General features: G+C 59.2%; 52 protein-coding genes, 5 tRNA genes and 1 pseudogene (1 of these 58 cut by a window edge). 23 read left to right on the plus strand and 35 right to left on the minus strand.

The window, feature by feature from the left end:
* Nucleotides 1-2: 2 nt before the first annotated feature.
* The 18 genes from AB5Y90_RS16935 to ruvA form a co-directional block, all read right to left on the minus strand.
* A tRNA-Lys gene (locus AB5Y90_RS16935) sits at nt 3-78 on the minus strand.
* Nucleotides 79-113: 35 nt separating this feature from the next.
* Nucleotides 114-189, minus strand: a tRNA-Val gene (locus AB5Y90_RS16940).
* 17 nt (nt 190-206) lie between these two features.
* Nucleotides 207-282, minus strand: a tRNA-Lys gene (locus AB5Y90_RS16945).
* Nucleotides 283-304: 22 nt separating this feature from the next.
* Nucleotides 305-380, minus strand: a tRNA-Val gene (locus AB5Y90_RS16950).
* Between the two features lie 31 nt (nt 381-411).
* Nucleotides 412-487, minus strand: a tRNA-Lys gene (locus AB5Y90_RS16955).
* Between the two features lie 174 nt (nt 488-661).
* Nucleotides 662-1,462 carry a tol-pal system protein YbgF gene (gene ybgF / locus AB5Y90_RS16960; protein WP_162515189.1) on the minus strand — a complete coding sequence of 267 codons (801 nt, stop codon included), beginning with the start codon at nt 1,460-1,462 and terminating at the stop codon, nt 662-664.
* Nucleotides 1,463-1,620: 158 nt separating this feature from the next.
* The gene (pal, locus tag AB5Y90_RS16965) at nt 1,621-2,145 is read right to left on the minus strand and encodes a peptidoglycan-associated lipoprotein Pal (RefSeq protein WP_005304908.1); all 525 of its coding nucleotides are present in this window, start codon (nt 2,143-2,145) and stop codon (nt 1,621-1,623) included.
* Between the two features lie 49 nt (nt 2,146-2,194).
* Nucleotides 2,195-3,520, minus strand: a complete 1,326-nt coding sequence (gene tolB / locus AB5Y90_RS16970; RefSeq protein WP_158112736.1) for a Tol-Pal system beta propeller repeat protein TolB — start codon at nt 3,518-3,520, stop codon at nt 2,195-2,197.
* A 95-nt stretch (nt 3,521-3,615) separates the two neighbouring features.
* Nucleotides 3,616-4,749 (minus strand): cell envelope integrity protein TolA, encoded by a 1,134-nt coding sequence (gene tolA, locus AB5Y90_RS16975; RefSeq protein ID WP_307896238.1) that lies wholly within the window; start codon nt 4,747-4,749, stop codon nt 3,616-3,618.
* Between the two features lie 5 nt (nt 4,750-4,754).
* Entirely contained in the window at nt 4,755-5,201 is a 447-nt protein-coding gene (gene tolR, locus AB5Y90_RS16980; protein ID WP_005354757.1) for a protein TolR, read from the minus strand.
* Nucleotides 5,201-5,890 carry a protein TolQ gene (gene tolQ / locus AB5Y90_RS16985; RefSeq protein WP_005335735.1) on the minus strand — a complete coding sequence of 230 codons (690 nt, stop codon included), beginning with the start codon at nt 5,888-5,890 and terminating at the stop codon, nt 5,201-5,203. The genes tolR and tolQ overlap by 1 nt, the downstream gene beginning before the upstream one ends.
* A complete protein-coding gene (ybgC, locus tag AB5Y90_RS16990; protein WP_005335737.1) occupies nt 5,880-6,287 on the minus strand; it encodes a tol-pal system-associated acyl-CoA thioesterase in 408 nt (135 codons plus the stop codon). Before ybgC ends, tolQ begins: the two co-directional genes overlap by 11 nt.
* Before the next feature lie 105 nt (nt 6,288-6,392).
* Nucleotides 6,393-6,704 carry a cyd operon YbgE family protein gene (locus AB5Y90_RS16995; RefSeq protein WP_041202810.1) on the minus strand — a complete coding sequence of 104 codons (312 nt, stop codon included), beginning with the start codon at nt 6,702-6,704 and terminating at the stop codon, nt 6,393-6,395.
* The gene (gene cydX, locus AB5Y90_RS17000; RefSeq protein ID WP_005304933.1) at nt 6,691-6,807 is read right to left on the minus strand and encodes a cytochrome bd-I oxidase subunit CydX; all 117 of its coding nucleotides are present in this window, start codon (nt 6,805-6,807) and stop codon (nt 6,691-6,693) included. Before cydX ends, AB5Y90_RS16995 begins: the two co-directional genes overlap by 14 nt.
* A gap of 14 nt (nt 6,808-6,821) precedes the next feature.
* On the minus strand, nt 6,822-7,958 hold the full coding sequence (cydB, locus tag AB5Y90_RS17005) for a cytochrome d ubiquinol oxidase subunit II (protein WP_307896237.1): 1,137 nt from the start codon (nt 7,956-7,958) through the stop codon (nt 6,822-6,824).
* Nucleotides 7,959-7,969: 11 nt separating this feature from the next.
* Entirely contained in the window at nt 7,970-9,526 is a 1,557-nt protein-coding gene (locus tag AB5Y90_RS17010) for a cytochrome ubiquinol oxidase subunit I (RefSeq protein WP_005335743.1), read from the minus strand.
* 934 nt (nt 9,527-10,460) lie between these two features.
* Entirely contained in the window at nt 10,461-11,471 is a 1,011-nt protein-coding gene (gene ruvB, locus AB5Y90_RS17015) for a Holliday junction branch migration DNA helicase RuvB (RefSeq protein WP_005335744.1), read from the minus strand.
* Between the two features lie 8 nt (nt 11,472-11,479).
* Nucleotides 11,480-12,094 carry a Holliday junction branch migration protein RuvA gene (ruvA, locus tag AB5Y90_RS17020; RefSeq protein WP_005335746.1) on the minus strand — a complete coding sequence of 205 codons (615 nt, stop codon included), beginning with the start codon at nt 12,092-12,094 and terminating at the stop codon, nt 11,480-11,482.
* A gap of 260 nt (nt 12,095-12,354) precedes the next feature.
* On the opposite strand from ruvA, the pseudogene AB5Y90_RS17025 reads away from it, so the two are divergent.
* Nucleotides 12,355-14,364 (plus strand): annotated as a pseudogene (locus tag AB5Y90_RS17025) (methyl-accepting chemotaxis protein).
* Between the two features lie 81 nt (nt 14,365-14,445).
* Here AB5Y90_RS17025 and lysE read toward each other — a convergent pair.
* Together lysE and AB5Y90_RS17035 are read right to left on the minus strand one after the other, a co-directional pair.
* Nucleotides 14,446-15,054 carry an L-lysine exporter gene (gene lysE, locus AB5Y90_RS17030; RefSeq protein WP_307896810.1) on the minus strand — a complete coding sequence of 203 codons (609 nt, stop codon included), beginning with the start codon at nt 15,052-15,054 and terminating at the stop codon, nt 14,446-14,448.
* A 207-nt stretch (nt 15,055-15,261) separates the two neighbouring features.
* Nucleotides 15,262-16,044, minus strand: coding sequence for a LuxR family transcriptional regulator (locus AB5Y90_RS17035; RefSeq protein WP_307896236.1), 783 nt, complete (start codon nt 16,042-16,044; stop codon nt 15,262-15,264).
* Between the two features lie 62 nt (nt 16,045-16,106).
* Here AB5Y90_RS17035 and AB5Y90_RS17040 point away from each other — a divergent pair, with 62 nt between their 5' ends.
* From AB5Y90_RS17040 to AB5Y90_RS17065, 6 genes are all read left to right on the plus strand, one after another.
* The gene (locus AB5Y90_RS17040) at nt 16,107-16,757 is read left to right on the plus strand and encodes an acyl-homoserine-lactone synthase (RefSeq protein WP_042081537.1); all 651 of its coding nucleotides are present in this window, start codon (nt 16,107-16,109) and stop codon (nt 16,755-16,757) included.
* A 201-nt stretch (nt 16,758-16,958) separates the two neighbouring features.
* Nucleotides 16,959-17,858, plus strand: coding sequence for a LysR family transcriptional regulator ArgP (locus AB5Y90_RS17045; protein ID WP_307896235.1), 900 nt, complete (start codon nt 16,959-16,961; stop codon nt 17,856-17,858).
* Nucleotides 17,859-17,957: 99 nt separating this feature from the next.
* Nucleotides 17,958-19,994 carry an exoribonuclease II gene (locus AB5Y90_RS17050; RefSeq protein ID WP_307896234.1) on the plus strand — a complete coding sequence of 679 codons (2,037 nt, stop codon included), beginning with the start codon at nt 17,958-17,960 and terminating at the stop codon, nt 19,992-19,994.
* A gap of 255 nt (nt 19,995-20,249) precedes the next feature.
* Nucleotides 20,250-21,890 carry a sensor domain-containing diguanylate cyclase gene (locus AB5Y90_RS17055; protein ID WP_307896233.1) on the plus strand — a complete coding sequence of 547 codons (1,641 nt, stop codon included), beginning with the start codon at nt 20,250-20,252 and terminating at the stop codon, nt 21,888-21,890.
* Nucleotides 21,891-21,894: 4 nt separating this feature from the next.
* Nucleotides 21,895-22,998, plus strand: coding sequence for an EAL and HDOD domain-containing protein (locus AB5Y90_RS17060; protein ID WP_064335439.1), 1,104 nt, complete (start codon nt 21,895-21,897; stop codon nt 22,996-22,998).
* Nucleotides 22,999-23,063: 65 nt separating this feature from the next.
* A complete protein-coding gene (locus AB5Y90_RS17065) occupies nt 23,064-23,654 on the plus strand; it encodes an HAD family phosphatase (RefSeq protein ID WP_040066974.1) in 591 nt (196 codons plus the stop codon).
* 133 nt (nt 23,655-23,787) lie between these two features.
* Here AB5Y90_RS17065 and hfq read toward each other — a convergent pair whose 3' ends face one another.
* Nucleotides 23,788-24,147 carry an RNA chaperone Hfq gene (gene hfq / locus AB5Y90_RS17070; protein ID WP_005335772.1) on the minus strand — a complete coding sequence of 120 codons (360 nt, stop codon included), beginning with the start codon at nt 24,145-24,147 and terminating at the stop codon, nt 23,788-23,790.
* Nucleotides 24,148-24,323: 176 nt separating this feature from the next.
* Here hfq and AB5Y90_RS17075 point away from each other — a divergent pair, with 176 nt between their 5' ends.
* The 3 genes from AB5Y90_RS17075 to AB5Y90_RS17085 are packed head-to-tail and all read left to right on the plus strand — an operon-like array spanning nt 24,324 to nt 27,803.
* Nucleotides 24,324-25,595 (plus strand): paraquat-inducible protein A, encoded by a 1,272-nt coding sequence (locus tag AB5Y90_RS17075; protein ID WP_307896232.1) that lies wholly within the window; start codon nt 24,324-24,326, stop codon nt 25,593-25,595.
* The gene (gene pqiB, locus AB5Y90_RS17080) at nt 25,588-27,237 is read left to right on the plus strand and encodes an intermembrane transport protein PqiB (RefSeq protein ID WP_005335774.1); all 1,650 of its coding nucleotides are present in this window, start codon (nt 25,588-25,590) and stop codon (nt 27,235-27,237) included. Before AB5Y90_RS17075 ends, pqiB begins: the two co-directional genes overlap by 8 nt.
* Nucleotides 27,234-27,803: a membrane integrity-associated transporter subunit PqiC gene (locus AB5Y90_RS17085; RefSeq protein WP_139707456.1), complete on the plus strand. Its 570-nt coding sequence runs from the start codon at nt 27,234-27,236 to the stop codon at nt 27,801-27,803. The genes pqiB and AB5Y90_RS17085 overlap by 4 nt, the downstream gene beginning before the upstream one ends.
* 128 nt (nt 27,804-27,931) lie before the next feature.
* Here the strand turns inward: AB5Y90_RS17085 and araC are convergent, their stop codons facing one another.
* The 4 genes from araC to AB5Y90_RS17105 all read right to left on the minus strand — a co-directional run bounded on the left by araC (nt 27,932) and on the right by AB5Y90_RS17105 (nt 32,593).
* Nucleotides 27,932-28,843, minus strand: coding sequence for an arabinose operon transcriptional regulator AraC (araC, locus tag AB5Y90_RS17090; RefSeq protein WP_042081551.1), 912 nt, complete (start codon nt 28,841-28,843; stop codon nt 27,932-27,934).
* Nucleotides 28,844-28,987: 144 nt separating this feature from the next.
* A complete protein-coding gene (gene araH / locus AB5Y90_RS17095) occupies nt 28,988-29,989 on the minus strand; it encodes an L-arabinose ABC transporter permease AraH (RefSeq protein WP_107682774.1) in 1,002 nt (333 codons plus the stop codon).
* 48 nt (nt 29,990-30,037) lie between these two features.
* Nucleotides 30,038-31,537 carry an L-arabinose ABC transporter ATP-binding protein AraG gene (gene araG, locus AB5Y90_RS17100; protein WP_307896231.1) on the minus strand — a complete coding sequence of 500 codons (1,500 nt, stop codon included), beginning with the start codon at nt 31,535-31,537 and terminating at the stop codon, nt 30,038-30,040.
* 72 nt (nt 31,538-31,609) lie between these two features.
* The gene (locus AB5Y90_RS17105; protein ID WP_107682776.1) at nt 31,610-32,593 is read right to left on the minus strand and encodes an arabinose ABC transporter substrate-binding protein; all 984 of its coding nucleotides are present in this window, start codon (nt 32,591-32,593) and stop codon (nt 31,610-31,612) included.
* A 361-nt stretch (nt 32,594-32,954) separates the two neighbouring features.
* On the opposite strand from AB5Y90_RS17105, the gene AB5Y90_RS17110 reads away from it, so the two are divergent.
* From AB5Y90_RS17110 to araA, 3 genes are read left to right on the plus strand one after another with little or no spacing between them, the layout of a single operon-like run.
* A complete protein-coding gene (locus AB5Y90_RS17110; protein ID WP_307896230.1) occupies nt 32,955-34,646 on the plus strand; it encodes a ribulokinase in 1,692 nt (563 codons plus the stop codon).
* Entirely contained in the window at nt 34,643-35,341 is a 699-nt protein-coding gene (locus AB5Y90_RS17115; RefSeq protein WP_107682778.1) for an L-ribulose-5-phosphate 4-epimerase, read from the plus strand. Before AB5Y90_RS17110 ends, AB5Y90_RS17115 begins: the two co-directional genes overlap by 4 nt.
* A gap of 15 nt (nt 35,342-35,356) precedes the next feature.
* Complete coding sequence (gene araA, locus AB5Y90_RS17120) at nt 35,357-36,856, plus strand: L-arabinose isomerase (RefSeq protein ID WP_107682779.1); 1,500 nt, start codon at nt 35,357-35,359, stop codon at nt 36,854-36,856.
* Nucleotides 36,857-37,051: 195 nt separating this feature from the next.
* On the opposite strand, the gene rlmD is transcribed toward araA, so the two are convergent.
* Nucleotides 37,052-38,404: a 23S rRNA (uracil(1939)-C(5))-methyltransferase RlmD gene (gene rlmD, locus AB5Y90_RS17125; RefSeq protein WP_368167359.1), complete on the minus strand. Its 1,353-nt coding sequence runs from the start codon at nt 38,402-38,404 to the stop codon at nt 37,052-37,054.
* A 273-nt stretch (nt 38,405-38,677) separates the two neighbouring features.
* Between rlmD and AB5Y90_RS17130 the strand changes: the two genes are divergently transcribed.
* Nucleotides 38,678-40,402, plus strand: coding sequence for a proline--tRNA ligase (locus tag AB5Y90_RS17130; protein WP_368167360.1), 1,725 nt, complete (start codon nt 38,678-38,680; stop codon nt 40,400-40,402).
* 92 nt (nt 40,403-40,494) lie between these two features.
* On the opposite strand, the gene AB5Y90_RS17135 is transcribed toward AB5Y90_RS17130, so the two are convergent.
* From AB5Y90_RS17135 to AB5Y90_RS17145, 3 genes are all read right to left on the minus strand, one after another.
* Nucleotides 40,495-41,175, minus strand: coding sequence for an SDR family oxidoreductase (locus AB5Y90_RS17135; RefSeq protein WP_279490220.1), 681 nt, complete (start codon nt 41,173-41,175; stop codon nt 40,495-40,497).
* Between the two features lie 31 nt (nt 41,176-41,206).
* Nucleotides 41,207-41,839, minus strand: coding sequence for a TIGR04219 family outer membrane beta-barrel protein (locus AB5Y90_RS17140; RefSeq protein WP_279490219.1), 633 nt, complete (start codon nt 41,837-41,839; stop codon nt 41,207-41,209).
* Between the two features lie 95 nt (nt 41,840-41,934).
* Nucleotides 41,935-42,384, minus strand: coding sequence for a copper chaperone PCu(A)C (locus AB5Y90_RS17145; RefSeq protein ID WP_279490218.1), 450 nt, complete (start codon nt 42,382-42,384; stop codon nt 41,935-41,937).
* 90 nt (nt 42,385-42,474) lie between these two features.
* On the opposite strand from AB5Y90_RS17145, the gene AB5Y90_RS17150 reads away from it, so the two are divergent.
* On the plus strand, nt 42,475-43,224 hold the full coding sequence (locus AB5Y90_RS17150; RefSeq protein ID WP_279500915.1) for an enoyl-CoA hydratase-related protein: 750 nt from the start codon (nt 42,475-42,477) through the stop codon (nt 43,222-43,224).
* Between the two features lie 18 nt (nt 43,225-43,242).
* Here AB5Y90_RS17150 and AB5Y90_RS17155 read toward each other — a convergent pair whose 3' ends face one another.
* A complete protein-coding gene (locus AB5Y90_RS17155) occupies nt 43,243-43,671 on the minus strand; it encodes a DUF2753 family protein (RefSeq protein ID WP_005335785.1) in 429 nt (142 codons plus the stop codon).
* Between the two features lie 285 nt (nt 43,672-43,956).
* Here AB5Y90_RS17155 and AB5Y90_RS17160 point away from each other — a divergent pair, with 285 nt between their 5' ends.
* Entirely contained in the window at nt 43,957-44,616 is a 660-nt protein-coding gene (locus tag AB5Y90_RS17160) for a CatB-related O-acetyltransferase (RefSeq protein ID WP_279500914.1), read from the plus strand.
* 94 nt (nt 44,617-44,710) lie between these two features.
* Here AB5Y90_RS17160 and AB5Y90_RS17165 read toward each other — a convergent pair whose 3' ends face one another.
* Nucleotides 44,711-45,418, minus strand: a complete 708-nt coding sequence (locus AB5Y90_RS17165) for a ParB-like protein (RefSeq protein WP_021231739.1) — start codon at nt 45,416-45,418, stop codon at nt 44,711-44,713.
* Nucleotides 45,419-45,602: 184 nt separating this feature from the next.
* Here AB5Y90_RS17165 and AB5Y90_RS17170 point away from each other — a divergent pair, with 184 nt between their 5' ends.
* The 3 genes from AB5Y90_RS17170 to AB5Y90_RS17180 all read left to right on the plus strand — a co-directional run bounded on the left by AB5Y90_RS17170 (nt 45,603) and on the right by AB5Y90_RS17180 (nt 49,322).
* Entirely contained in the window at nt 45,603-47,207 is a 1,605-nt protein-coding gene (locus AB5Y90_RS17170; RefSeq protein ID WP_307896227.1) for an ABC transporter substrate-binding protein, read from the plus strand.
* Nucleotides 47,208-47,325: 118 nt separating this feature from the next.
* Nucleotides 47,326-47,625, plus strand: a complete 300-nt coding sequence (locus tag AB5Y90_RS17175) for a hypothetical protein (RefSeq protein WP_005335795.1) — start codon at nt 47,326-47,328, stop codon at nt 47,623-47,625.
* A gap of 137 nt (nt 47,626-47,762) precedes the next feature.
* On the plus strand, nt 47,763-49,322 hold the full coding sequence (locus tag AB5Y90_RS17180; protein WP_368167363.1) for a methyl-accepting chemotaxis protein: 1,560 nt from the start codon (nt 47,763-47,765) through the stop codon (nt 49,320-49,322).
* Nucleotides 49,323-49,390: 68 nt separating this feature from the next.
* Here the strand turns inward: AB5Y90_RS17180 and dusA are convergent, their stop codons facing one another.
* The gene (gene dusA, locus AB5Y90_RS17185) at nt 49,391-50,377 is read right to left on the minus strand and encodes a tRNA dihydrouridine(20/20a) synthase DusA (protein WP_013723460.1); all 987 of its coding nucleotides are present in this window, start codon (nt 50,375-50,377) and stop codon (nt 49,391-49,393) included.
* Nucleotides 50,378-50,514: 137 nt separating this feature from the next.
* Here dusA and zur point away from each other — a divergent pair, with 137 nt between their 5' ends.
* Genes zur through AB5Y90_RS17200 form a run of 3 tightly spaced genes read left to right on the plus strand, consistent with a single transcriptional unit; the run spans nt 50,515 to nt 51,659 of the window.
* Nucleotides 50,515-50,973 carry a zinc uptake transcriptional repressor Zur gene (zur, locus tag AB5Y90_RS17190; RefSeq protein ID WP_005335805.1) on the plus strand — a complete coding sequence of 153 codons (459 nt, stop codon included), beginning with the start codon at nt 50,515-50,517 and terminating at the stop codon, nt 50,971-50,973.
* The gene (locus AB5Y90_RS17195) at nt 50,963-51,424 is read left to right on the plus strand and encodes a chemotaxis protein CheX (protein ID WP_005335807.1); all 462 of its coding nucleotides are present in this window, start codon (nt 50,963-50,965) and stop codon (nt 51,422-51,424) included. Before zur ends, AB5Y90_RS17195 begins: the two co-directional genes overlap by 11 nt.
* A gap of 4 nt (nt 51,425-51,428) precedes the next feature.
* Nucleotides 51,429-51,659 carry a hypothetical protein gene (locus tag AB5Y90_RS17200; protein WP_236302236.1) on the plus strand — a complete coding sequence of 77 codons (231 nt, stop codon included), beginning with the start codon at nt 51,429-51,431 and terminating at the stop codon, nt 51,657-51,659.
* Between the two features lie 73 nt (nt 51,660-51,732).
* Here AB5Y90_RS17200 and brnQ (AB5Y90_RS17205) read toward each other — a convergent pair whose 3' ends face one another.
* The 3 genes from brnQ (AB5Y90_RS17205) to AB5Y90_RS17215 all read right to left on the minus strand — a co-directional run bounded on the left by brnQ (AB5Y90_RS17205) (nt 51,733) and on the right by AB5Y90_RS17215 (nt 55,665).
* The gene (gene brnQ / locus AB5Y90_RS17205; RefSeq protein ID WP_236302290.1) at nt 51,733-53,010 is read right to left on the minus strand and encodes a branched-chain amino acid transport system II carrier protein; all 1,278 of its coding nucleotides are present in this window, start codon (nt 53,008-53,010) and stop codon (nt 51,733-51,735) included.
* A 449-nt stretch (nt 53,011-53,459) separates the two neighbouring features.
* Nucleotides 53,460-54,764 carry a branched-chain amino acid transport system II carrier protein gene (gene brnQ / locus AB5Y90_RS17210; RefSeq protein WP_265345155.1) on the minus strand — a complete coding sequence of 435 codons (1,305 nt, stop codon included), beginning with the start codon at nt 54,762-54,764 and terminating at the stop codon, nt 53,460-53,462.
* Nucleotides 54,765-54,954: 190 nt separating this feature from the next.
* Nucleotides 54,955-55,665: a tRNA1(Val) (adenine(37)-N6)-methyltransferase gene (locus tag AB5Y90_RS17215; protein WP_236302238.1), complete on the minus strand. Its 711-nt coding sequence runs from the start codon at nt 55,663-55,665 to the stop codon at nt 54,955-54,957.
* Nucleotides 55,666-55,784: 119 nt separating this feature from the next.
* Here AB5Y90_RS17215 and srmB point away from each other — a divergent pair, with 119 nt between their 5' ends.
* A protein-coding gene (gene srmB / locus AB5Y90_RS17220; RefSeq protein ID WP_005335816.1) for an ATP-dependent RNA helicase SrmB crosses the window boundary here: on the plus strand, nt 55,785-56,059 show its beginning. Its footprint extends 949 nt past the window's final position; 275 of the gene's 1,224 nt are visible here — the first part of the coding sequence; it begins with the start codon at nt 55,785-55,787; the stop codon falls past the right edge of the window.

Below are 56,059 nucleotides of genomic sequence, written 5' to 3' on the forward strand. Positions count from 1 at the left end.
GATGGTGGGTCGTGCTGGATTCGAACCAGCGACCAATTGATTAAAAGTCAACTGCTCTACCGACTGAGCTAACGACCCATCTAAATCATTTTTTAAACTTTTTACTACAAATATGGTGGTCGTTACTGGGATCGAACCAGTGACCCCCTCCTTGTAAGGGAGGTGCTCTCCCAGCTGAGCTAAACGACCTGGGATTCTTGAAATGATGGTGGGTCGTGCTGGATTCGAACCAGCGACCAATTGATTAAAAGTCAACTGCTCTACCGACTGAGCTAACGACCCATCTAAATCATTTTTTACAAACTGGTGGTCGTTACTGGGATCGAACCAGTGACCCCCTCCTTGTAAGGGAGGTGCTCTCCCAGCTGAGCTAAACGACCTGGGAATTCTGTCTCCACTTAGTGGAGAAAATGGTGGGTCGTGCTGGATTCGAACCAGCGACCAATTGATTAAAAGTCAACTGCTCTACCGACTGAGCTAACGACCCTCACCACGACCAGTTCCGACTGCATTACTGCTTCGGCTCTGACGGCGGCCTATATTACGGATTTAAATTTCCGGTGCAACAGAAAATTCGTAATTTAAATCCGTTTGCTCACTGTGCGTACAAATGCAGGCTGTTTTTACAGTAGCGTTACGAAAACAGTGACATACAGCAATGTTACAGCTTGGCCAGACTCTGTTTGGCCAACTGGGCCGGCGAGGTGTTGGGATAGCCCTTGATCACCTGCTCATAGAAGGATTTGGCTTCCGCCTTCTTGCCATCCAGTTGCGCCAGCATACCCAGCTTCAGCAGCGCATCGGCTCGCTTGGGGGATTTGCTGTATTTGTTGGCCACGGTCGAAAACTGGGCCGAGGCTCCGGCTCTGTCACCCTTGTTGAACAGCAACTGGCCGAGCCAGTAGTGTGCATTGGGAACATAGCCCGAATTGGGGTACTGCTTGATGAAGCCCTGGAAAGCCGGAATGGCTTTGTCGTAGTTCTTCTCTTTGAGCACCATGTTGACCGCTGCGTCGTAGGCCTGATTCTCATCCTGATTGGTTGAGTAATTGGCGGCTGCAGCCGGTGTGGCAGCAGCAGGGGCCGGGGCAGCTGGAGCAGCTTGCTGGCTGCTGGCAACCTTGTCGAGCTCCTGATAGAGCTGACGCTGGCGCTCTTGCGACTGTTCCATCTGGTAGGTCTGCTGCTCCAGCTGACCACGCAGCTCGGAAACCTCCCCTTGCAGGGAGTCGACCTGTTGCTGCAATTCAGCTTGCAGTCGCAGACGGGCATTGAGGGTGCGCTCCAGCAGGGCAACCCGATCTTCCAGGCTACCGGTGGGCACGATGGCGCCGTTGTTGCCGCTAAGGACAACCCCACCACTTGAGTCACCGCCCAGATCGCTGACCGGTGCCGCAGCTTGCGCATTCAGAGCAACCATTACGGCCAGCGCAACGACAACTTGCTTGTACACAGATTTCATTCGGATCAAACCTTAGCGTTTAGTACAGATAAAACGGCCAGCGCCATCGTCGCTCGCATATGCAGATTTCATTCGGATCAAACCTTGGCGTTTAGTGCAAATAAAACGGCCATCGAAATGGCCGCTTGCATATAAACGAACTTCGTTCGGTTCAAACCTTAGTAAACCAGAACCGCGCGGCGGTTTTTGGCAAAGGCATCCTCGGTGTGAGACATGTCCAACGGCTTCTCTTCGCCATAGCTGACGATGGAGAGCTGCTCGGCCTGCACACCCAGGGTTTGCAGATACTTGGCAACAGCCTTGGCACGACGCTCGCCCAGGGCGATGTTGTACTCCGGAGTACCGCGCTCATCGGCGTGACCTTCGATCAGGACTTTAACGCTCGGGCGCTCGCGCAGGTAGCTGGCGTGGGCATCCAGCAGATCAGCGTACTGACCCTGGATATCGTAACCGTCGAACGGGAAGTAGATCACGTTGTCACGTTGCAGTGCTTCGAACTTCTGACGCATCTGCTCTTCCGGGGACAACATGCCGTTGGCGCCGCCGGTTTGTACACCGCCCATGCCGTCGGTCATACCTGATTCAGCGCCAGCGGCGTCGGAATCAGAAGAAGAACTACAAGCGGCCAGGGTGAACAGTGGCAGTGCGATGGCCAAACCCTTGAGCAGTTTATTGAGTTGCATGCTATTTCCTTAAACCTTTATAACAAAACAAAAAACAATTGGATTTTTATCAATTCAAGAAGGGCGACCAAGCTGGTGCACGAATTTCACCGCTACTGGTCGGAAGCACAGCCTTGAAGCGACCATCAGTCGACACCAACGCGAGACTCTTACGACCCTGATAGATGGTGGCATAAATGATCATGCTGCCATTGGGAGCCACACTTGGCGACTCATCCAGAGCACTCTGGGTAAGGACCAACAGGGCATTGTTTTCCATGTCCTGACGGGCAATACGATACTGTCCCTGAACACGGGTCACCATCACCATGATTTTGCCATCAGGAGTAATGGATGCACCCTGGTTGGATTCACCTTCCCAAGTCATCCGGCGAGTCATACCAGTCGCCAAATTTACGCTATAAATCTGGGGTTTGCCACCACGTTCAGAGGTGAACAACAAATTTTGCCCATCCGGCATCCAGGAGGGTTCAGTGTCGATCACACGGCTGGTTGTGACGCGGGTCAGCTGCTTGCTAGCGACATCAACCACATAGAGGTTCGGTGAACCATCTTTGGAGAGAACGATAGCCAGACGACGACCATCCGGAGACCACTCCGGCGCCCCGTTGATACCACGGAAACTGGTGATCAGGCTGCGCTGCTGAGTGTAAATATCCTGCACATAGATTTCGGACTTCTGGTTCTCGAAGCTCACGTAAGCCAGCTTGCTGCCATCCGGTGACCAGGCCGGAGACATCAAGGGCTCGCGGGAGCGCAGCAGGGTTTTCTCGTTGTAACCGTCGTAGTCAGAAATACGCAGCTGGTACGGGAACTGGGTACCCTGCTGTACGGAGACGTAAGCCAAACGGGTCAGGAAGGCACCGCGCTCGCCAGTCAGACGCTCATAGACGATGTCGGAGATACGGTGGGCAAACTGGCGCATCTGGGCACCCGGGATGGTCGCCATGCGGCTATCCAGGATGTAACCGTTGCTCTCGCCGCCTTGCGCCTTGGCCAGCTGGCCTTTCAGCACATCAACCAGCTCGAAGTTGACCTTGTAGGTGCCGTCACCCACCGCCGAGATGGAACCGACGACTACGGCCTCAACCCCTTGAGCGGCCCAGGGAGCGAAGTTGATCTCGCTGCTGCTGCTCGGGGTCTGCGGCATCTGGCCACGGGCCAGCGGCTTGAACTTGCCGCTGCGCATCAGGTCGTTGGAGACCACTTCCGCGATGTCCTGCGGCAACTGCCCGTTGCCTTCCCACTTGAAGGGGGCGACGGCGATGGGGCGTGCGCTATCAATACCGCCGGTGATGACGATGTCCAGGGCCGCCTGGGCACTCTGGCCCAGCAACAAACAGCCAACCAAAGCAAAAAATACTTTTCTGATCATGGCTTAAATACTCGGTTCCAATATAGATGAGAGGTTAAATTCCTTTCTCGGCGAGAGGTTGCCAACCGGAGGCAAGCAACCTCGTTTTATCACGCTTAGATACTCGGTTCTAACTTCAGGTTAAATTCCTTCAACATCTCGAATGCCGCAGGATCCTTGGGCACAGGCAGTTGATTGGCTTTCAGAACAGCCGCCTTACCGGAACGACAGACCGCCGGGTCACCCTGGCCGTTATCTACCGATATGACAAAGCCACTGCTCGCAAGACGTACGCCGATAGTACATGTTTTGCCCCGCATGGTGGGATCCAAAATCATATACCGCTCAACAGTGGCCTTGATGAGCGCCGCATATTTGTCGACTTCGCCCTGGGCTGCTGCCGATGCGGCCTGACTGCGGGCATTGGCCTCAGCCGACAGCTGCTGCTGCATCATCTCTTCCATCTCTTTTTGCAGCTTGGCCTGCTCGGCTGCTTTACGCTTGCGCTCAGCCGCGATCTTGGCCTGCTTTTCGGCCTCTGCCTTGGCTTTCTTCTCTGCGTCAGCTTTTGCCTTTTTCTCAGCCTCTTCCTTGGCCTTCTTCTCGGCCTCGGCTTTGGCTTTTTTTTCTGCTTCTGCCTTGGCTTTCTTCTCGGCTTCGGCTTTGGCCTTCTTGTCAGCTTCCGCTTTCTTGGCCTTGGCTTCTGCCGCCTTGGCCTTCTCTTCAGCCTCTTTCTTCTCTTGTTCCTTTTTCTTCTTCAGTGCCAACGCCTTGCTCTCGGCTTCCGCCGCTTTACGCTCGGCTTCGGCCTTCTTGGCCTTCTGCTCTTCCAGCTTGCGGGCTTCCTGGGCTTTTTGGGCCTTCTCTTCCGCCTGCTTCTGCTCGGCAACCTTCTTCTGCTTCTCGGCCTCGGCCTTGCGAGTCGCCTCTTCGGCCTGCTTGCGCTTGGTCTCGGCGATGCGAAGCTGCTCCTGTTTCTGAGCCAGCTCGCGCTTGGCGAGATCCGTGTCTTCCTTATCCTTCTCTTTCTCTACCTTTTGAGGCTTGGGCTGAGATTTCTGCTGCTGGATCTGCTTGGCCTGTTCGTTGAGGAAGTTCTCATCAAGCATGACGGCATTGACGATCTGCCCCTTCGATTCGGGTCGTTTCGGTTTGCTGAAATCGAGCCCGACAAACAGGATGATGCCGATGATCAGGTGCAGCAGAAACGACGCGATGAGATAACCGGAAATACCACGCTTCACATCCATCTCCGTTAGTTCACCGGATCTGTCATCAGGCCAACCTGAGGCACACCCGCTTTCTTGAGGGCCACCATCAACAGGATCACCTCTTCGTAGCGCACGGCCTTGTCACCCGCGACCACCACGGGGGCATTCTGGTTGATCGCCAGATAGCCCATGGCTTTTTCGGTGATGTATTGCTGCATCGCCTCTGGCGTGCCGCTTGGCACCGGCTCGTCATCGGCTTCGCCAGCCTTGATGACATACTCGCCTTCGGTATTGACGCTGACGATGAAGGGCGGCTTGGCATCTTCCGGCAACTGCTCGGACTCAGCCTGTGGCAGATCCACCTTGACCCCTTGCGTGATCACCGGCGTGACCGCCATAAAGATGATAAGCAGCACCAGCATGACGTCGATATAGGGAACCACGTTGATCTCGGCCACCTTCTTGCGCCGGATCCGCTGATAGGTTTGCATTACTGATCACCCTGCTGCTGTGCAATTTGACGGTTCAGAATGGTGGTGAACTCGTCCATGAAGTTGGCGTAGGCGTTCTCCAGCCGCTCGACCTTGTTGGAGAAGCGGTTGTAGAAGATAACCGCCGGGATAGCGGCAAACAGACCCATGGCAGTGGCGATCAGCGCTTCCGCGATACCCGGTGCCACCATTTGCAGGGTGGCCTGCTGCACCTGACCCAGGGCGATAAAGGCGTTCATGATCCCCCATACGGTACCAAACAGACCGATATAGGGGCTGATGGAGCCGATGGTCGCCAGCACCGGCAAGTTGGATTCCAGATCATCCACCGCGCGGGAGAGGGAGACACGCATGGCGCGGTAGGTACCATCCATCACCGCATCCTGACCACGGGCACCGGCCTTGAGCAAGCGGGCATACTCCTTGAAGCCGGAGTAGAAGATATCTTCCATGCCTTCGATATCATCGCGGCGGGAAGAGGACTCCTGATAGAGCCGATTGAGATCGACCCCTGACCAGAAGCGATCTTCAAACTGTTCCGATGCGAGATTGGCCGCCTTGATCGCCTTTGAACGCTGGATAATCAGCGCCCACGAGACAATAGACATGCTCATCAGGGTCATCATGACCAGTTTTACCAACAGGCTGGCTTGCCAAAACAGGCCAATAAACGAAATTTCAGCGTGCACTTAACAGCACTCCCTTGATTTTTTCAGGTATAGCTACAGGTTTCATTTGCGGATGACTGACACAGGCTATCTGTACCATGGCCTGGGTGATCAGTCGTCCATCAGCCGCCAGGATCTGCTGCGAAAAGCGCAGGGATGCGCGTTTCACTTCAATCACTTGCGTTAATACATTCAATAGTTCATTAAAACGGGCCGCCGAGCGGAAATCGATCTCAGTTCGGCTCACCACGAAGGCATATCCCTCCTGCAGCCAGACGTCCTGTTCGACCCCTTTGGCACGAAGAAACTCGGTGCGAGCACGTTCCATAAACTTGAGATAATTGGCGTTGTAGACGATGCCCCCGGCGTCGGTATCTTCGTAGTAGACACGCACCGGAAACTCAAAGACTTCCCCCATAACAATCTGTGATCCATTCGACAGTCAGATGGGGGGCTATCATAGCGCAGGGCTGAATAGGAAAGAAGCAGGGGGAGACAGGGAAATCCTGCCTCCCCCCGTTTTTTATGAAAGGAAATATGAATGTGTCAGCCAGAGGCCATACAACAAACTGGGCCAGGCGAGCCAGGGGTTGAACAGCACACGTCCGGGCAGGCTTTTCAGATGAAAGCCAAGCCCGTTAAGTACGCCACAACAGACGGCCCACATCAGCCAGGGAGCAAGCCAGAGACCATGCTCGCTGGTGTTGGCCGCGATCAGATTGGGGGCCTGTAAAATAGCGACGGCCAACAAGGCCGCCGCGAGTAACATCAACCCCTGCCACGGCTGCCGCTCCAGTGGAGCGGCCAGCCTGGCGAGTCGATCACTTGTTTTCATCGATCTGACGATCCATGTTCTCGGTGTGTTCCAGCCACAGCGCATTGATGATGCCAAATGCACAGGCCAGCAACAGTCCCAGGATCCAGGTGAAATACCACATTGTCAGCGCACCTCTTAATAGAGAGATTGTTGGTTATCTTCGATGTGCTTGTTGGTTACCCGGCCAAACATCTTGATGTAAGTCCAGATGGTGTAACCCAGCACAATCGGTACGAAGATCGCTGCGGCCACAGTCATCACCTGCAAGGTGTTGAAAGAGGCAGTAGCATCCCACATGGTCAGGCTCAGTGACGGCTCAAGGCTTGAGGGCATCACGAACGGGAACATGGAGAAACCGGCAGTGAGGATGACCCCGGCAATCGCCAGCGAGGAGCAGGTAAACGCCAGCCAGCCGATGTTCATGCGGGCAAACAGCGCAGTCAGCAGGCTCATGGCCAGGCCCAGTACAGGGGCAGCCACCATCCACGGATAGAGGGTGTAGTTGTTCATCCAGGCACCAGCCTGCAGGACAACTTCCTTGTTCATCGGGTTGGATACCGCGTCAGTCGCGGCAGCCTTGACGATGACATACCCTTCCATACCGCTTACCCACCAACCCGCGGCAGCAAACAGCACCAGGGTCAGCAGTGAGCAGATCATGGCGGCAGTGCGGGAACGTGCCAGCACTTCACCGTCGGTCTTCATCATCAACCAGGTTGCGCCCTGGGTGAGCAGCATGAACAGGCTCACCAGACCAGCCAGAATGCCGAACGGGTTAAGCAGGCCGAAGAAGTTGCCGTGATAGGTCAACATCATGAACTGGTTAAACTCGAACGGAACGCCTTGCAGCAGGTTGCCAAAGGCTACGCCAAAGACGATGGGCGGTACGGCGCTGCCGGCGAACAAGGCCCAATCCCAGTTGCTGCGCCATTTGGCATCAGCACGCAGGGAGCGGTACTTGAAACCGACCGGACGCAGGAACAGCGCCATCAAGGTCAGGATCATGGCGATGTAGAAGCCGGAGAAGGTCGCGGCATACACCATCGGCCAGGCGGCGAACAAGGCACCACCGGCAGTGACCAGCCAAACCTGGTTACCTTCCCAGTGCGGTCCCATGGTGTTGAGCATCACGCGGCGCTCGACATCTTTCTTGCCGACGAACGGGAGCAGTGCGCCTACCCCCATGTCGAAGCCGTCAGTGATGGCAAAACCGATCAGCAGCACGCCGACCAGAGCCCACCAGATGACACGCAGAGTTTCGTAATCAAACATGGTCGCTCTCCTTATGCCTTGATCTGTTCAAAGTGATACTTGCCAGTCTTCAGGCTGCTGGGGCCAAGACGGGCATACTTGAACATCAGGTACATCTCGATAACCAGAAGTACGGTATAGAACAGGCAGATACCGATCAGAGAGAACCAGATCTCGGCTGCAGGCAAATTGGATGCAGAGAGGGAAGTCGGCAACACCTCTGCAATGGTCCACGGTTGGCGACCATATTCAGCAACAAACCAGCCAGCTTCGATAGCGATCCACGGCAGCGGGATACCCCACAGCAGACCCTTGAGCAGCCACTTGCGCTTGCCGATCTGGTGACGGGCACTGTCATAGAAGGCCATACCAATCAACACCAGCATCAGCATGCCGACGGCAACCATGATGCGGAAGGCGAAGAACAGCGGCAGTACCTGCGGGATGGAGTCATCCACGGCGGCCTTAATCTGCTCGTCGGTAGCATCGGTCACGTTGCTGGTGTAGCGCTTGAGCAGCAGACCGTAGCCCAGATCCTGCTTCACTTCGTCGAAACGAGCGCGGGTCTCGTCAGACTTGTCACCGGATTGCAGCTTGGTCAGCAGGTCGTAAGCGGTCATACCGTTACGAACGCGCAGTTCGTGCTCGCTCTTCAGATCCTTCAGACCGGTGACCTGACCGTCCAGAGAACGGGTCGCGATAATGCCCAGCGCATAGGGGATCTTGATGGCGTAGTCGGTGCGCATCTCTTCCTGATTCGGAATACCGAACAGGGTAAAGGCAGCCGGAGCAGGTTCAGTCTCCCACTCAGCTTCGATAGCGGCCAGTTTCACCTTCTGCACTTCACCTGTCTCGTAACCGGATTCATCACCGAGGATCAGCACGGACACGATGGAAGCCATACCGAACGCAGCGGCAATGGCGAAGGAGCGACGGGCAAACGCCACATCACGATTCTTCAGCAGGTAGTAGGAGGAGATACCCAGCACAAACATGGCGCCACAGGTATAACCTGCCGCCACAGTGTGGACGAACTTGACCTGAGCAACCGGGTTGAGCACCACGTCAGCGAAGCTCATCATCTCCATCCGCATGGATTCGAAGTTGAACTCGGCACCGACCGGGTTCTGCATCCAGCCGTTGGCGACCAGGATCCAGAGGGCGGAGAGGTTGGTACCCAGCGCCATCAACCAGGTGGCAGCCAGATGCTGATGCTTGCTCAGACGATCCCAACCAAAGAAGAACATACCGACGAAGGTGGACTCCAAGAAGAAGGCCATCAGCCCTTCGATAGCCAGCGGGGCCCCGAAGATATCGCCGACATAATGGGAGTAGTAAGCCCAGTTCGTCCCGAACTGGAACTCCATGGCCAGACCTGTGGTGACCCCCAAGGCAAAGTTGATACCAAACAACTTACCCCAGAATTTGGTCATGTCCCGGTAGATGGTGTTGTTGGTCATCACATAGACGGATTCCATGATCGCCAGGAGAAAGGCCATTCCCAGCGTCAGGGGTACAAACAAAAAGTGATAAAGGGCCGTCGCAGCGAACTGGAACCGCGATAGGTCTACCACATGCTCAGCAATCATGATGTTTCCTCACCGATTATTGGCACGGCTATTTTAAGTTTTAAGCACAAAGCTTCCGTTGGAGGTTATCGAATGAGCCTTATTGGGACGTGTCACAACAAAACGCGTTCAGTAACCACTGGCATTAACAACAAGGCAATACGAGAACACAAATAAAGCTAATGTTTAACAATTCCAAAACAATCAGCCTAAATTTATTCTCGCCCATGATGACCGGGTTTTTATATCACCTTTATTTGATTGAAATCAATGTAAAAGGACCCGCCATACATGGCTTTGAAAGGCATTTTTAATCTATTTCACGATTATTGACGCGAGCCAGATCACAAAACACGATAAAGCGTAAAGCATTGATTTAAATCAATTTAAGAATTTAACATCCCGCCGCTCGGTTTAATTTGAAAAGCGTGAATGACGCGCCTTTTTCCATGTTATCCGAGTCAGGCAATCTGATTCGAAAACTCAATTTAAAATTGCAAAGAATGCATACTCATGCGAACCAATTTCATCAATAAAGACATTAGATAAACTAATTTGAAGAGTGCAATTTTTCTTGTTTGCCGGGGTCGATTCGAACTCCTACAATGCGCCTCGCAGTGAGGGCATACCCTTGGATACAGGCCGGTTAATCCGGGTTCACGGTACGTATTCGACGATCAATTTGAACCTGTCTATTGGAATCGAAGATGAAAAAGTTTGTTGCTAAAACCATCCGTTACTACAAGCTTTCCTTTGTTCAGCTCTATCAACTGAACCGACTCTGAGAGCTCGCGACGGCTCACCTGTTTATTTTCCGGTCTGTGTCCAGACGCACTCACTGTCTGTGAACATCCATCCTGAATTGTCTTTGCCCACCGCATCCGCCGTGGGCTTTTTTTTGCCCGGATAACAAAAAACCGCCTTTGACGGCGGTTTCATGTTCAAACGACTGTTTTTACTTCTCATCTGGTCGCTGAAGACCGAAATGAGCGTAGGCTCGTGTGGTCGCAATCCGTCCTCTGGGTGTACGTTGCAGATACCCTTGCTGGATCAGATAAGGCTCCAGCACATCTTCGATAGTATCTTTCTCTTCCCCGATCGCGGCGGCCAGATTATCGAGACCCACCGGGCCCCCCATAAACTTGTCTATCACAGCCAACAATAACTTGCGGTCCATGAAGTCAAAACCTTCATTATCGACATCCAGCATGTCCATGGCGCGAGCAGCAATGGGGCCGTCGATCCGGCCATCGGATTTCACCTGGGCAAAGTCGCGCACCCGCCTTAACAAACGGTTAGCAATCCGCGGCGTGCCGCGAGAGCGACGGGCGACCTCAATGGCACCATCTTCCGTCATGTCTAGCCCCAGACAACGGGCACTGCGGGAGACGATATCGGTCAGGTCCTTGACGTTGTAGAACTCCAGCCGCTGGACGATGCCGAAGCGATCCCGCAGCGGGCTGGTCAGTGAACCTGCCCGGGTGGTGGCGCCAATCAGGGTGAAGGGAGGCAGATCCAGCTTGATGGAGCGAGCCGCTGGACCCTCCCCGATCATGATGTCGAGCTGGTAATCCTCCATCGCCGGATAGAGCACCTCCTCCACCACCGGGCTGAGGCGATGGATTTCATCGATGAACAGCACATCGTTCGGTTCGAGGTTGGTGAGCAGCGCCGCCAGATCCCCTGCTTTCTCCAGTACCGGGCCGGAGGTGGTCTTGATATTGACCCCCATCTCGTTGGCGACGATGTTGGCGAGGGTAGTCTTGCCCAGACCCGGCGGGCCGAAGATCAACAGGTGATCGAGCGCTTCACCCCGCTGACGGGCCGCTTCGATAAAGATCTCCATCTGCTCGCAGACGGTATCCTGACCGGTGTAATCAGCCAGCTTCTTGGGGCGGATAGCCCGGTCAATAATGTCATCCTCACGGGCGGCACTGGCCGAAATGAGGCGGTCTGCTTCAATCATCAACTACCTCATACCAGGCTACGCAGAGATTCACGGATGATATCTTCCACCGACATCCCCTCTTTGGCGATCTTGCTGACAATCTGACTCGCCTGCTGCGGCTTGTAACCTAGGGCCACCAGCGCACTGGCCGCCTCTTCGGTCACATCAGGTGCCCGCAATTCGGGCTCACTGGCTGGCAGGGTGACCATGGCCGGGGAGAAGAGGTCGTGACTGACCCAGCCCTTGAGGCGATCCTTCATCTCCACCACCAGCCGCTCGGCGGTCTTCTTGCCGACTCCCGGCAGTTTGACCAAAGAGCTTATCTCTTCACGTTCGACACTCAGCACGAATTGGGTAGCTGTCATGCCGGAAAGAATAGCCAGCGCCAGCTTGGGGCCGACTCCGTTGGTTTTGATCAGCTCGCGGAACAGTGCCCGCTCCTGTTTGTGGTTGAAACCATAGAGCAACTGGGCATCTTCCCGCACCACGAAGTGAGTATGGATGGTCGCTTCCTTGCCGATCTCCGGCAAATCATAGAAGCAGCTCATCGGCATCTGTACCTCATAGCCAACCCCGCCCACTTCCAGCAGGACCTCGGGGGGCTGCTTTTCAATGACAATGCCTCTCAAGCGACCAATCACGGCTCTCTCCTCACCAATACAACTATTCGTAAATTGGCTCATAGCATAAAGAATAACTGGATAAGTATCCAGCATAGGGCAGCAACACCCTTGTGGTAAGAGAGGCTTTTTATCCCATTTTCCACCATGCTTGATCGGGTGCAACCAGTGCACGGGATGTTTCAGCGCCGCACCGGCCCCCGATCGGGGGATAAACCACTACACTAAACCCGTTCGGAACCGAAACTGGTGCCAATGTCGATACCAAGGAAGGCCATTACATGAAAATTGTTACCACCTCCAATCTGGGTCTTGCCATATTGCTCGGCTGTACGCTGGGCATGGGGGTCGTTGGCTGGTATGGCAGCCAGCGGCTAGCCAATCTGCTCTCCTATGTCCTGGGCGCCGCCTGGCAGACCGCCGACGGTGCCATGGAGGGCTCCATAGAGCTGGGCAACCAACAGCTACAGATTCAGAAGATGCAAAACGGAACCCCGCTCAACCGCGCCGAACTCGATGCTGCCAAGGCGGCGACCGATGACGCGCTGGCCCGGGTCAGCCAGGGGCAGCTCATTGATGGTGCGGCCCTTGCCACCATGGAACAGCACAAGCAGGACTATCAACAGCAACAAGAGAAGCTGCTGGCGCTCTATCACGCCTATACCGAGGTGGATCAGGCACTGCATCACAATGCCGATCTGATGGCCCGCCTCTCGACCCAGCTGGAGGTGATCGGCGACGGCGCGGTCGAGGTGCTGACCCAATCCCCCGACCAGACCATCAGCTGGAACAGCGGCCTCTCCACTCGCTGGGAAGCGGCCGACGGGGGGATGGAATCCAACATAGGCTTTTTGCGCCAGCTCTATGCGCTGGAAAAGATGCGCAGACAAGGAGTCACAGAGGCGATCAAGGCCGAGCTGAAAGAGGCGACCGATTTCTACCACGAAGCGGTCGACAGCATGCTCGGCACCGGGCTGTTCGATATCGAGGGAACCGGGGAATTTGCCGGCAAGACACTGTCGGCAGAGTATCGCGCCCTGTTGGCCCGGCATCAGCAACTGATGGGACAGTGGGTCGATGCGCTCGGCAGCTATCAGGCCCAGCAGTCCGCCTATGAGGTCAGTGCCGATGAGCTGCGACAACAGCTGGTTGCCATCGAGGAGAGCGGCGATGCCACCGTCGAGGATCAGGTGGCCCAGCTCAACGGCATCATCAGCCAGACCCGAACCCTGCTGCTGGGTGGCCTGTTGCTGAGCCTGATCATGGTCACCCTCTGCGGCTTCTGGCTGACCCGCAAGCTGGTGACCCCGCTGCTGCAAGTGGACAAACGAATGCAGGATATCGCCGCCGGCGAGGGAGATCTCAACGCCCGCATCAACCTGCAACGGGATGACGAGATAGGCTCGCTGGCCAACAGCGTGGATCGTTTCATCGAGAAATTGCAGAAGATGATCAGCTCCACCATGGACAACAACCAGCACATCAGCGAACACGTTCACACCTCGGTCAACCGGGTGGAGGCAATCAGCCAAAGCAGCCGCCAGACCGCCGAACATGCGCTGGCCCTGCACCATGACAGTGAACAGATGGTGCAAGTCGCCACCGGTATCTCGGACAACTGCAGCATGGCGGCCCACAATGCCAATGAGGTGCGCCAGCTGACCACCGAGAGCAGCCAGTATGTCGCCTCCGCCAGCGCGGGCATGCAGCGGGTGGTACAGGAGGTGAGCGAGTGTGCCATCGCCATCAACTCCCTCAAGGAGCAGGCGGGTCAGATTGGCCAGATCATCTCCACCATCAGCGGTATCTCGGAACAGACCAACCTGCTGGCCCTCAATGCGGCCATCGAAGCGGCCCGCGCGGGGGAGATGGGACGTGGCTTTGCGGTGGTTGCGGACGAGGTGCGCACCCTAGCCAATCGCACGGCGACATCAAGCGCCGAAATTAGCTAGGTGATCAGCAGCATCCAGCAGCAGACCGAGACCGCCTATCTGATGATGCAACGCAACCTCAAGACGGTGGAGTCTGGCATGCAGGACTCCGAGAACACCAAACAAATCCTGTTCAAGGTGGAAGGCGCCATCGACCAACTGGCGGACATGGTACAGCAGGTGGCCGTGGCTACCGGGCAACTGTCACACACCCTGAGCCACTCCTCTGACAAGGTCTCCGGCATCAGTCTGCAAGCCAGAACCGGCGAACAGGAGGCGCAGGAGTGTCTGCAACTCGCCTCCTCGCTCCATCAGGCCAGCCTGCTGCAGCAGCGCCTGCTCTCCCAGTTCAGGGTCTGACCCCTTTCAATAGCAAAGATGCCACTCATGTGAGCGGCATCTTTTTGTTACCGGTCGCTCATTCCTGCCGCCTTAACTTCCTCAACGTCCTATGGCCAGTTGAACAGCCAGGCTCAGCATGATGATGCCAACCAGCAGATCGATCCCCTGCTGCACCCGGCTGCGGGCCAGCCAGGGCGCCAGTGCCGCAGCACCCAGCGCCAGCGAGTAGAACCACACCAACGAGGCCAGCATGGCCCCCGCAGCAAAGGCCGGACGCAGGGACTCGCTCACCTGACTGCCAAGGGAGCCGAGCAGCATCAATGTATCGAGATAGACGTGAGGATTGAGCAGCGTAACTCCCAGCGTCATCGCCAGCACGCTTTTGGCCCCCATCTGCTGAGTAGAATCGGCAACTCCCTCCCCTTTACCGCGCCATGCACTGAGCAGGGAACGGCCACCAAACCAGCCGAGAAACAGCACGCCTCCCCAGATGAGCAGCGCCATGCCGAGGGGGCTGGTGGCCAGCACATTGGCCCCGCCAAATACGCCGATAGCAATCAGGGTGAGATCGCAGAAACTGCAAAGCGTGGCCGTCAGCAGATGGTGATTGCGATGGATGCCCCGGCTCAGCACAAAGGCATTCTGGGCGCCGATGGGGATGATCATGGCCAGACCGATGGTGAAGCCTTGTAGTGTCGTTGCGAGCATCATGGAGAGCACCGTTCGAAATGATGAATGAGCGGCACTATAGCGATGGTGGTTCCTTCTTAGAAATTCATTGATTTACTGATTGATTCATTTTGCTAATAAAAACCGGCATACCCAGCCGCTGTTCCAGCCCTTGTCAATTACCGGATCTGACAATTGTGACCCTCAGAGTGCGGCAGGAGAATCTGTTGCGCCTGTGGGCTCAGCCTACTGCAGCAATCTGGGGAAGTTGGTAACCACAACTTGCTCCAGATTGGGTAGCAACAGCCCCGTACTAACCCCTTTGGCAATGGCCTGATAGCGGTTCATTGAGCCGGTTTTGCGGGTGACCTGATTGAGATGGTAATTGACCGTGCGCTCCGTGATCCCGAGGATGCAGGCGATCTCGCTAGAGGTCTTCCCTTCACTTGCCCAGAACAGGCACTCGGTCTCGCGCTCGGTCAAGGGGTCTTTACCCGCACTGTCCATCATGCTGAAACGCATCACCCGAATGGCCGCCTCGAAGATGTAATTGGACATCCAGGAGAGGATCGGCGAGGACTCCAGCAGCAAGTCGCTCGAGGCCCGCTCGGAGGTGATGAAGGAGAGAATACCGTTCTCCCCGGCAGCACCGTGCAGAGGGAAGGAGATGCCGTTACGCAACCCGAACTCGGCTGCCAACCCCATCACGTCCATGGTTCCCTCCTGCAGAAAACTGGCCCGCTCATCGAGGCGGTTCCAGTAAATGGGCAGCGTCTGCTTGCGTGCCAGCCGGATCACCGGATCGCACGCCAGCATGTTGTTTTCGGTATAGGCCTGCACCCAGGAATCGGGGCACTGGTTGAACAGCACCACCTTGGGCCTTTGCATCGACATCGGCAGGATCAGGGCGAAGCGATAGTAGTCATAGCCCATCCCGAGCGTAAAGCGACCGATCAGTTCGGCCAGACGATTGCCGTCCGTCACCGAAGTGAAATGTTCGAGGTACTCAAGCAGTTGGTCTCTGTTCATATGAAAGCCCCCTTGGCCAGACATGTGATTATAACGGCGAATAGCAAGATAGAGGGTCCATAATGTTGGTTTTTAAAGGAAAATTGAGAGAACATCCACGAAACGAGGTGGAGAATGAACTCTATCGCTTTCGAAATCGCGTCTTTTCCGACCGGCTAGGCTGGGATGTCGAGTCTCATCGGGGCCTGGAGCGTGACAGCTTCGACACGCCAGACACCCATTGGGTTCTGATCGAGGACGAACAAGGGCTGTGTGGCTGTATTCGTCTGCTCAACTGTGCCGATGCCTATATGCTGCCCACCATCTTCCCCACCGCCCTTGCCGGTGAAAGCGCGCCACGCACCCCCGATGTCTGGGAACTCACCCGTCTGGCTATCGATGCCCAGCGCGCACCGCGCATGAGCAATGGCGTCAGCGAACTCACTTGCGTCATCTTCCGCGAGGTATATGCCTTCGCCCATGCCCACGGGATCCGGGAGCTGGTCGCCGTCGTCAGCCTGCCGGTGGAGCGCATCTTCCGCCGACTTGGCCTGCCCATCGAGCGCCTCGGTCATCGTCAGGCGGTCGATCTGGGGGCGGTAAGGGGCGTTGGCATCCGCTTCCATCTGGATGAGCGCTTCGCGCAGGCGGTCTCCCAACCTCTGCTGGGCCATTATCAAACCAGCCATTATCCACTGCAGCAACCGTCACCGGTGCTGGCAGTTCACTCATAAAAAATCCCGGGAAAACAGACCCGGGATAAAGATGTCGCTACGATCTGCGCAGGGCTACCCCATGCGGCACCAGAGAGTATCCTCCGTCAATGGCCTGACCACTACTGTCAAAAATCACAGCGCAACGTCCCTTCCACCGCCCATTGTTGTCCCCTGCCGAGTGACGTAGAGTCAGCCCTTGGGCAACGGAAGGGAGAGAATATGAAAGAGCTGGACTACAAACTGCTGCGGGCACTGGATGCGGTACTGCAGGAACAGAACTTCGATCGGGCGGCCAAGTCGCTCCATATCACCCAGTCGGCCATCTCCCAGCGGATCAAACAGCTGGAGCAACAGTTTGCCGAGCCGCTGCTTATTCGTAGCCAGCCGCTGCAGGCCACCGCGCTCGGCCAGAAGCTGCTGGCCCACTATCGGCAAGTACATCAGCTTGAGCTCGAACTGGCGGGGGAGCTGACCCCCGACCAGCCGCAAGGGCCAATCCGGATCAGCATCGCAGTGAACGCCGACAGCCTGGCCACCTGGTTTTTGCCCGCCATTGCCCCCTTGTTGAAACAGCACCCCATCGAACTCAACCTGCTGGTCGATGACGAGAACCGCACCCTCGACAAGGTCCGCGAGGGTCAGGCCTTTGGTGCGGTCAGCCTGCATCCCCAACCGCTGGCGGGTTGCTGCGTCGACGAGCTCGGTGAGATGAACTATCTGCTTACCGCCAGCCCCGCCTTCGTAGCCTGCCACTTCCCTCATGGCCTGACCCGCGATGCGCTGGCCAAGGCACCTGCGGTAGCGTTCGATCAGCGTGATGACATGCATGTGAGCTTTATGAGAGAACACTTCGGGCTGGAGCCTGGCGGTTATCCCTGCCATACGGTCCACTCGTCAGAGGCCTTCGTCGCCATGGCCGAACAGGGGTTGGCCTACTGCCTGATCCCCGAATTGCAGATAAGAGGCCAGCTCGCAGGCGGGTCACTACTCAACCTCAGTCCCGACCACGTCCTGACGGAATGCCTCTACTGGCACCGCTGGGTACTGGAAAAAGGGGTTCACAAGCAGCTATCCCAACGCCTTATCGACCATGCCAGATCGCAGTTGAAACCACGCTGAGCAGGCCATTCACCTTGGCTTTGCAGGGCTAAAAACGTATAGTGCTGGGCGATCCTTCATCAGGTCTCCACCCAGGTTTTCACTTCAGGTTCCTCACTTATGTTCCAAGACAATCCGCTGCTGGCCCAGCTCAAGCAACAAATCCGCGAAAACATCCCGAAGAAAGAGGGTGTGATCCGCGCCTCGGACCGGGGCTTCGGCTTTCTGGAAGTCGATGAGAAGACCAGCTATTTCGTGCCGCCTCCCTACATGAAGAAGGTGATGCACGGTGACCGGGTGACCGCCCTGATCCGCACCGAAAAAGAGAAGGAAGTGGCCGAGCCGGATACCCTGCTGGAGCAGTCCGTCACCCGCTTCGTGGCCCGGGTCAAGATGTTCCGCGACCGCCTCAACGTGGTGGCCGACCATCCGCTGATCAAGGATGCCATCAAGGCCCGCGTCAAGAAGGGTCTGGATGAGAAAGAGTTCAAGGAAGGTGACTGGGTGGTGGCTACCCTCAAGCGCCATGCGCTGGTCGACGGTAACTTCTCTGCCGAGATCATCCAGAAGATCGCCGCCCAGGAAGATCACAATGTGCCCTGGTGGGTGGTGCTTGCGCGCCACAACCTAGCCCAGGTCGAGCCGGCTGATTTGCCGGAGTGGAAGGTGATCGAAGAGGAAGAGCTGCCCCGTCGTGACCTGACCAAGATGCCCTTCTTCACCATCGACGGTGCCAAGACCAAGGATATGGACGATGCGCTGGCCATCACCAAGCTGGACAACGGCTGGGAGCTGCTGGTCGCCATCGCTGACCCGACCGCCTATGTGGCCGAAGGGAGCGAGCTGGACAAAGAGGCCGCCCAGCGCGCCTTTACCGTCTACATGCCGGGCCGCAACGTGCCGATGATCCCGCGCACCCTCTCCGACGAGCTCTGCTCCCTGAAAGAGGGCGAGGAGCGCAACACTCTGTGTGCCCGTCTGCTCATCGCCGAAGATGGTCTGCTACTGGAGGAGACCGAGTTCTTCGCCGCCCGCATCTGCTCCCACGCCCGTCTCAACTATGACGACGTCTCCGACTGGGCCGAGCATGGCAAAGAGCTGTCTATCGACGCAGGCGTACTGGCCCAGCTGCCGCTGATGAAGGCGATGACCGAAGCACGCATCGCGTGGCGCACCGAACATGCGCTGGTATTCCCGGATCGTCCCGACTACGACTTCGAGCTGGGCGAAAATGGCGAAGTGTTGGCCATCCACGTCGAGCCACGCCGCATCGCCAACCGCATGGTGGAAGAGTCGATGATCGCCGCCAACATCTGCGCCGGTCGCGTGCTGGGCAAGAGCGTCGGTTACGGCATCTTCAACGTTCACACCGGCTTTGACGAAGAGTCCCTCGACGGTGCCATCGACCTGCTGAAGAGTGCCGAAGCCCCGTTCGAGCGCGACGAGATCGCCAGCCTCTCCGGCTTCTGCGCCCTGCGCCGCTGGATCGACAACCTCGACACCCGCTGGCTGGATGGCAAGATCCGCCGCTTCCAGAGCTATGCGCTGATGTCCTCCGAACCGGGCGCCCATTACGGTCTGGGTCTGGATGCTTACGCCACCTGGACCTCTCCGATCCGTAAATACGGCGATATGGTCAACCATCGTCTGCTCAAAGCGGTTATCGCCGGCAAGACCCCGGGTGAGCGCCCGAGCACCGAGCTCACCGAGCATCTGACCGCCTGCCGCCGCCTGCACCGCATGGTGGAGCGTGACATCGGCGACTGGCTCTATGTCCGCTACCTGAAAGCCGCCGCTGGCACCGATCAGGTATTCAACGCCGAGATCATCGACGTGATGCGTGCCGGTCTCAAGCTGCGTCTGCAGGAGAACGGCGCCGTGGTCTTCCTGCCTGCCCGCCATATTCTCGACAACAAGGATCGACTGGAGTGCAACTGGGACAACGGTCGCGTCTATCTGGACAAGACCGAGGTGGTCTACGAGCTCGGCCAGCTCATCGAGATCAAGCTGACCGAAGCGGTAGAAGAGACCCGCTCCCTTATCGCCAAACCAGCTGTGGATCTGGTGCCGGGCCCGGCACCGGAAGCCCCGGCGACCGAGAGTGCGCCAGCCGATAGCAGTGAAACGCCCGCTGAGGCTGCCCCCAAGGCAGAATAAGCCGCGCAGAATCATCTGATCTGCCCGAGAGCCCGCCATCGTGCGGGCTCTTTTTTTGCCCAACACCCCGCCCTACAAGCTGCCATATATACCGTTATGGCACACAGTTCTAGCCACGATTGGCAGAGAACGCAGTGAATGTCTCCACCAGAATGGCTTAAAGCAACCATTATGTGCACCACCTCTCCTTTCTGACATATTAATCAAGGAGAAATATATCTATACTCGCTTGGGTACAATCCAAGGGATATTGGTATGCAGGAATGGGACCCGGAACACTTCACCAACTTCGCTCAGTTATGCGAAGTGAGCCTCGCCACCATCCGTGAAAAGACCGATGCCGAACGCCTCTGCCTCTGGCTGAAAGCCCCCGAACCGCAGCTCTACAGTTTTCAGCTCGATCACGGGCTGACCACGCTTGATCTCGCCCATCTCGGTCAACTGACCCTGCCCCACCACCTGATCGACAAGGCGATGGAGAAGGGACAACTGGTGATCGAGCAGCTCCAAGCACCGCCGGATCCCGGCGAAAATGTGGAGCCCGCCCAGCCGCAGTTACGCGCCTGTTTCCCTCTCAAGCGTCACATGAAACTGGAAGGGGTCATCTATCTGGAGACCCGCCGCCGCATCGACCGCCTCTCCTCCCACCAGCGTCAGGGTATCCAGCTCCTTATTCACTATCTGACGGCCGAGCTCAGCAATCACCTGCTCTCCAGCCAGGTCAATCAGGAGCGGGACCAGCGGCTCCATACCCAGACCGATCTGGTACAGAGTCAGGCACTGCAGGGCTCCTTCCTCACCATGTTGCAGGCGCTGCACATGGTCAGCGTCACCCTCTCCCGCAGTCGCAGCGAGAACGATCTGCTGCGGGATGCCGTGCTGCTGGCCCGCAAGGAGCTGCAGTTCGATCGGGTCGCCATCTTCCTGATCGAACCCGATGGCAAGACCATGCGTGGCACCTGGGGCACCAGCGAAGAGGGCGAGCTGATGGATGAACACAACTTCATCAGCCCCATTCCGGATCACCCGACGGTGCAAGAGGCGCTCAGGCGCAAGGATTACGTACTGGTGATGGAAGATACCGCCCTCTACTACGAGAAGCAGCAGGTGGGCCGTGGCTGGAACGCCATGGTATCGCTATGGGATGGCACCACTCCCATCGGCTGGATCGCCGCTGACAACCTGCTCTGGCACCGTCCGCTCAAAGCCTATCAGAGCGAGATCTTCAAACAGTACGCCGCCATTCTGTCACAACTGCTGATCCGCCAGCGTACTCAGGAGCAGTTGGAAACCCTCAACCGCCAGCTGGAGGCCCGGGTCGCCGAGCGCACCATGCAGCTGGCCGAGACCAACCGGGCGCTGGAGGAGGCAAATCACCGCCTCTCCCTGCTGTCGCTGGAAGATCCCCTCACCGGCATCGCCAACCGGCGCCAGTGGGACATCACCATGCAGCGGGAGTGGGAGTGGGCACGGCGCACCCAGAACCTGCTGGCGGTATTGATGATCGACGTCGACGAGTTCAAGGCCTACAACGACCACTTCGGCCATGCCAAAGGGGATCTCTGCCTGCAACAGGTGGCCCATGTGCTGCGGGATGCAGAGCGGCGTTGCACCAATCTGGTCGCCCGTTACGGCGGGGAGGAGTTCGTCATTCTGCTCTGCGCCCCCCAACCCGGTGAGGCCGAACAGCTGGCCGGGCGGATCCACGATGGTCTTGCCCGCTTGAAAATGCCCCATCCCGCCTCGCGGGTTGCTGATTTCATTACGGTTAGCATAGGCTTTAGCTATCTGGTTCCCTCCCAGGACGGAGCATGGCAGACCCTGACCGAACAGGCTGACCAGGCGCTCTACCACGCCAAGTCACAAGGGAGGGCCCGCACTCTGGCCTATCGGTGATCCCATGCTGTTGCGTCGCTACCCTATCTTCAATCGTCGCCTGGCTCTGGTGGCCTACGGCATCGACTATCAGCTCAGCTCACCGGCCGAATGGCCTTCACTGGCGCAACATTGCCGCCTGCTGGCACAGGGGCGTCAATATCTGGTGCCCTTCACCCACGAACAGCTCGATGAACAGCGTCCACTACTGCTGGATCAGGACGCGATCCCGCTGGTTGAAGCCTCCAGTGAACGCCAGCCCAACTCGTTCCCGGTGCTGGAGCAGTGGCGCGACAGTCGGCGCAGACTGGCGGTACATGGCGCTAACCGGGATCCGCGCTGGCTCGGCGCCAGCCGCCTGCTGGTGTACTGGATGGGGGAAGAGGGGATCTGCCAGCCCACCGAGCACAAGCGGATGGCGCTGAACATCGAAACCTGGGCGGATTTTCTCCCGCTGCGGGAGGCCGGGGTCGACTTCTTTGCCGGCGGTTTTCTCGCCCGTCCCGAGCTGGTCAATCAGCGGGCCAACCAGCCCGATATGGCGCTGGTACAGCAGATCCTCCAGCTCATCTGCCACGAAGAGTTCTCCTTCGCCCAGGTAGCCCGCCTGCTGGAGCAGGATGCCTGGCTGCCCGGCCTGCTGCTCACCTACGTCAACGCCCCCGGCTTCGATCATGCCGCCCCCATAACCTCGGTACCCCGCGCCCTCTCCTATCTGGGGGAGCAGGAGATCCGCAAGTTCGTGTTGATCAACGGTCTGGCCCGGGTAAGCCAGCACATGCCGGAGGCCTGCACCCGCATGGCCATCGCCCGCGGCCGCTTCTGCGAGTTGATTGCCCTCACCGCCCTCGGTAAAGCGGAGGCAAGCTGGGCCTTTCTGGTGGGACTGGTGCTCGATGGCTCTCTGCTGTCTGAGCCGTTGATGGCCCACCTGCCCAAGAGCGTGCAGCGCGCCATCGAACTGCACGAAGGGCCACTCTTTCATCTGTTTCAGCTGGTCAGCACCTATGAACAGGGCAACTGGGCCCTGCTGGAACAGCTTGCCCCCAAATATCAACTCGATCCGGCTCAGCTCACCCCCGTCTATTTTCAGTCACAAATGTGGGGGCAAGCGTTTCTCACCAGCTAGGTGATGGCGAGGCGGGGAGCCACTGGCTAGAATGGGCTCCCTTTTTTCAGAGACTGACCCGCACCATGACGCTTTCCGGATTCCAAGGCCTGGTCTTTGACCTTGATGGCACCCTGGTCGACTCCATGCCGCTGCACCTCGCCGCCTGGGAACACACTGCCCGCGAGTTTGGCTTTCACTTCGACGCCGACTGGTTCTATGAGCTGGGTGGCATGCCGAGCCGCAAGATAGCCCTGCTGGTCGCACAGGAGCAGCAGATCCCCCTCGATCCGCTCGAAGTCACCCGCTGCAAGACCGCCCACTATGTGGCCAACCTGCACAAGGCGACCGTGTTTCCGGCCATGCAGGCGCTGGTCGAGCGCTATCATGGCGTCATCCCGATGGGGATCGGCACCGGCTCGCCCCGCGTCAATGCCGAGGCGGTGCTGCGCAACACCGGGCTGGATCGCTACTTCTCCGTGGTGGTCACCGCAGACGATGTGGAGCTGCACAAGCCCAATCCGGACACCTTCCTGCTGGTCGCCAGCAAGCTGGGGGTCGAGCCATCAGGCTGTCTGGTGTTTGAAGATACCGGTATCGGGGTACAGGCCGGAGAAGCGGCGGGTATGCAGACCTGCATGGTCAAAGAGGGCAAGCCGGTCGGCATAACAGCGTAGTGCGGAAAAAGATATCGCCCTGCAAGGGGCGATAACCGGAACCGGCTCTCATACGGGACATGAATGAAAAATGAGAGCAGGTTCCGTCAGCCGCTGACGCAGGGCGCATCAACGGGGAGTGCGGGGCAGACGATTACTCGTTGTTGCCGCCGCCCTGATTGTCGTCATAACGACCCGGCGCACCGTGGGGGCGCGGCGCCATGGAGACTCGTGGCTTGCGAGCACGCTGGATATTCACCTGCGGACGGCCGGTGTGCATGGCGATGGTGGAGATCTTGGCCTTGTAGACCAGCTGCTGGTTACCATGAGCATCGGTCAGCAGCACGCTGTACTGGTCGAACCCGCTGATGGTGCCTTCCAGCTTGATGCCGCTCACCAGAAAAATAGCGACCTGACTGCGGTTCTTGCGCAACCAGTTGAGGGCAGAATCTTGCCCGTTCCCGAGGGAGAAGGCTTGCTCAATCGTGGAGTAGCTGGGGGATTCAGTTGTCATAAATTATTGTCCCGCGGAAAAAAAGTGGCGTTTGATTGTGCTAAATGGGCACTGGCTTGTCAAAGTCATTCTCACTCCCGCCAGCAATAGCGGCCTCCGGGGGCTGGTCGCTGACCAGCACAACTGCGATAATCGCCAGCTCTGGCTCTACCACGGGCCTTATCTGGGATTTTATCTTGCATCCGGTTTCACACCAACACCACACCACCTATGTCCATGATGCCACTGCCTGCGAAGAGTGTGACCTGCTGATACCGGCCACACCGCTCGAGGTGGGACAGGCCAGCTGCTGCCCCCGTTGCGGACACACCTTGAGTCGCCACCTGCCACAGCAGGAGTTGCGGCCGATCTCCTACGGATTCGCGGCACTCATCATGTTCGTGCTCGCCAATGCCTTTACCTTTATGTCCTTCTCGGCCAAAGGGGTGGGCCAGGAGATGACCTTTTTGCAGAGCATCACCACCCTGGTGGATGAGGGCTATCTGTTTCTCGGCGCGGTACTGAGCCTGACCCTGATCGGCCTGCCGCTGGTTTATATGGGCTCCATCATGCTGGTGCTGTGGCGGGTCGATAAAGATCTGCACAGCAATGCCCTGCGCTCCCTCGGCCGTCTGCTCTGCCGGATCAAACCCTGGCTGATGGTGGATGTCTTTCTGGTGGGGGTGCTCATCTCGCTGGTCAAGCTGATGGGGATGGCCGACATCAAGATGGGGCTGTCATTCTGGGCTTTCGTCGGTTACACGGTGCTGCTCATCAAGATGATCTCCTCACTGGATCAGATGTGGCTGTGGCAGCGGCTGTTCGGCCCGTCCGAGGCGCGGGATATCGACCCGGAAGTGGGCGCGCTGGAATCAGGTCTGGTGGGCTGCCACATCTGTGGCGCTCTGAGCGAGGTGGGCAGCCACAGTTGCTCCCGCTGCGGCGGCAAGCTGCATGCGCGCAAGCCGGGCGGCCTGAACCGCACCTGGGCGCTGCTGTTTACCTCCGCCATTCTCTACATTCCGGCCAACGTCTATCCCATCATGGATACGGTGTTTCTCGGTGATGACAGCCCCTCCACCATCCTCGGCGGTGTGGTGCTGCTCTGGGCCATGGGCTCCTACCCCATAGCGGCGGTGATTTTTTTCGCCAGCGTGGTGGTGCCGCTGGTGAAAATACTGGCGCTATTCTGGCTTTGCTATATGGTGCAGCGCGGCAATGTCACCTCCCCCCTCGGCAAGCTCAAACTCTATCGCATGACCGAATTTGTCGGACGCTGGTCGATGATCGACGTCTTCGTGGTGGCCATTCTGGCGGGCCTGATCCGGCTCGACAATCTGATGACCATCTATCCCGGCCCTGCGGCCGTCGCATTTGCAGGTGTGGTGCTGATCACCATGGTCGCCGCCATGAGTTTCGACTCCCGCCTGATCTGGGATTTACAACAAGGAGAACGCGAACGTGAGTGAGCGTAAAAAAAGGTGGAAACCGGGCTCTGACTTTCTGAGCTCTGCCGCCGCAATCTGGATGGTGCCCCTGCTGGCGCTGTTCATCGGTCTCTGGATGCTGTTCCAGCACTGGTACTCCCAGGGCCCCAGTTTCACCCTGACAGTCGCCACTGCCGAGGGCATAGTCGCTGGCAAGACGGTGATCCGCTCCCGCGAAGTGGACGTCGGCCGTATCGAGGCCGTCGAGCTGAGCGATGACTATAGCCATGCCGTGCTGAAAGGACGGCTGACCAATGCCGCCTCCGGCATGCTGCGCGGTGACAGCCAGTTCTGGGTGGTCAAGCCCAGAGTGGGCCGTGAAGGGGTATCGGGTCTGAGCACCCTGCTCTCCGGCGCCTATATCGAGCTCGCCCCCGGCAAGAAAGGTCGGGCGCGGGACGAATACGCCATGCTCGACAAACCGCCGCTCGCCTCCCTCGATGCCAAGGGGCTGCGTCTCACCCTCAGCAGTCGCGACACCCGCGCGCTGGGAGAAGGCTCCCCCATCAACTATCAGGGCTTCACCATAGGTCAGGTGGAAGAGGCGAAGTTCCTGCCGGAAAAGAGCGAGATGCAGTATCAAATCTTCATCCACGCCCCCTATGACATTCTGGTGAGCAGCAACTCCCGCTTCTGGATGACCCCGGGCTTCGAGGTCTCCATGAGCAGCGAGGGGATGAAGGTGAAGATGGATTCGCTGGAGAGCCTGATCGATGGCGGCATTACCATGGGTCTGCCACCCGGCTGGGCGCCTGGCGAACCGGTCAAACAGATGGAAGGGTTCACCCTGTTCCAGGATGAGGCGAGCGTGCTGGCCGGTAGTCTGGATCAGTTCATCGACTACGTCTTCCTGTTCGATGACAACGTGGGTGGCCTGCACCCGGGCGCAGCGGTGCAGTATCGCGGCATTCGGGTCGGTACCGTCATCTCCGCCCCCTACCTCATCGAGGACAAGGGCGTGCAAATCTTCAAGAGCCGCCAGATCCCGGTGCTGGCTCGCATCGAGGTGCAGCGCCTCTCCCACCGCTATGCCAAGGCGGAGAAGGATCAGTGGCGTGCCCTGTTCGGCAAGCAGTTCAAGGAGGGGTTGCGTGCCAGCCTCAAGACCTCGAGCCTGCTGACTGGCGGCAAGATCATCGACCTCAACTTCTATCCGGACGCGCCACGTTTCGAACAGGCCAAGCTGGCCGGTTATCAGGTCTTCCCCACCGTGCAGGGCGGGCTGGATCAGATCGAGCGCAAGGTGAACCTCATCCTCGACAAGTTTGTCGACATGGACATGGCGACCACCCTGACCAAGGTCAACGGGTCACTCACCACCCTGGATGGCACCCTGAAGAACATCAGTGCAGTCAGCGCCAACCTGAACAAGCTCACCGCCAAGGATTCTACCCAGCAGCTGCCCGCCTCGCTCAACGAGAGCCTCAAGCAGTTGCAGGAGACCTTGCAGGCCTATGATGCCCAGTCGCAGACCAATCAGGATCTGCGTCAGTCGGTGCAGACCCTCAATCAGTTGATGCGCGAACTGCAGCCGCTGGTGCACTCCCTCAACGAGCAGCCCAGCTCGCTGATCTTCGATCGCGCGCATCCATCGGACCCTGAGCCCAAGCGAGGCAAACAATGAAAAAAGAGATCCTGACGCTGGCCCTGCTGGGCCTGCTGGCGGGTTGCAGCAGCCAACCAAGCCTGCACTACTACTCGCTCGATGCCGATAGTCAGCAACCCGTGACTGCCCCGGCCCAACCGCAGCACCAGTTGGTGCTGCGCCCGGTGGCGCTGGCCAGCCAGCTCGACCGGATCAGCCTGGTCTATCAGCTGGAAGGGCAAGAGCTCCACTTCACCGAGTACCATCGCTGGGCCGGTGCGCTGGACGATCAGCTCAACCAGCTCACCCTCAATGGCCTCTCCACCCGCCTGCCGGGCTGGGTGGTACGGCAGGATGGCGCCCGCAAGGGGCCGGTGCTGACCATTCTGGTGGAGCGCTTTCAGGGCCGTCATGACGGCAGCGCCGTGCTGAGCGGCCGCTGGCGCCTGCTGGCGGAAGATGGCACCGTGCTGCGCGATGCCCCCTTCCGTCAGGAGCGGGTATTGCCGGCCGATGGCTATAACGCGCTGGTGAACGAGCTGGGTCAGGGCTGGCAACAGCTGCTCGACCAGATCGCCGCCGAGGTGCGCCAGAGCGCCCGCTAATCGGCCATCAGCCGATTGCAGAGATAAAAAAACGACGCCAGCTGGCGTCGTTTCACATTGCAGCCACCCCGTGAAAGAGAGTGTTGAGTCTATTTTTTGAATCTTCGCAAGCTAGCTGAAATCTGATGTCATAGTGGAGTAGCACATTTCCGATATTCCGAGGGACTGACCCCCACCCGTTTTTTGAACACCCGCGAGAAGTAGAGCTGATCGTCATAGCCCACTTGCTGGCCTATGGTGGCCACCGACAGCGGCGTGGTCTGCAGCAGCAGCTTGGCCCGCATGATCCGCTGATCCTCGCGCCAGCGCACTATGCTCACCCCCACCTGCTCGCGAAACAGGTGGGCCAGCCGTGACGGGGACAAAAACACCTGCTCGGCCAGCGCCTCCACCGAGATCTCGGCGCAGAGCGACTCGCTCAGGATCTGGCACGCCTGGTGCACCCGGTGATCTATGGTGGGGTAGGCACTTAGGGAGGAGGCTTCATAGCAGCGAATAAGCAGCCGCTCTAGCAGGTTCATGGCCAGCTGTTCCGACATGGGGCGCAGCTGCTGATGGGTCTCTTCGATGTCGAGGAACAGGGCGTCGAACTCGGCGAGCAAGGCGGCGTCCGCTAGTTGCAGGCGCCCCACCCGCTCAGTGACCTGCGGCCACTTGAGCCAATCAGCCCAGTAGGCCCGCGGCCGGAAATAGACCCAGCGGTGATACCACTCCCGCGCATCCGGCGCCCGGCCGTAATAATGCACCGCCGCCGGCGGAAACAACAGCAGGTCGCCGGGCTCCACGGTGAAGGCCTGCTCCCCCTGAAAGATCAGCCCCTTGCCCCTGATGGTCAGATTGACGATGAAGCCCTTCATCCCCAGGGGCCGGTCGATGATGAAGTCGAGCGCACTCCCCTGCTCGATGGGGGTCATGCCCGAGACCAGGAAGACGTCGAAGGCATAGCCCGGCAGCAGGGGGTTGAGTTGTTTCGGCTTCTCTTTTTGCATCGAGGACATGGCGGAAAACAGCGCTTGGGTAAAAAAATCGGCTTGGGCCATTGTAAAGACTCACCTTGGAAACGCGCTATCTGACGCTCGGCGCCGTGTGAAATTGGTGAACTGGCTCACAACGGGATGTTTCGTGCGCCATAGGGTAACCCTCAACAGGCCCGCTGCGCGCGGGCCTGCATGGTTGGACAGGGATCAGATGCGCGCCTTGCGTACCTGCTTGTAGCGGTCGAACAGCACGGCGGCGAGCAGGATGAGGCCACGCACTACGTACTGGGCGAAGGGGGAGATGTTGAGCAGGTTCATGGCGTTCTCCATCAGCCCCAGGATCAGCACCCCGGCGATGATGTAGGAGATCTTGCCGATCCCCCCCTTCATGGAGACGCCCCCCAGCACGCAGGCGGAGATCACCACCAGCTCGAAGCCGATGGAGGTCATCGGCTGACCCGAGGTCATGCGCGAGGAGAGTATGATGCCAGCGATGGAGGCAATCAGCCCGGTCATGGTGAAGATGATGATCTTGGTACGCACCACGTTGACCCCGGCCAGGCGCGCCGCCTCCTCATTACCCCCCATGGCCAGGGTGTTGCGGCCGAAGGTGGTCTTGTTGAGCAGCAGGCCAAACAGCACGAAGCAGACGGCGGTCAGCCAGACCGGGGTCGGGATGCCGAGCAGGGCGGAGTTGCCGAGCTCGAAGAAACGCTCCTCGACGATGCCGACCGCCTTGCCGTCGGAGATGATGTAGCCCACCCCGCGCGCCATCTGCATGGTGGCGAGGGTGGTGATGAGGGCGTTGATCTTGAATTTGGCCACCACGATGCCGTTGATGAGGCCAAACAGCACTCCCACCGACATGCCGGCCAGGATGCCGACCGTGATGCTCTCGGTGGCGTTGATGCCGACCGCGCAAGCGACGCCGGAGCAGGCCACCACTGAGCCGACCGACATGTCGAACTCGCCGGAGGCGAGGCAGAACAGCATGCCGCACGCCACCATGCCCGACATGGAGACGGCGAGCCCGAGCCCGCGCATGTTGATCAGGCTGGCAAAGTTGGGCACCAGCACGCAGGCCAGCAGGAACAGGATGGCGAAGATCACCAGCATGCCGTATTGATCCCAGACGCGGGCCAGTTGCAGGCGGGAGCCGCTGGCTGCCGCGGCGCTGGCGGCCTGGCCGACTGAGGTAGTAGTTGTCATGGTATTTCTCCTGAAAATTCCGGGTGCTATCTCGTTGCGGTCAGCAGATCAACGGGCCGGCATGGCCAGATTGAGCGCCTTGACCTCGTTGGCCTCATCGTGGGAGAGCTCGCCAGCGATCTCCCCCTCCCGCATGACCATGATCCGGTCCGCGATGCCCAGCACTTCCGGCAGCTCGCTTGATACCACCACCACGGCGATGCCCACCTTGGCCAGATCGTAAATCACGTTGTAAATCTCGTTCTTTGCCCCGACGTCGATGCCGCGGGTCGGCTCGTCGAGCAAGATGACCTTCATGTCCTCGGAGAGCCAGCGCCCCAGAATGGCCTTCTGCTGGTTGCCGCCGGAGAGGTTCATGATGGCCTGCTGGGGAGACGGGGTCTTGACCCGCATGTCGCGGATCCGCAGCCTCGCGTTCTCGTCTTCCCACCGCTGGTTGATCCAGAAGCCCCCCCACGCATGGTGACGGCGGGCACTGATGTTGATGTTCTCCTGCACCGAGTGGATGGGGATGATGCCAAGCGCCTTGCGATCTTCGGTACAGAGCATGATGCCGCTGCGAATGGCATCGATGGGGCTGCCGATGACCACCGGCTTGCCAAACACCGCTATCTCGCCACTGTGCATCTTGTCGGCGCCGAAGATGAGCTTCATCAGCTCGCTGCGCCCGGCCCCCACCAGCCCGAAGATGCCGAGGATCTCCCCGCGCTTGACCTCGAACGATACCGGCGCCTTGAGCCCAGGCCCCATCACGTTATCTACCTTGAGGCCAGCCTCGCCGAGCGGCCTTGGGCTGTAGCCATAGATGTCGGTCAGCTCGCGCCCCACCATGGTCTTGACCAGCAGATCCCGGTCCACCTCGGCCATGGAGCCGAAGGTGCGTACGAACTGGCCGTCCTTGAAGACCGTGATGGCGTCGCACAGGGCGAAGATCTCGTCCATGCGGTGGGAGACGTAGAGAATGACCTTGCCCTCGTCACGCAGCTGACGGATGACCCGAAACAGCTGCTCGATCTCGCGGGACGATAGGCTGCTGGTCGGCTCGTCGAAGGCGATGACGCTGGCATCCCGGGTCAGCGCCTTGGCGATCTCCACCATCTGCCACTGCCCCAGCGACAGATACTTTAGTGGCGTCTCGGGGGAGACGTCCATGCCGAGGCGCGCCAGCTGCCTGGCCGCATCCTGATAGAGCTTCTCCCGATCGATGACGCCGTGCCGGGTCGGCAGCTGACCGAGGTAGATGTTCTCGGCCACCGTCATCTCGGGCACCAGGTGCAACTCCTGATAGATGATGGCGATCCCGCACTCCAGCGCATCGACCGTGCTCTGAAAGACCCGCTCCTGGCCGGCCAGCTTCACCACCCCGGTGGTGGGCGACTGAAAACCGCTCAGGATCTTGAGCAGGGTGGATTTGCCCGCGCCGTTCTCCCCCATCAGCGCGTGCACCGTGCCCTGCTGGCAGCAGAAGGAGACGTTCTTCAGCGCCTTGACGCCGGGAAACTCCTTGCTGATGCCGCAAAACTCCAGATAAGGAACTGACTGATTCATGTTTCACTCCAGCCGACCGGCATGGCGCACTGCGCCATGCCGGTCTCGGTGTCAGGGTTTAGATGGCGTCAATCACAGACCTTTCTTCTGCAGCTCGACCTTGAAGTTGTCGCGGGTGATGAGCACCACGTCGGTCACCTCGGTGAACTTGGCCGGTTCGGCGCCGTTGATCACCCAGTCATGCAGCATCTGGATGCTCTTGTAGCCGTGCACGTCCGGGCTTGGTAGCAGGGAGCCGAGGAAGCCGGTGGCACTGGACTTGGAGAGCTCGTTCACCGCATCCACCCCGTTGATACCGATGCCGATGACGTTCTCGGCCTTGAAGCCCTGCCCTTCGGTGGCACGTACGCCGCCGAGCACTGTGTTGTCATTCATGCCGACGATGAGCCAGTTCTTCACCTCGGGATGCTGCACCAGCATGGAGTTGGCGGCATCCAGCGCCCCCGGAATGTCGTTGGCCTTGGTCGGCGAGCGGTAGATCTGCCCCTCGGGGAAACCGGCGGCCTTGAGCGCGCTCAAGGAGCCTTCGACCCGGCGACGGGCGGTGTCGAGCTCGTCGGCGGTGATGGCGAGCACCCCGGTCGCCTTCACATCCCACTGGCGTTTTTGCATCTCCTTGTAGAGCTCCTGGCCCTGGCGTTCACCAATCTTGGTGGCGGCCATCATCACCAGCGGCACCTGCTCCATGGGCTGCCCCTTGGCATTGACGAACTGGTCGTCCACCGTGATGACCTTCAGATCCATGCTGTTGGCCTTGGCCATGATGGCGGCCCCGAGTTTGGGATCAGGGGTGCAGATGACGAAGCCCTTGGCGCCGTTGGCTGCCAGGCTGTCGATGGCATTGAGGGTCTTCTCGCCATCGGGGACGGCTATCTTGATCACCTCGAAGCCGAGATCCTTGCCCGCCTTGTCGGCGAAGTTCCATTCGGTCTGGAACCAGGGCTCCTCCGGTTGCTTGACCAGATAACCCAGCTTCAGCGCCTCGGCCGAGAAAGCAGAATTTGCCATACCAAGGGCAAACCCCATTGCGATCATGCTGTTAACGATTTTGTTCATGCGAGTGTCTCCAGGTGTTCTATCAATCCATGTATCCACGCAGTGCTGCTGGTTGAGTCAATCAAGTCGCAGCCATATAAAAACATGCTTAAACAGGACGTTATTGTTGTTGCTAGTTGAGCGAACCAAGTTGTAATCGTTTTCACATGGAAAAATGGAGAGCAGGATCACGCCATGAAATTGCAGCCGTTTTGTCTATGTTTTCAGCAAAATAATCACATAGCGGATCTTCGATGGCCGTCACCCTCTTGCCGGCATAGCGTTTAAATCCATATTTCTAGCAGCCAATGGCTAACCGCCCGTCCGGTCCATCTCCTATGGTTCCTCACCAGTCACCCCTCATTGATGGTCAGGAGCACTTATGTCTGAGCACCCCAGGTCCGAGCAGATCACCATCGGACTCGATTTCGGCAGCGATTCGGTCAGGGCACTCGCCGTGCGCTGCCACGACGGCGCCGAGCTGGCAACCCAGGTCGTCTATTACCCGCGCTGGCAGGCCGGTCGTTACTGCCAGCCAGTCACCAACCAGTTTCGCCACCACCCCCTCGACTATCTGGAGTCCATGGAGCAGGCAGTGGTGGCGGTGGTGAGCCAGCTCACCCCGAGTCAGCGCGCCGCCGTGCGCGGCATCGGGGTGGATAGCACCGGCTCCACGCCAGCCCCCATCGACAAGGAAGGGCGTGTGCTGGCCCTGCGCCCGGAGTTTGCAGACAACCCCAACGCCATGTTCGTGCTGTGGAAGGATCACACCGCCATCGAGGAGGCCGAGGCCATCACCGCCCTGTGCCACGGCGGCCAGTTCCCCGACTACAGCCGCTACATCGGCGGGGTCTACTCCTCCGAGTGGTTCTGGGCCAAGATCCTGCACGTCTCCCGCAGTGACGCAGCGGTGCGCGCCGCCGCCTGCAACTGGGTCGAACTGTGCGACTGGGTCCCCGCCATCCTGAGCGGCACCCAGGCCCCGGCCGACATCCGGCGCGGACGCTGCTCCGCCGGCCACAAGTCCCTCTGGCACCCGAGCTGGGGCGGCCTGCCCCCCGCCGAGTTTCTCAACGCGCTGGATCCGCTGTTGACCGAGGATCTCGACACCCCGCTCTTTACCGACAGCTGGACCGCCGATCTGCCGGTCGGCACCCTGACCCCCGAGTGGGCGGAGCGACTGCACCTCTCCTGCGAGGTGGTGATCGCCGGCGGCGCCTTTGACTGCCACATGGGCGCGGTGGGGGCCGGGGCCGGCAACAATGCGCTGGTCAAGGTGATCGGTACCTCCACCTGCGACATCCTGATCGCCGACGAAGCCACCATCGGTGATCGCGCCATTGCCGGGATCTGCGGCCAGGTGGACGGCAGCGTGGTGCCGGGCATGGTGGGGCTGGAGGCGGGACAATCGGCGTTCGGCGACATCTATGCCTGGTATCAGCGCCAGCTCGGCTGGCCACTGGAGAGCCTCGCCGCCCATTATCCGGAGCTGCGCACCGCCATCGAGGCCCACAAGCGGGAGCTGCTGCCAAGCCTCGCCGCCGCCTGGGAGCAACAGCGCGATCTGGCCCACCTGCCGGTGGTGCTCGACTGGTTCAACGGTCGCCGTACCCCTTATGCCAACCAGCGCCTGCAGGGCACCGTCACCGGGCTCAACCTCGGCACCGATGCGCCCGATCTGTTCGGTGCCCTGGTGGCCTCCACCGCCTTCGGGGCCCGCAGCATCATGGAGTGCATGACCAGTCAGCAGGTGCCGGTGGAGCAGGTGATCGCCCTCGGCGGCATCGCCCGCAAGTCGGCCACCGTGATGCAGACCTGCGCCGACGTGATGAACAGGCCCATCCAGGTGGTGGCCTCGGATCAATGCTGCGCCCTGGGGGCGGCCATCTTTGCCGCCGTGGCGGCCGGGATCCACGCCGATGTGGCCAAGGCCCAGCACCACATGGCGAGCGCCGTGGAACGCACCCACCAGCCTGACCCTGAGCGGGTTGCCGAATATGAGCGCCTCTACCAGCGCTACCTCGCCTGGGGCGCCGCCGCCGAGCCGCTCTACAACTGGGGGGTACCGGCATGAACCTCAAGATGCTCAAGGAGCAGGTGCTCGTCGCCAACCTGGATCTGCCGCGCCACGAGCTGGTGACCTTCACCTGGGGCAACGTGAGCGGCATCGACCGAGAGCGCAATCTGGTGGTGATAAAGCCAAGCGGCGTCAGTTATGAGCGGATGCTGCTCGAAGACATGGTAGTGCTGGATCTGGCTGGCAAGCAGGTGGAAGGTGCCTTGCGCCCCTCCTCCGACACCGCCACCCACCTGGTGCTCTATCGCGCCTATCCGGAGCTTGGCGGCGTGGTGCACACCCACTCCACCCATGCCACCGCCTGGGCCCAGGCGGGGCGCCCTATTCCCATTTTCGGCACCACCCAGGCCGACTACTTTCACGGCGAGATCCCCTGCTCGCGCCTGCTCACCCCGGGCGAAGTGGAGGAGGACTACGAAGGGCTGACCGGTCACCTCATCGTCGAGACCCTCAAGCAGACCCCCATTCTCACCATGCCGGGGGTGCTGGTGGCCAACCACGGCCCCTTCAGCTGGGGCAAGAGTGCCGAAGACGCGGTGCACAACGCCGTGGTGCTGGAGGAGGTGGCGCGCATGGCCTGGCTCACCGGCCAGATAAACCCGGGGGCACGCCCCCTGCCCGATTACCTGCTGGAGAAGCACTACCAGCGCAAGCATGGCAAGCACGCCTATTACGGCCAGACAAAAGCATAAACAGAGGACACCAAGATGGAATTGATGAAACAGCTGGAAGTGTGGTTCCTGGTCGGCAGCCAGCACCTGTATGGCGCCGCCACCCTGAAGCAGGTGGCCGATCACGCCCACACCATCACCAGCCAGCTCAACGAGCGCGCCGGCCTGCCGGTCAAGATCGTGCTCAAGCCCACCGGCACCACCCTCGACGAGATAAGCGCGGTAGCCCGCGATGCCAATCACGACCAGCACTGCATCGGGCTCATGGTGTGGATGCACACCTTCTCCCCCGCCAAGATGTGGATCCCGGCACTCAGCCAGTTGCAAAAACCCCTGTTGCAGTTCCACACCCAGTTCAACCGGGATCTACCGTGGAGCGAAATCGATATGGACTTCATGAACCTGAACCAGACCGCCCACGGCGGCCGCGAGTTCGGTTTCATGGGGGCCCGGCTGCGGCTGCCGCGCACCGTGGTAGTCGGTCACTGGCAGGATGAAGAGGCCCACCGCAAGCTGGGCAACTGGATGCGGGTCGTCGCCGCCATTCACGACAGTCGCCACCTGAAGATCGCCCGCTTTGGCGACAACATGCGCAACGTGGCGGTCACCGAGGGCGACAAGATTGAGGCCCAGATCCAGTTCGGCTATCAGGTGAACTACCACCCGGTCGGCGATCTGGTGAAGGTGATCGACGCCATTCCCGCAAGCGACATCGAGGCGCTGCTGGTCGAATACGAAGAAACCTATACCCTCACTGAGGCGGTGCAAGCGGGCGGGCCTCTGCGCGCCTCCCTCTATGAGGCGGCGCGCCAGGAGCTGGGGATGAAGAAATTCCTCACCGACGGCGGTTTTGGCGCCTTTACCACCACCTTTGAAGACCTTCACGGCCTGCACCAGCTGCCGGGGCTCGCCTGCCAGCGCCTGATGCAGCAAGGCTTCGGTTTCGGCGCGGAAGGGGACTGGAAGACCGCGGCCCTGCTGCGCACCCTCAAGGTGATGGGGGCCGGTCTTGTGGGCGGCACCTCCTTCATGGAGGACTACACCTACCACCTGGAGGCAGGCAACAACCTGGTGCTGGGGGCCCACATGCTGGAGGTGTGCCCCTCCATCGCCGCCGGTAAACCCGTGCTGGATGCCCAGCATCTGGGCATAGGCAAGAAGGCCGACCCGGCACGCCTGCTGTTTGCCGCCCCCGCCGGCAAGGCGGTCAACGCCAGCCTGATCGATCTGGGCAACCGCTTCCGGCTGGTGGTCAATCAGCTGGAAGTGGTGGACTTGCCAGAAGCCATGCCCAAACTGCCGGTGGCGAGCGCCCTGTGGCAGCCCATGCCGGACCTGCAGACCAGCGCCGAGGCCTGGATCCTGGCCGGGGCCGCCCACCACTCTGTATTCACCCAATCGGTGGACATAGCGCAGCTGCGCACCTTCGCCGACATCATGGGTATCGAGTTCGTGGTGATTGACGAGCACACTCGCATCCCCGAGCTCAAGCAGACGCTGCTGTGGAATGAGGTGTACTACAAAGTGTGCAACTAATTAACCAGTGGATGACTCACGATTTGTCACCGTGGATCTCTGCCCATATAAAAAAACGACGCCAGCTGGCGTCGTTTTTTATGGGCGAGTGTCAGGCGATGACTCACGCCTTGGCGGGCTGGCTCAGGCGAGCAACCGCTTCGACGTGCATGGCGTGGAGGAGGAACATGTCAATCGCTCCGCGCCAATGTCCGATCACGCTTTCACTGGCAGGCTCAGGCGGGCAACCGCTTCCACATGCATGGAGTGCGGGAACATATCGACCGGCTGCACCTCGTCCAGCACGAAGCCCTGCTTGACCAGCCAGGCAAGGTCGCGGGCCAGGGTCTGCGGGTTGCAGGAGACATAGACCAGACGACGGGGCGCCATAGCGACCAGGGTCTGCAGCACCGCCTTGTCACAGCCTTTGCGGGGCGGATCCATTACCACCACGTCAGCTGTCACGCCTTGGGCATGCAGCTCGGGCATCAGCTGCTCGGCCTTGCCAACGTGGAATTCGGTGTGCTCGATACCGTTGAGGGCAGCGTTGCGGCGAGCATCGCTGATGGCGCTCTCCACCGACTCGATCCCGACGACCTTGGCGGCCTTGCCAGCCAGGAAAAGGGAGATGGTACCGATACCGCAATAGATGTCGAACACCGTCTCGTTACCGGTCAGCTCGGCATACTCGAGGGCGCTGGAGTAGAGCACATCGGTCTGGGTCGGGTTGTTCTGGAAGAAGGAGAGCGGCGAGATCTCGAACTCGAGCTCGTGGATCTTGTCGCGGATCACCCCTTCGCCGAGCAGCACCCGGTTGGTCGCGCCCAGAATGCGGTTGGTGCGCTCATCGTTGATGTTCTGCACCAGAGTAGTAACCGGCAGATCGCTCAGAGCTGCCAACAGTTCGGCTTCGAACGGCAGCTCCTCGCCCAGGGTCACCAGCACCACCATCAGTTCGCCACTCTTGAAGCCCTTGCGGGTCATAAGGTTACGCACGCAGCCGCTGTGGTTTACTTCGTCATAGGCGGCGATGTCGTGCGCGCGCATCCAGTTGCGCACCCGGGCGTTGAGCTCGACGTGCAGCGGATCCTGCACCGCACAGTCATCGGCGGGGATGAGATCGTGGGAGTGCTTGCGATAAAAACCGATCTCGGCACCGGCGTCACAGCCACGCACCGCATATTGCGCCTTGTTGCGATAGGCGAACGGGCTTTCCATGCCAAGGATATCCTTGACCGGGGTGTCACCCAGCCCGACCTGCTCCAGTGCGCTCTGCACCAGTGCCTGCTTGAGCTTGAGCTGGGCCGGATAGGCCAGCGGACGTACCTGACAGCCACCGCACTCGGTGTTGGGGCAGAAATCGGCAACCCGATCGGCAGAGGGCTGGAGCAGCTCGGCAACCTTGCCGTGCAGATAGTTCGGCTTGACCTCGGTCAGCTCCACCAGCGCCTGCTCACCGGGCAGCAGACCTTCGACAAACAGGGGGCGATCGAACAGGCGTCCTTTGCCATCTCCTTTGTCGGTCAGTTCCAGGATCTCGATCTGGTGTTGATGTCCCACTAACGGCATGAGCGGCTCCAAAAGTACTAAAAATGGGGGGTGATGGACGCGGCAGAGCCATGCCCATCGAGAAAAGGTGGCAGAGTTTAGCGGAGATCCGGCCAAATTGCAGGCATAAAAAGCCTGCTTGTTGCAATGGTCATTGCCCTGACCATCTGCCGGGCGTGGCCACCTTTCGGGTTGCGGCAAATTTAGCCCTTGGGCCGCAACGCCCAGCCTGTTAAAATTCCGCCCTTGAAATTATCCTGGGCCCCGCGCCCGTTCTAGCTAAGGTCTACCGCGATGCGTACCAGCCAATATCTGCTTTCCACTCTCAAGGAAACCCCCTCCGACGCTGAAGTTGTCAGCCACCAGCTGATGCTGCGCGCCGGGATGATCCGTAAACTGGCCTCCGGCATGTATGCCTGGTTGCCAACCGGTCTGCGGGTACTGAAGAAAATCGAGAACATTGTTCGCGAAGAGATGAACAATGCTGGTGCCGTCGAAGTCTCCATGCCGGTGGTACAACCCGCCGAGCTGTGGCAGGAGTCCGGCCGCTGGGATGACTACGGTCCCGAGCTGTGCCGCCTGACCGACCGTCACAACCGCCCCTTCGTGCTGGGCCCGACCCACGAAGAGGTGATCACTGCGCTGATACGTTACGAAGTGAACAGCTACAAGCAGCTGCCGCTCAACCTCTACCAGATCCAGACCAAGTTTCGCGACGAAGTGCGCCCCCGTTTCGGCGTGATGCGCGGCCGCGAATTCCTGATGAAGGATGCCTACTCCTTCCACATCGACAAAGCGTCACTGGTCGATACCTACGAGAAGATGCACGCCGCCTACTGCAAAGCGTTCACCCGCATGGGTCTGAACTTCCGTCCGGTGCAGGCCGATACCGGCTCCATCGGTGGTACCGGTTCCCACGAATTCCAGGTGCTGGCAGAGAGCGGTGAAGACTTGATCGCCTTCTCCGACAGCTCCGATTACGCCGCCAACATCGAGATGGCCGAAGCGCTGGCACCGGCTGGTGAGCGCGCTGCCGCCACCTCAGCCCTGACCAAGGTTGCCACCCCGAACGTCCACACCATTGACGAAGTGGCCGCTTTCCTGAACGTGGCTCCGACCGCCATCGCCAAGACCCTGCTGGTACTGGCAGAGGAAGATGAGCACGGCAAGCAGGCCGTCATCGCACTGGTACTGCGTGGCGACCACGAACTGAACGAAATCAAGGCAGAGAAACTGGCTGGCGTGGCCAACCCGCTGACCTTCGCCAACGACGAGCAGATTAAAGCTGCCGCCGGTTGCGACGCAGGTTCCATCGGCCCAGTCGGCTTTGCCGGTCGCATCATCGTCGATCGCAGCGCCGCCCATCTGGCGGACTTCGTCTGCGGCGCCAACGAAACCGGCTTCCACCTGACCGGTGCCAACTGGGATCGCGACATCGCTACCTACGAAGTTGCCGACCTGCGCAACGTGGTGGAAGGCGACCCGAGCCCGTGCGGCCAGGGCAAGCTGCTGCTCAAGCGCGGTATCGAAGTGGGCCACATCTTCCAGCTGGGTACCAAGTACTCCGAAGCGATGAAGGCGAGCGTGCTGAACGAAGCTGGCAAATCCGTCACCATGGAGATGGGTTGCTACGGGATCGGGGTTTCCCGTCTGGTGGCTGCCGCCATCGAGCAGAACAACGACCAGTACGGCATCATCTGGCCGGACGCCATCGCTCCGTTCGAAGTGGCCATCGTGCCGATGAACATGCACAAGTCCGAGCGCGTGGCCGAGCAGGCACAACAGTTCTACGCCGAGCTGAAAGCGGCCGGTGTGGACGTGCTGTTCGACGACCGTAAAGAGCGCCCGGGCGTAATGTTCGCCGACATGGAGCTGCTGGGCATCCCGCACGCCATCGTCATCGGCGATCGCGGTCTGGACAACGGCGTGGTGGAGTACAAGTGCCGCCGCACCGGCGAGAAGCAGGAAGTGGCCATCAGCGACATCATCGCCATGCTCAAGGCCAAGCTGGGCCGTTAATTCCGCCCTCTTCCCGATATAAAAAAGCGCGCCATTTGGCGCGCTTTTTGTTTCTGTGTGCGGACAACGGCAACCGGATGGCTAGCTTAGCCTCAGGGATTGCGACCGATAAAGAGGTCGGTCACGTGGCAGCTGCTTCTGGCTTCCAGTGCGTCGAGCATATAGGCCGCCGCATCTTCCGGAGTCATGAAGCCACTCGGGTCGACGTGATCCGAGTTGTCCCAGAATTCGCTGCGGATCCCGCTCGGATAGAGATTGACCAGCCGCAACAGAGATCCTTTCAGCTCGGCGCGCAAGGATTCGAGAAAGCCGCGCATCCCCCATTTGGAGGCGCAGTAGAGGCTCTCGTTAGCCTTGCCCACCTGTGCGGCGGAGGAGAGCACATTGGCCAGTACTCCGCCCTTGTCGCCGATAAGCCGTACCGTCTGCTGAGCCACCAGAATGGTGGAGATGAGATTGCTCTCCACCACCCGGCGGATCTGTTCAGCGGTGTAGACACCGACCGGGCCAAACTCGCCCACCCCGGCGCAGTGGATCACCATGTCGGGCAGGCCGCCCCACTCCACCGCAGCGGCGAAGGCGACGTCGACCTCTTCATGGTGCGCCAGATCGGCGGCGATGCCGATCACAGCGCTGCCGAGCAGTTGTTCCTGCTCCTGCAGTCGCTGATAACGGCGCCCCATCATGGAGACCTGATGGCCCCGCTCAACCAGTCCGATGGTCAGGGCTCGGCCGAGACCAGAACCAGCACCTGTCACTATGATGTGGCCCATTATCGCTCCTCGTCGTCAGTTGACGGTCAGATTAGAAAGTGAATTCACCACCCATGAACCAGCCGTCTACAGACTGATCGATATTGGCGAAGTCGACCTTGGCTTCACGCCAGCCGGCACGCAGCTTGATCGGCATGGAGGAGAACTTGTAGGAACCACCCAGACGGTAGTCATAATTGTCCGCATCGTGAGTGCGCAGATCGCCGAAGAAGGCGATGCCGGTGCCCGGGATCTTCACTTCACTGCCGGCATAGGCCATCAGGGTATCTTCGTCATAACCCTTGCGACCGGAGTAGACCTGCTCGCCATCGTAGTGACGACCGGTCATACCCAAATCGATCTTGAACAGATCGTTGTTGAACAGACGGTAGTAGAGGCTCAGATCGTAGGCTGTCAGATCGTTTTTGAAATTGCCGCCGGAGGTGCTGAAATCGGAGACTTCAAACTTGGCGTTCGGCAGGAAGATGATGCCGTGTTCCAGTTGCAGATAGCCGTTCCAGTTGTAGCTGTCGTCATAGCTGCCATCAGCACTGGTACCATAAGCCTGACCACTGCCCTTGGCGGCCCATACGTCGGCGCCGGCGGCAAAACGCCAGTCGTCAGCGGCCATGACACTCTGGCTGCACAGAGCCAGCACAAAACCGGCAATCAGCGTCTTTTTCATTACGTCACTTCCTCTTGCATACATGGAAAAGAGCACTATTTTACTCGGTGCAGCCAAAATACCCAGCGTCAATCCTGAACAAACGACGACAAATGTCAGTGCTTCATATGCTTCATCTCTGCCATCGGCTCAATCGGCTTCACCGGCAGTGACAGCTCCAGCTTCTGACCATCGTCCATGGTGAGGGTGAGCGGGAAAGGGGTCTGCTCGGAGAGCGTGCCCACCTCGAACAACATGATGTGCAGGCTGCCCGGTTTCAGCACCGTTTCTCCCTTGGCCGGGATCTCGATATTCTCGACCTGACGCATCTTCATCACACCATTTTCGTGCAGGTGGGTGTGCAGCTCGGCACGCTCGGCCACAGCAGAAGCCGCCGCCACCAGCTTGACCGGCTGGTCGGCGTCATTCTTCAGCACCATAAAGGCGGCAGTGTTGGGGGAACCCGGCGGCAACAAACGCACATAGCCATCGACGGCCTCGACCTTGGCCAGTGCAGGCGCAGTCATCCCCAGAACCAGCAGAGAATAAAACGCACGTTTAAACATGGTTGAAATCCTTTTATGATGTTGTTAAACGGCACCAAGGTTACCCCAGCAGCAACCTTTTTTGCACCTTTCAATAACAAGGATTTAGACATGGCCCCCATTCTCATTGCCGAGCAGCAGGATGGCTTGCTCACCCTGACCCTCAACCGCCCCGACAAGCGCAACGCCCTCAACACCGAGCTCTATAAGCAACTGGTGGCAGCGCTGCGAGAGGCGGCAGCCGATGAGGAGGTGCATGTTCTGTTGTTGCAGGGGCAGCAGGATTGCTTTACCGCGGGCAATGATCTGGCCGACTTTATGGGCAAGAGCGCGCTGGAGCCCGGCGACCCCATACTGCAGTTCCTCCACACCCTGGCCGATTTCCCCAAACCCGTGATCGCTGCCGTTGCAGGCCCGGCAGTGGGGATTGGCACCACCATTTTGCTGCACTGCGATCTGGTCTATCTGGCGGATAACGCCCGCTTGCAGCTTCCCTTTGTCGAGCTGGGGCTGGTGCCGGAGTTCGCCTCCAGCCTGCTGCTGCCGCGCTTGGTAGGTCACCTCAAGGCAGCCGAGCTGTTGCTGCTGGCCGAGGCGATTGATGCCGAGGAGGCACTGCGACTCGGGCTCGCCAACAAGGTGGTGGCGGCCGATGGAGTACTCTCCTTTGCCCGCGAGCAGGGACTGAAGCTGGCGGCCAAACCGCCCAGAGCGTTGCAAAAGAGCAAGGCACTGCTGAAACAGGAGCTTAAACAGGCGGTGCACTTTGTCATCGATCTGGAGGCGCGCGCCTTCGCCCAGGCACTGCAAGGGGAAGAGGCACAGCAGCGGATCGCCCAGAAACTCAAACGGCGAGGCTGAGCTGCCGCTCAACGCCGGTCAGTTGAGGCGAAAACGGCCGATCAGCTCGCAGCCCTGCACCTTGTCTTGTAACTGGATCAGCCGGGCAATTTCCGGATTGGGGTGACGCTTGAGAAACGCGAGCAGGGCTCCACGGCAGCAACCCAGCTCGCTGATCAGTGCCTCGCACTCCCGGTTCGGGCACTGCGGCACCAGCGCAGTCACCAGCTCGGAGGCAAGCTTCAGGTAGCGCAGCTCATAAGTCGGCTCATCCATCGCCCGCCAGAAGTCGGCCAGCCGGTGGCAGGTGGCGACTCGCATGGTGGCCAGTTCGGTCAACTCGACCTGAGTCATCTCGTAAACATCCCCCAGCGCCTGCTGATAAAAGCAGATCGCCGCCCCCAGCGAACCGGCCTGCCAGGCACGCTCCGCCTCCAGCATGTATCGTTGCCAACTTTGCGGTGTCATTTCGCTCTCCCGAGTCCGTCATGGTGGGAGTGTTATCATGGCTAATTGAGAATAAATATCAACCAGAGGGTTAGTGCAGGATCTCTGCGCAACCTTGGCAAACCCGGCGCCCGACCTTATGATCCTGCCCTTCCCCCCTTCTTTGGAGCACACCACAATGCGACCTCGCCTCCCGCAGATGCTGGGCTGCTCCCTGCTCTGCGTGCCCCGCATGCTGGTCTGGATCTATTAGCTGCGCTCAAGCGAACGCAACCCATCCGATCCATTTAGCAAAGGAGTACCAGCATGAACACCTGCCAACACTGGTCGCAGGTCGAATACCTGCACCTGACGGTGACCAACCCCAATATCTGCCTCAAGGGGCAGCACAGCTACTACTCGGGTGCCTGGGATGGCCCCTTCGAAGAGGTGGCGGTGCGCTACCTCCATGGCGATCCCTTCAGCCGCAGCCCGGAAACCGGCTGGGAGCCGCTCTGGCATATCGACCGGCTCCATATCGGCGACTATGTGCAGATTGCCGCCGGGGTGAGGATCATCATGGGCGGCAACCACACCCACAACACGTCCTTCATCAGCACCTATCCGTTCGCCGATCTGGCGGCGCTCAAGCGCAGCTACCGCCCCGCAGGCGATACCCGCATCGGTAACGATGTCTGGATAGGCATGGAGGCGATGATCATGCCCGGCGTCACCATCGGCGACGGTGCCATCATCGCCGCCCGCTCGCTGGTCAATCAGGATGTGCCGCCCTATGCCATGGTGGCGGGCACCCCGGCCAGGGTGGTGCGAATGCGCTTTGGCGAGGAGGAGATTGCCCGGCTACAGGCCCTCGCCTGGTGGGATTGGCCGGATCAACAGGTCAACGATCTGCTACCGCTGATCCAGCAAGGTGACGTCGCCCTGCTTGAACAGGCGGCTGCCCGCTGGGCGGAGCGCCATGAGTGACCACCGCTAACCAGTAGCTGACAGCATAAGGGCGACCCCGGGGTCGCCCTCTTTTATCTCCGGCATGCTCTGGATGCCGTCATCGCACATCCACTCATTGCGCGCTTTTGGACTGGTTGAGGCTGCACTGCTTGCCGGGATAACCGGGCAAGTCACTGGCATCGCTGCCGCAGGCGAGCCGTTTGGCCTGTTGCAGGCGGGCCGCCAGATTGGCGCTGTCCACCGGCATCCATTGCATCTGCTTGCCGAGCCAGCTGGCCCAGGCAAACTCGACGAAATAGACCTGTTTATCCTTGCGAAAGTAGCCCGCATTCTGCAGCAGTCCGGCGAGGGTGCGATAGGGGTAATCAGGCAGCTTGTCGATGCTGGTTGGCAACTGCTCCGGGGTCAGCGGCTGTCCCTTCTCATCCTTGAGCCAGGCCCAATGATTGTTCTGCATCTGGCTCCAGAAGTTGGCTTTGTCCTGCAGACGGCCAATCACCTTGACCCGGGCATCCTTGACGCCCTGCTGCCACAACGCCTTGGTGAGATGGTGCCTGTCCACCAGCCAGTAACTGCCATCCGGCGCAATCACCACGGGGATCTCTTTCTTTTTCATCAACTTGTCGAGCTGCTTTGCGCTCATGCCAGCCAATGTGGCCTGGGTCTCATCGACCTGGATCTGGCCGACGCCCCCCTGAGTCGGGTGCAAAGCATCGATGCCTATCTCGCACCAGTTGCCCACCGCCGTGTCGCTCTGGCACGGGGCCAACGCCCAGGCACCCTGGCTCAACACACAGGCCAGCAATAACCATGCTTTCATCGTTTGACACTCCTCACCACATTGAACTGCACAGACGCCGGGAACGCTCTTCTACCCCGATTGGGAGTGAGAGTCGAATGCTGGCGGTCAGACCAGCAAACGGGATATCATGATTTCCCATCTGTCGGCGATATTTTCTCGCCGAGTTTTCTCCCCGCTTCACACTATTTGAAGGATCCGACCCATGAAAGGATGGAGCCCCTTGCTGGCCCTGCTGGGCTGTGCTGCTGTCCAGGCTGCCGATATTCCCGCCGGAACACAACTCGCCGCCGAGCAGATTGTCGTTCGCCACCTCAAGGATGAACCTGCGAGCCTGAGCCCGCTCAAGCTGGTCGGCCTGCCGGAGTTGCAGGTCCTGCGGGATCTGTTCGAGGGGCTGCTGACCCAGGGGCCGGATGGCAAACCGGTTGCCGGGGTGGCGGCCAGCTGGGAAAACAAGGGCAACCAGTTCTTTACCTTCCATCTGCGCCCGGATGCGCGCTGGTCCAACGGCGATCCAGTCAAGGCCAGCGACTTCGTCTACGGCTGGCGCAAGCTGGTAGACCCGAAAGAGGCGGCCACCTTCGCCTGGTTTGCCCAACTGGCCCGTTTCGACAAGGTGGACGAAATAGTCGCTGGCAAATTGCCTGCCAGCGAGCTGGGGGTCAAGGCCCTCGATGATCACACCCTGCAGGTGACCCTCTCCCAGCCGGTGCCCTACTTCCTGAACCTGCTGAGCCACCCCAGCCTGTCGCCGCTCCATCAGGCCAGCATCGAGCAGTACGGCAACCAGTGGACTCAGCCCGGTAAACTGGTGGGCAACGGTGCCTTTGTGCTGAACCATCGGGTGGTCAACGAGAAGCTGGAGCTGACCCCCAACCCTTATTACTGGGATCGGGCACATACCGTATTGACCAAGGTGATCTTCATGCCGATCAATCAGGAGAGCGCGGCGACCAACCGCTATCTGGCGGGCGATCTGCACATCACCGAATCCTTCCCCAAGGAGCAGTACGACAAGCTGAAGCAGCAGATCCCGAATGAGGTCTATACCCCGGATCAGCTCGGTACCTACTACTACGCTTTCAATACCCGTCAGGCACCACTGAACGATGTGCGGGTGCGCAAGGCGCTCTCCTACACCATCGACCGCGCCCTGATCGCCGACAAAGTGCTCGGCACTGGCGAGAAACCTGCTTATCACTTCACTCCGGATGTGACCGCCAGCTTTACCCCGGCCGCCAACTTGCTCTCCACCAGCAGCCAACCGGCGCTGGACAGCAAGGCCAAGGCCCTGCTCAAGGAGGCCGGTTACGGCCCGGACAAGCCGCTCAAGTTGACCCTGCTCTACAACACCGCGGAAATTCACAAGAAGATGGCGCTGGCCATCGCCAGCATGTGGAAGCAGAAGCTGGGCGCCGAGGTCGAGCTGACCAATCAGGAGTGGAAAACCTATCTCGACAGCCGCCAGAGCGGTCAGTTCGAGGTGATCCGCTCCTCCTGGGTCGCAGATTACAACGACCCGTCAGCGTTCCTTGGCCTGTGGGGCTCTCGTCACAGCGGCAATATGGCTGGCTTTGCCAATGCCCGTTATGACCAGCTACTGGCAGAGGCGGCCAGCACTCAGGATGCCGCCAGCCGCAGCAAGCTGTTTGGCGAGGCGGAGGCGATCCTGCTGGATCAAACCCCCATCGCCCCCATCTACCAGTACACCAATGCCCGACTCATCAAGCCATGGCTCAAGGGCTACCCCATCAACAACCCGGAAGATGTGGCCTACAGCCGTCAACTCTACCTCGTCAAACACTGACACCGGCCACAACGATGCGAGGCCCCGCAGGGCCTCGCTATTGACACTGTTCACACCACGATTTCCAGCCTAAAATGCCGCCCCTTCTGTTCAATTAATCTTCAATGCCCAGTCAGACATGCGTTATTTGATACTGCTCTCGTTGTTGTGGACCCTGCCCGCGCAGGCCAATAGCGAATCCCAATGCCAGCAAGAGTTTGTCGGCTGGATGCTGCACCAGCAGCAACAGTTCAGCGATCGCAAGTCTGACAAGATGGAGCGGCGCCGGGCCGAGCGGGCCATCGAGTTGGCTCGTCAGGAGTACGACAAGCAGACCAGCTTTTGCAAGACGATGGAGCTGGTGCGCAGCTACAAAGATAGCGATCCGCGCTTTAAACCGAGAAGCGGCGAAGTTCACGATTTCACCCCGGCCAGCTGACCCTCACTTCATCAATTCATTGTGTTGATTAATTGACCCAAGCCAAGTTCGGGGCACTGAAGAGCCTTAGAATGATTAACTGAGAACGACAATAAAAAATATATTTATCAGTTATTTGGCTTTTTCAGGAACGACACATGACCAGACTCCATCAGGAGGGGGAGATACACTTCCCCGACAACATCGCACTCATCTCGACCACTGATCCCGCCAGTCATATTACCTATGCCAACCAGCACTTCTGTGATGTGGCCGGGTACGGTGCTGCCGAAATGGAAGGCGTGCCCCACAATCTGGTGCGACACCCCGACATGCCCAAGGCGGCCTTCGCCGACATGTGGCAGCGGCTGCGACAGGGCAAAAGCTGGATGGGGCTGGTCAAGAACCGCGCCAAAAGCGGTCAGTTCTATTGGGTAAACGCTTACGTCACCCCGATCCTCAATGCGCAGAAGGAGATCGTCGAGTTCCAGTCGGTGCGCACCAAACCCGCCGCCAGCGATGTGGCCTGGGCCGAGCAGCTCTATGGCCTGCTGCGCAGCGGCAAGGCACTTCCCTGGCTGAGCCGGTTTCATATTGAACCGGGTCAGCTGACCCTCTGGCTCTCCGTTTCTGCCTTGTTCACCACCCTTGCTACCTTTGCCACCGGCAGCCTGTTATGGCTGCTGCCCACCGCCCTGTTGCTGTTGGCACAGGCAACCCACGGCTGGCGATTGCAGCAACGGCTGGCTCATCTGCTCACCCTTGCCGCTCAAGACAAGGGAACCCGACTCTGTCAGGTGCTCTACACCCGACGGCGCGACACCCTGGCGGCCGTCGAACTGGCCCTGCGGATGAAGCAGGCCGAGCTCAAGGCTGTGGTCGGGCGCAGCGCCGACACCAACCAGCAGATCCTGCAGGCAGCCGAAGATGACCGGGGCAATATCCAGACCATCGATACCCACCTGCAGCAGCAGCGCGCCCACAGCGAGCAGCTGGCGACCGCCATCACCGAGTTGAGCCACTCCATTCGCGATGTGGCCCACAGTGCCCATGAGGCAAGCAATCTGGTTATAGAGGTACAGCAGGTATCCGACGAGGGGCTGCAAGCATTGGCGACCACCCGTTCTGCCGTCAACCAACTCCATCAGGAGCTGGATGCCAACCACGCCGTGCTGGCCCAGCTCACCAGCGACAGCCCGAAGATCAGCGGCATTCTGGAGGTGATCAGTCAAATCGCCGACCAGACCAACCTGCTCGCCCTCAATGCGGCCATCGAGGCCGCCCGGGCGGGCGAACAGGGGCGCGGCTTTGCCGTGGTGGCGGATGAAGTGAGGGCGCTGGCCCAGAAGACCCGTGCCTCGACCAGCGAGATCCACGAGATGATCCAGGCGCTGCAACAGACTACACGACAGCTGTCGGACGGGATGACGCAAGGGGCGCAGACCTCGGTGCGCTGCCAGCAGCACGCGGGCACCACCGCCGATGTGCTCACCCAGATCAATAGGATGCTGGGGCAGGTAACCCGCACCAGCGACGAGATCGCCCAGGCGGTGAGTCAGCAGGCAGACGTCACGGCGACCCTCGATGAAGGGGTGCACCAGATCCACCAACTGGCCAGCCACACTGCCGACAACAGCAGGCAGGCCCTCGATGGCATCACCCTGCTGGTAGAGCGGCTGCAGGACCTCTCGCGGCTGATCAACCAGTTCAGATATTGAAGCGACAGTAATAAAAAAAGCGCGTCAACTGACGCGCTTTTTGTTGCTCTTGCCTTGGCACAACTGGCTTATTCGGCCGTCTCGCTGGCGGTAAACTCCGGCACCTTGGCCATGGCATCCAGCACCACCTGAATATCCGCCCCCGGCTTGCAGGCGTTCTCACTCAGGTGACGGCGCCAGGCGCGGGCCCCCTGCATGTTCTGGAACAGCCCCAGCATGTGGCGGGTCATGTGGGAGAGGTAGTTGCCCTTGGCCAGCTCCTGCTCGATATAGGGCAGCATCATCCGCACCACCTCGTGGCGGCTCGGCACAGCGTTGTTCTGGCCGAACACCAGGTTGTCTACCTGCGCCAGAATGTAGGGGTTCTGATAGGCTTCACGCCCCATCATGACGCCATCGACGTGTTGCAGGTGCTCGAGAGTCTGCTCCATGGAGGTGACACCGCCGTTGAGAGCTATGGTGAGCTCCGGGTAATCCTGCTTGACCCGATAGACCCGAGGATAATCGAGCGGTGGGATCTCGCGGTTCTCCTTGGGACTCAAGCCGCTCAGCCACGCCTTGCGGGCATGGACGATGAAGGTGTCGCAACCGGCATCGCGCACCTGTTCGATGAAGGCCTGCAAAAACTCGTAAGAGTCCTGATCGTCGATACCGATACGGGTCTTCACCGTCACCGGAATATCGACCACATCGCGCATCGCCTTGACGCAGTCCGCCACCAGCGCCGGTTCCCCCATCAGGCAGGCACCAAAGCGACCGTTTTGCACCCGATCGGAGGGGCAGCCGACGTTGATGTTCACCTCGTCATAGCCGCGCTCCTCGGCCAACTTGGCACAGCGCGCCAGATCGGCCGGATTGCTGCCACCCAGTTGCAGGGAGATGGGGTGCTCCTGCTCGCTGTAACCCAGATAATCCCCCTTGCCGTGGATGATGGCGCCGGTGGTCACCATTTCGGTATAGAGCAAGGTCTGGCGGCTCATCAGTCGATGAAAGTAACGGCAATGCCGATCAGTCCAGTCCAGCATGGGGGCGATGGAAAAACGCTGCGCCTGCATAAAAATCATCCGGGTTGGCTAAAGAAAGGGGCGGATTTTATCACAACGTGAAGCAGCCCCAGAAAATGAATTTTGTCGCCGCGCCATGCGAGGCCCTGTGATAGTATCCGGCTAATAGAAAGGGTATCTGCGCGATCATGAATCAAGACCAACTTTTACAACGAGCCGAGCGACTCTGTATACAGCGAGGGATCCGCTTCACCCCGACCCGGCGTCAGGTATTTCGCCTGCTGGCGGCACACGGCAATGCCATCAGCGCCTATGATTTGTTGGCCCAGCTGCAACAAACCGAAGCCAATGCCAAGCCGCCAACCGTCTATCGGGCACTCGATTTTTTGCTCGAACAGGGCTTTGCTCACAAGGTGGAATCTCTCAACGCGTTTATCTTCTGCTGCCACTTCGATCACGCTCACCCGATGCAGTTGTTGATCTGCGACGAGTGCGGGGATGTGGTCGAGCTTCACGATACGGCGATCGATAGCGCGTTTTCCGAGCAGGCCCACTTGCATGGTTTTACTATTACCAATAAGACGATAGAGGCACATGGCCAATGTGCCCGTTGTACGCCCACTGTAGGAAGTCATCATGAAGGCTGATTTTGTAAATCCGTTCCTGCTATCCCTGCTCAATGTGCTCTCGACCATGGCACAGCTGGAACTCAAACCGGGCAAACCGAAACGCAAGATGGATGAGCTGGCGCGCGGCGACGTCTCCGGCCTGATCGGCATGGTCGGCCCGCAGACCCGTGGCTCCCTCTCCATCAGCTTCGAGAAGGGGCTGGCGCTGGAGATCATGCGCCGCATGCTGGGGGAAGCTCCCGCCAACATCAACGAAGAGGTGACCGACATGGTCGGTGAAATCACCAACATGGTGACCGGCGGTGCCAAGCGGATGCTGGGCGAGAAGGGCTACGAGTTTGACATGGCTACCCCCATCATCGTCTCCGGCCCCAACCACACCATTACCCACCGTGCCGATGGCACCAAGATCATGATGCCGTTCGAATCGGATTTCGGTCGCGCCACTATCGAAATTTGCTTCGAGTAACCCTATGTGGAAAGCATTGAAATGGATTTTCATCTGCTGGGCCCTGCTGTTGCTCCTGTCGGACATTCAGATCAGCACCTCCCTCTACAAGTACGAAGATAACCGGATGCTCATCAACTTCCCGCGCTGGGAAGCCAAGCAGCCCTGGGGCACCTTCGAGTGGCATGCCGGACGGGTAGAAACCCACTGGTATGGTCTGGAGGGCAAACCCAAGCCGAAAGGCCCGCAAATCTGATCCGGTAACGGATCCGGCAGAAACAGAAGAGGCCAGCAGATGCTGGCCTCTTTGCTATCTCGTTGTTCCAGAATCAAGCCGCTTCGGCAGCCAGCTTACCGCTTGGTCGCATCAAGATACCGATAATGCAGGCCAACAGAGTCGGCAGCAGCCAGGCAAGTCCCTTGTCGAACAGCGGCAGGAAGGCAAAGCCGTCCATCGCCATACCGGCAGCGCCCAGCCCATCGAGGCAACCAAACAGAAAGGCGACCGTCAGCACACCACGAAACACCAGCCGTGGCTGGGCAAACCATCCCTTGAGGAAGGTCACCAGCACCAGCGCGATGGCAACCGGATAGATGGCCACCAGCACCGGGATGGAGAGGCCGATCAATTCGCTCAGACTCACATTGGCCACCACTGCACAGAGCGCCCCCAGCAGCATCACCCAGTTGCGATAGGCCCAGCCAGTCAGGCCATGGAAGTAGTCGGCACCGGCACAGAGCAGGCCGACCGCACTGGTAAAACAGGCCAGGGTGATGATGGCAGCCAGAATAAACTGACCCGGTTGACCAAACAGACTCAGGACGTAGGCATTGACGATGGCGCCGCCGTTGCTGATATCACTTGCGACCCCACCGGCGCTGTTGCCCAGCTGAAAGAGCGAGACATACACCGCCGACAGCCCAACTGCCGAGATCAAGCCTGCGATGGTCAGATATTTGAACTGGCTGCGATAATCCTCGATCCCCTTCTGGCGCAGCAACCCGATGATCAGGGCTCCAAACATCAGGGAGGCAAGGGTGTCCATGGTGTTGTACCCCTCCAGCATTCCTTTGGTCAGGGCTGCATCTATGTACTCACCGCTGGCATCTGGCATGGTGCCCTGCGGCGTCATAAAGACCCCGACCGCCAGAATAAGCAGCATCGCCATCAGGGCTGGGGTCAGATACTTGCCGACCGCATCGAGCAGTTTGCCCCGATCGAGCGCCACCAGGATCACCAGCGCAAAGAAACTCAGGGTGTAGATCAGCAGTCCCGCATGACCGGCATCGCCGAGCCAGGGCTTGAGCCCCATCTCGTAGGCGACCAGACCGGTGCGGGGAATGGCAAAGGCGGGCCCCATGATGATATAGATGGCGATGGCCAGCGCCGTCGCCGCCCCGGCGGGCAGATAGCGGGTCATTCCGGTCCAGCCACTCGCGCCGCCCCCCGAACTCCCCTTGGCCACCGCAATCAGGGTGATCAGCGGCAAACCCACCGCCGTCAGCAAAAAGCCGCACATGGCGGCCAGCAGATGCTCACCAGCCATAAAACCGGCCAGCGGCGGAAAAATAATATTGCCAGCCCCCAGATAGAAGGCAAACGTCATAAACCCCAATCCGAATACGTCGGACAACTTCAATGATTTCGTCAAACTCAACCTCATCTGCCTTATCAGCTTGTTATTGATTGCACCCACTGCCTGGCAGATAACCGGTAACAATACCTCTCGCCCCCACACGGCCCGCGGACCGGATGAGGCGCACCACCTTTAGCATAAAGAAGAGGAGTTCGATCTCAATCACCAATTAATATCTTGAAACAATTTACTGCTGCGGAATTAATCGCCGAACAACTCGGCGCTCCATAAACAGGTGTCACACGTGGCGTATGGGAGGTGAGAAGGGGGGGACAGGTTATAGCGGCCAAATACGGCTGCTCAGATGCTATCTGCGTACAGTGACAATTACGGCAGCAAAGCGAGGTGAGAAGCGAGGCTCACAGAAAACAAAAGAGCCTGCACGGGGCAGGCTCTTGGCAATATCACATCGGGCGTGATCAGGCAGTTTCGGCAGCCATCTCGGTCGGACGCACCATCACGCCAACTACGCAGGCCAGCAGGGTCGGCATCAGCCAGGCGAGGCCCTTGTCGAACAGCGGCAGGAAGGCAAACGCATCCATCTTCATACCGGCAGCACCCAGACCATCCAGGCACCCGAACAGGAAGGCAACCATCAACACGCCACGGAACACCAGACGGGGGCGGCCGAAGTAACCATTCAGGAAGGTGACCAGCACCAGCGCCACGGCAACCGGATAGATGGCAACCAGCACCGGAATGGAGAGGCTGATCAACTGGCTCAGGCCCACGTTGGCCACCACGGCACAGATAACGCCCAGCAACACCACCAGCTTCTTGTAAGCCATGCCGGTCAGATTGTGGAAGAAATCGGAACAAGCGGAGATCAGACCGACTGCAGTGGTAAAGCACGCCAGAGTGATGATGGCCGCCAGAATGAACTGACCCGGCTGACCAAACAGGCTCAGTACGTAGGCGTTGACGATGGCGCCACCATTGCTGACATCGGTCGCAACGCCGGCTGCAGTATTACCCAGCTGGAACAGGGAGACGTACACCACGCTCAGACCAACGGCAGAGATAAGGCCGGCAATGGCCAGATACTTGAACTGGCTCTTGTAATCGTTGATGCCTTTCTGGCGCAGCAGATCGACGATCAGGGCGCCAAACATCAGGGACGCCAGGGTGTCCATGGTGTTGTAGCCTTCCAGGATCCCTTTCACGAAGGGGCTGTTCTGATAGTCACCGGACGCGTCAGGCATGGAGCCTTGCGGCGCTACGAATACCCCGACCGCCAGGGTCAGCAGCAGCAGCATCAGTACCGGAGTCAGGTATTTGCCGATGGCGTCCATCAGCTTGCCCTGGTTCATGGAGACCAGAATGGCCACACCAAAGAAGATCACGGTATAGGCCGCCAGACCCGCCTGCCCCATATCACCGATGAACGGCTTGAGGCCCATTTCGTAGGCAACCAGACCGGTACGGGGCGCGGCAAAGGCCGGGCCGATGATGATATAGATGGCAACGGCCAGCGCAGTCGCGACACCGGCAGGCAGCAGCTTGGTCATGCCAGCCCAGCCGTTACCGGCTTTCGCCACGGCCAGAATGGTCACCAGAGGCAGGCCCACGGCAGTGACCAGGAAGCCAAACATCGCCAGGGAGAGGTGCTCACCAGCCATGTAACCGGCCAACGGCGGGAAAATGATGTTACCGGCGCCCAGGTAGAAGGCGAAGGTCATAAACCCTAATCCGAGTACATCGGACAATGTGAGTGATTTCGTCAAGTTCAACCTCGTCTGTCTTGTAAATTATTGCTTGTTATAGTTTTTATCGGTCGCTGACCGGGTGTGTTCAGGGGGTATAAAAAAGAGCCCCGCATGTTTTTTCATCGCAACCAGTGGTTTTAGCTGGTCTGGAGCGGGCGCTCGATCTGGAACCAGCATAATGGCGTGAAAAAATAGTTCAAGACGAAATTTACATCTTCAAATAGAAGGGTTTGGTCAGTTGGATATATCTGTCGGAATAGGCCCCATCAGCAGAATGGATCACAATTTCACCCCTCTCACACCTGTTTAATCCTCTGCCAAGTAGCAATAAAACACGATTTGCCTCTTTACCCTCTCTGGTGATAACGGCTGTATAACAAATGCCATGCAGATCATAATTCGCCGAAATGCATAAAATTTCATCGGCCATCGCCGTCGGCAGCACCAGCGCCACCTGCCCGTTCGGGCTCAGCAAACGATCGCAGGCCGCCAGTAATGCGGGGCTGTCGAGGGCACCGGTATGGCGGGCCAACGCCCGCGCCGGATCGCTAAATGACTGGCCTGCCACGAAATAAGGAGGGTTGGAGACGACAAGATCGTAAGGGGCGGCCTGATAATCCTGAATGGCACTCTCTATGACGGTCACCCGATCGGCCCAGGGAGAGGCAGCCGCATTCTCCCGCGCCTGACTGGCCGCATTAATATCCAGCTCGACCGCATCAAGACGGCAGTCAGATCTGCTGCGTTGGGCCAGCATCAGGGCGATCAGGCCGCTGCCGGTGCCGATATCGAGCACTCGTCGCGCCTGTTCGACCGGCGCCCAGGCACCGAGCAAAATGCCATCGGTGCCCACCTTCATGGCGCAGCGATCGTGATTGATATGGAACTGTTTGAAGGTAAATCCGCGACTACGCCCCATCTGGCCCCCGTCATCTGCAAAAATGGTGGGCGATTATAGCGGCTAAGACACACTCACCAATAGGAGCCGACGAGATAATCGCCTATAATCTGCCGTTTCCTTAATGACCGAGTATTGCCATGAGCCAGTCCTTTGATGATTTCGACCTGCACCCAGCCCTCAACCGGGCCTTGGCCGAGATGGGATTCACCCGCCCCACCACCATCCAGCAGATGGTGCTGGAGCCAGCCCTGGACGGCCGCGATATTCTGGCATCCGCTCCGACCGGTACCGGCAAGACCGCCTCTTTCCTGCTGCCGGCACTCCAGCACCTGCTGGACTTCCCGCGCCGCAAGCCGGGCCCCTGCCGCATGCTGATCCTGACCCCGACCCGCGAGCTGGCCCTGCAGGTGAC

Origin of the sequence: Aeromonas sp. R4-1 (assembly GCF_040908325.1) — a bacterium.
Classification (GTDB): domain Bacteria; phylum Pseudomonadota; class Gammaproteobacteria; order Enterobacterales; family Aeromonadaceae; genus Aeromonas; species Aeromonas veronii.

Excerpts from the sequence above, each read along its gene's own strand:
- cydB (WP_307896237.1), bottom strand. The coding sequence starts at position 7,958 with ATGTTTGATTACGAAACTCTGCGTGTCATCTGGTGGGCTCTGGTCGGC.
- araC (WP_042081551.1), bottom strand. The coding sequence starts at position 28,843 with ATGGCCCAAGCCGATTTTTTTACCCAAGCGCTGTTTTCCGCCATGTCC.
- ybgC (WP_005335737.1), bottom strand. The coding sequence starts at position 6,287 with ATGGGGGAAGTCTTTGAGTTTCCGGTGCGTGTCTACTACGAAGATACC.
- AB5Y90_RS17145 (WP_279490218.1), bottom strand. The coding sequence starts at position 42,384 with ATGTTTAAACGTGCGTTTTATTCTCTGCTGGTTCTGGGGATGACTGCG.
- araG (WP_307896231.1), bottom strand. The coding sequence starts at position 31,537 with ATGAATCAGTCAGTTCCTTATCTGGAGTTTTGCGGCATCAGCAAGGAG.
- AB5Y90_RS17130 (WP_368167360.1), top strand. The coding sequence starts at position 38,678 with ATGCGTACCAGCCAATATCTGCTTTCCACTCTCAAGGAAACCCCCTCC.
- ybgF (WP_162515189.1), bottom strand. The coding sequence starts at position 1,462 with ATGAAATCTGTGTACAAGCAAGTTGTCGTTGCGCTGGCCGTAATGGTT.
- AB5Y90_RS17170 (WP_307896227.1), top strand. The coding sequence starts at position 45,603 with ATGAAAGGATGGAGCCCCTTGCTGGCCCTGCTGGGCTGTGCTGCTGTC.
- AB5Y90_RS17010 (WP_005335743.1), bottom strand. The coding sequence starts at position 9,526 with ATGATTGCTGAGCATGTGGTAGACCTATCGCGGTTCCAGTTCGCTGCG.
- tolR (WP_005354757.1), bottom strand. The coding sequence starts at position 5,201 with ATGCAAACCTATCAGCGGATCCGGCGCAAGAAGGTGGCCGAGATCAAC.
- hfq (WP_005335772.1), bottom strand. The coding sequence starts at position 24,147 with ATGACAACTGAATCCCCCAGCTACTCCACGATTGAGCAAGCCTTCTCC.
- AB5Y90_RS17055 (WP_307896233.1), top strand. The coding sequence starts at position 20,250 with ATGCAGGAATGGGACCCGGAACACTTCACCAACTTCGCTCAGTTATGC.
- AB5Y90_RS17060 (WP_064335439.1), top strand. The coding sequence starts at position 21,895 with ATGCTGTTGCGTCGCTACCCTATCTTCAATCGTCGCCTGGCTCTGGTG.
- AB5Y90_RS17180 (WP_368167363.1), top strand. The coding sequence starts at position 47,763 with ATGACCAGACTCCATCAGGAGGGGGAGATACACTTCCCCGACAACATC.
- cydX (WP_005304933.1), bottom strand. The coding sequence starts at position 6,807 with ATGTGGTATTTCACCTGGATCCTGGGACTGTTGCTGGCCTGTGCATTT.
- AB5Y90_RS17085 (WP_139707456.1), top strand. The coding sequence starts at position 27,234 with ATGAAAAAAGAGATCCTGACGCTGGCCCTGCTGGGCCTGCTGGCGGGT.
- AB5Y90_RS17200 (WP_236302236.1), top strand. The coding sequence starts at position 51,429 with ATGTGGAAAGCATTGAAATGGATTTTCATCTGCTGGGCCCTGCTGTTG.
- brnQ (WP_236302290.1), bottom strand. The coding sequence starts at position 53,010 with ATGACGTTTGCCTTCTATCTGGGGGCTGGCAATATTATTTTTCCGCCG.
- AB5Y90_RS17115 (WP_107682778.1), top strand. The coding sequence starts at position 34,643 with ATGAACCTCAAGATGCTCAAGGAGCAGGTGCTCGTCGCCAACCTGGAT.
- AB5Y90_RS17040 (WP_042081537.1), top strand. The coding sequence starts at position 16,107 with ATGTTGGTTTTTAAAGGAAAATTGAGAGAACATCCACGAAACGAGGTG.
- AB5Y90_RS17140 (WP_279490219.1), bottom strand. The coding sequence starts at position 41,839 with ATGAAAAAGACGCTGATTGCCGGTTTTGTGCTGGCTCTGTGCAGCCAG.
- araH (WP_107682774.1), bottom strand. The coding sequence starts at position 29,989 with ATGACAACTACTACCTCAGTCGGCCAGGCCGCCAGCGCCGCGGCAGCC.
- AB5Y90_RS17110 (WP_307896230.1), top strand. The coding sequence starts at position 32,955 with ATGTCTGAGCACCCCAGGTCCGAGCAGATCACCATCGGACTCGATTTC.
- AB5Y90_RS17105 (WP_107682776.1), bottom strand. The coding sequence starts at position 32,593 with ATGAACAAAATCGTTAACAGCATGATCGCAATGGGGTTTGCCCTTGGT.
- pal (WP_005304908.1), bottom strand. The coding sequence starts at position 2,145 with ATGCAACTCAATAAACTGCTCAAGGGTTTGGCCATCGCACTGCCACTG.
- tolA (WP_307896238.1), bottom strand. The coding sequence starts at position 4,749 with ATGGATGTGAAGCGTGGTATTTCCGGTTATCTCATCGCGTCGTTTCTG.
- dusA (WP_013723460.1), bottom strand. The coding sequence starts at position 50,377 with ATGCAGGCGCAGCGTTTTTCCATCGCCCCCATGCTGGACTGGACTGAT.
- AB5Y90_RS17045 (WP_307896235.1), top strand. The coding sequence starts at position 16,959 with ATGAAAGAGCTGGACTACAAACTGCTGCGGGCACTGGATGCGGTACTG.
- AB5Y90_RS17065 (WP_040066974.1), top strand. The coding sequence starts at position 23,064 with ATGACGCTTTCCGGATTCCAAGGCCTGGTCTTTGACCTTGATGGCACC.
- AB5Y90_RS16995 (WP_041202810.1), bottom strand. The coding sequence starts at position 6,704 with ATGAAAACAAGTGATCGACTCGCCAGGCTGGCCGCTCCACTGGAGCGG.
- araA (WP_107682779.1), top strand. The coding sequence starts at position 35,357 with ATGGAATTGATGAAACAGCTGGAAGTGTGGTTCCTGGTCGGCAGCCAG.
- tolB (WP_158112736.1), bottom strand. The coding sequence starts at position 3,520 with ATGATCAGAAAAGTATTTTTTGCTTTGGTTGGCTGTTTGTTGCTGGGC.
- zur (WP_005335805.1), top strand. The coding sequence starts at position 50,515 with ATGAATCAAGACCAACTTTTACAACGAGCCGAGCGACTCTGTATACAG.
- AB5Y90_RS17150 (WP_279500915.1), top strand. The coding sequence starts at position 42,475 with ATGGCCCCCATTCTCATTGCCGAGCAGCAGGATGGCTTGCTCACCCTG.
- AB5Y90_RS17165 (WP_021231739.1), bottom strand. The coding sequence starts at position 45,418 with ATGAAAGCATGGTTATTGCTGGCCTGTGTGTTGAGCCAGGGTGCCTGG.
- AB5Y90_RS17160 (WP_279500914.1), top strand. The coding sequence starts at position 43,957 with ATGAACACCTGCCAACACTGGTCGCAGGTCGAATACCTGCACCTGACG.
- AB5Y90_RS17035 (WP_307896236.1), bottom strand. The coding sequence starts at position 16,044 with ATGAACAGAGACCAACTGCTTGAGTACCTCGAACATTTCACTTCGGTG.
- lysE (WP_307896810.1), bottom strand. The coding sequence starts at position 15,054 with ATGCTCGCAACGACACTACAAGGCTTCACCATCGGTCTGGCCATGATC.
- AB5Y90_RS17195 (WP_005335807.1), top strand. The coding sequence starts at position 50,963 with ATGAAGGCTGATTTTGTAAATCCGTTCCTGCTATCCCTGCTCAATGTG.
- AB5Y90_RS17155 (WP_005335785.1), bottom strand. The coding sequence starts at position 43,671 with ATGACACCGCAAAGTTGGCAACGATACATGCTGGAGGCGGAGCGTGCC.
- AB5Y90_RS17050 (WP_307896234.1), top strand. The coding sequence starts at position 17,958 with ATGTTCCAAGACAATCCGCTGCTGGCCCAGCTCAAGCAACAAATCCGC.
- AB5Y90_RS17215 (WP_236302238.1), bottom strand. The coding sequence starts at position 55,665 with ATGGGGCGTAGTCGCGGATTTACCTTCAAACAGTTCCATATCAATCAC.
- rlmD (WP_368167359.1), bottom strand. The coding sequence starts at position 38,404 with ATGCCGTTAGTGGGACATCAACACCAGATCGAGATCCTGGAACTGACC.
- ruvB (WP_005335744.1), bottom strand. The coding sequence starts at position 11,471 with ATGATTGAAGCAGACCGCCTCATTTCGGCCAGTGCCGCCCGTGAGGAT.
- AB5Y90_RS17135 (WP_279490220.1), bottom strand. The coding sequence starts at position 41,175 with ATGGGCCACATCATAGTGACAGGTGCTGGTTCTGGTCTCGGCCGAGCC.
- AB5Y90_RS17175 (WP_005335795.1), top strand. The coding sequence starts at position 47,326 with ATGCGTTATTTGATACTGCTCTCGTTGTTGTGGACCCTGCCCGCGCAG.